We start from the raw sequence: 56,189 nt of genomic DNA on the forward strand, positions 1-56,189 counted from the left end.
GCCATCGAGCCCCCATGGATGGGTTTACGGCGTGTCCTGCACGCCCCACCCGCCCGGCCCATCACCCGCATCCATCAGTGCGCGCGCCGCAGAAGGGGCGGCGCCCGGTGGAGTGGAATACCTCAGTACCGCTTGATCCCCGGCACCGTGCAGCCTTCAATCTGCGCATGCGCCGACACCGCATTCTCCTTCTCGCCCCGCGCCAGGCGCGACTGCTCGATCGTCGCCCAGTGCCGGCGGCACAGCGGCCCGGTCTTCGAGCCCAGATCCACGGCCTTGCGCGCGAGAGTCTCCGCCTGTGCCCACTGCCCCTGCAGCAGCGCCAGTTCGGCACGCTCCTGCAGCACCGCCGGGTCACCGGCCACGATCTCCAGCGCATGGTCCAGACTGCTGGCGGCACCGGCGAGGTCGTTGGCCTGGCGCTGCGCCTGTGCGGCCAGCCTCAGGTCTTCCACCTGCGAATCACGCAGCGGCTGCACCGACAGTTCCTTGTCGTCCGGACCCGCTGCAGCATCCACGGCCGCCAGGCGCTGCGCCGGCGTGGTGGTATCGACCGGCTTGACTACCGGCGGCGCGCTGCTCACGCAGGCGGCCAAGGCCAGGCTCAGGCCGGTCAGGGCCAGGGGCTGCAGCAGGGTACGCATGTTCATCGGCATCATCGGCTCGGGGGAGAAGTGGTGGCGGCAGGTTCGGCGGGTGCTTCCGGCTTGCGGTCCAGGCCGAACCAGCTGCGCCAGCCACCGCCCTCGCCTTCAGCCTCGCCCTGCCCCTCGGGCGACGCGGCCGGCGCGCACGGCGCATAGGCAGGCGCATAGCCCACCACGAACGGGAAACGGCGCGCGCCGGGGCAGCCTTCATCGGTGCTGTTGAGACCGGTGGGAGCCACCGGCTGCCAATCCAGGCCCTTGTTGCTGACCCGCAATGGCGCACTCGGCAGGCGCTGGAAGATGCCCGACCAGACCCGCATCGCGCCAGTGGCGCCATACAGGCCGGCCTGCTGGTTCTGATCGTTGCCGATCCAGATCACCGCCAGGTGGTCGCCGGTGTAGCCGGCATACCAGCTGTCACGGCCATCGTTGGTGGTGCCGGTCTTGCCGGCTGGCTGCAGACGGCCGAGGCCATCAGCATTGAGACGCTGCGCGGTACCGCTGGCGACGACCTGCTGCAGGCCGACACTGATCAGGTTGGCGGCAATCGAATCGCCTTCCTGTGCCGGTGCCGGGGTCTTGTCGTAGCGCTTGAGCAGCTTGCCCTGCGGATCGAGCACGCCACGCACGGCGTGCAACGGCTGGATCTCACCACCGGACGCGAGGAACTGGTACAGCTGCGCCATCGCATACGGGCTCTGGTCGGTCGAGCCGAGGATCACCGCCGGATTGGCCTCGGCCTTGATGCCGGCCAGCACATGGATCAGCTGGGTCACGCGCTCGGGGCCGACCTGCATGCCCAAGCGCACCGTCGCTTGGTTGTACGAATGCGCCAGCGCATCGATCAGGCGCACCGTGCCGTGGCTGCGGTTGTCGGCGTTGCCGGGGCTCCAGTTGCGGCCGCGGCCGAGCTGCACCGTCACCGGCGAATCATCGACCCAGCTGGCCAGCGAATAGCGGTCAGGCTGCGCCAGGGCCAGCAGGTACACGAACGGCTTGAGCAGCGAACCGACCGGGCGCTGCGCCTCGATCGCACGATTGAAGCCGACCTCGGACACCTCACGGCTGCCGATCACCGCCAGCACGTCGCCGTTGTGCACGTCGGTCAGCACCATGCCGGCCTGCAGCTCAGGGCGACGCTGGCTTTCCAGCGACTTGATGGTGCGGGTCACCGCGCCTTCGGCATAGGCCTGCGCGGACGGCGACATGCCGGTCATCACGCTCAGGCCCGCGCCCTGCAGCGCAGATTCCGGATAGTCATGCGCAAGCTGCCGGCGGACCAGGTCGACGTAGGCGGGGAAGCGGTTGGCAGCCACCAGGCCCGGTGTCTTGGGCACGCCCAGCGGAGCCTTCAGCGCGCGCTGGTACTCGGCATCGTCGATCAGCGTGGCGTCGTGCAGCTTGCCCAGCACGAAGTTGCGGCGGTCCAGCGCGCGTTCCGGGTTGCGCCGCGGGTCGTAGAAGGACGGCCCCTTGACCAGGCCGATCAGCAGGGCGATCTGCTCGGTCTCCAGCGACTGCAGGTCACGCCCGAACCAGAATTCGGCGCCGGAGGACATGCCATGGATCGCCTGGCTGCCGCGCTGGCCCAGGTACACCTGGTTGAGATACGCCTCGAAAATCGTGCGCTTGTCGTAGCGCGCTTCCATGATCAGCGCGTACAGCACCTCATTGAACTTGCGGGTGAGCGTCTGTTCCTTGCCGATGCCAAGCAGGCCGCTGCGGGCCAGCTGCTGGGTGAGCGTCGAAGCGCCCTGGCGGCTCTGGCCACCGGAACGGATCGTCACCCACACCGCGCGCGCGATGCCTGACAGGTCGATGCCGTGATGGCGGTTGAAGTCCTTGTCTTCCACTGCCTGCAGGCCGGTCACCAGCAGGTCCGGCGCCTCGTCCATGCGGATCAGGCGGCGTTCTTCCTGCTTCTGGCCGTACAGCGTGGCGATGCGCGCCGGATCCAGCCGCGCGGCCTTCAGTGCCTTGCGGCTGTCGGCGTCGCGCAGCGAGGCTACGCCGCCATCGGCCAGCGACAGCTCCACCCGGCGCGGCGCCACCCGGCCATCGACGTCGTTGTAGCCACGACTGGAGATCACAAAGCGACCGCCGTTCACCGCATAGGTGGCCGGCTCCTTGCCCTGCCCGTCATCACGATAGGCGGAGGCGGCCAGTTCGGTCTTCAGCGTGGACGCATCCATTGCCTTGCCGGGGGTGAGCACCAGCGGGCGCGCATACACGCGCGTCGGAATCTGCCAGCGCAGCTCGCCGAAACGCTGGGTCACCTGCTGGTTCAGGTACAGCGTATAGGGAATGAGGAAACCCAATCCCAATGCGACCGCAGCCATGCTCCAGGTGATCAGCCGGCGCCGCCACAGCGGACCGCTGTCCTGCTGGTCGTCGTCGAAATCGTCGATGTCGTCGGAATCGTAGCGTCGGGGCACGGGAATGCGAGAATGTAGGGTCTGGCGAGTCTACCCCAGCCACTGCGGCTGGCGAATTCTCCCGGGTTCCCCTGCTTAAGCTGGAGTTGCAACCGGATGGCGATGTCCCTGGCCGAGATCCGATACCTGATCAACCGCCTGTCGGGCCTGGCCCGCCGGAGCCTGGCAAGCCTGCGCACCCGCGGGTGGCGGGCCACCTGGCAACGCATCCGCGTGCACACCCAGCGCGCCGTTCCCGCGCCGCGCACGCCCCTGTTCCTGCCGCCAGCACAGGCTTTCGCCCCCTTCACGGTGCCATTCAGCGAGTCGCCGGAGGTGAGCATCGTCATCCCGGTCTACAACCATGTCGGCCACACCCTGGCCTGCCTCCGCGCCCTGGCGGCACACCCGCCCGCAGCCGCGTGCGAGATCCTGGTGGTGGATGACGGCAGCAGCGACGCCACCGCACAGTGGATGCCGCAGGTGGCGGGGTTGCGCTATGAGGTGCGTGCGCACAACGGCGGCTTCATCGAAGCCTGCAACGAGGGTGTATCGCGCGCACGCGGCCGCTACGTGGTGCTGCTCAACAACGATACGGTGCCGCAGCCGGGCTGGCTCGACGCCCTGCTGGACACCTTCGGCAGCGTCCCCGACGCCGGCCTGGTCGGCAGCCAGCTGCTGTATCCCGATGGCCGCCTGCAGGAATCGGGCGGAGTGATCTTCGCCGATGGCAGTGGCTGGAGCTATGGCCGCTTCGAGGCCGCTGACGACCCGCGCTTTGCCAGCCTGCGCGACGTCGACTACTGCTCCGGTGCGGCGCTGATGCTGCCGCGTACCCTCTGGCAGCAGCTGGACGGCTTCGATACCCGCTACAAGCCGGCGTACTACGAGGACACCGACCTGGCCTTCCGCGTGCGTGCACAGGGCCTGCGCGTGCTGGTGCAGCCGGCCAGCCGGGTGATCCACGACGAAGGCACCAGCAACGGCACCGACACCGGCAGCGGGGTTAAGGCCTACCAGGTGCGCAACCAGGCCATCTTTGCCGCTCGCTGGGCCACCGAGCTGGCCCGCCATCCGGCGGTCGGCGCAGTGCCGTCGCCAGCGCTGCTGCTGCGCGGCCGGCGCCAGGTGCTGATCCTGGACGAGGAAGTACCGCAGCCCGATCGCGATTCCGGGTCGCTGCGCCAGGTCAATCTGATCCGCCTGCTGCTGCAGGGCGGTGCCCACGTGGTTTTCGTCCCGACCCGGCGCGAGCATGCCGGCGCGGCGACCGAGGCGCTGCAGCGGATGGGCGTGGAAATCTGGTACGCCCCCTTCCTGGACGGCGTGGCCGGCTGGCTGCGCAGCCATGGGTCGCGTTTCGACGTGGCGATGCTGGTGCGCCACCACGTCGCCCACGAGTGCCTGCCCCTGCTCAAGCGCTATGCGCCGCAGGCACGAACCGTGTTCGACACGGTCGACCTGCACTACCTGCGCGAACGCCGCGGTGCCGAAGTGGCCGGTGATGCGGCGCTGCTGCGCGCAGCAGAACGCACCCGCAGCAGTGAATTGGCAGTGATGGAGCAGTGCGACATCACCGTGCTGGTCAGTGCGGCCGAACGGGAGCAGCTGCAGGCCGATGCGCCGCGGGTACGGGTGGAACTGATTTCCAACCTGCACGAGGTTGCCGGCGCCGGCGCCGTCTACGAGCAACGACACGATCTGGTGTTTGTCGGTGGCTTCCGCCATCCGCCGAACCTGGACGGGATGGAGTGGTTCATCGGCGAGGTCTTCGCCCACATCCGCGCCCAGCTACCGGAGGTACGCCTGCACTGCATCGGCGCCGCGGCGCCGGAATCGTTGCTGGCACTGGCCGCACGCCACCCCGGCGTGCAGATGCACGGCTTCGTCGAAGACATCACGCCCTACATGGACGGCGCGCGCATTGCCATCGCACCGCTGCGGTTCGGTGCCGGCGTAAAAGGCAAGATCAACCTGAGCATGGCCCATGGCCAACCGGTAGTCGGTACCACCTGCGCCGTGGAAGGCATGCACCTGCATCCCGGCCAGGACGTACTGGTGGCCGATGACGCTACCGGTTTCGCCGATGCGGTGGTCCGCCTGTACCAGGACCCGCAGCTGTGGCAGCAGTTGTCCGATGCTGGCCTGGCCAACGTCGCCGAACATTTCTCACTCGAAGCCGCCCGTGCGACCGTGCAGCGGGTGTTCTTCGCCTAGTCCGCCCGTCCACCGGCGCGGCGCAGGCGATCTTCAAACGCCGGCAGTTCGGCCAGATCCGGCTGCAGCAACCGCGCCTGTTCGGCGGCATGCGCGGCGAAGGCCAGGTCACCGTTGCCGAGCCGTTCGCTGCCGATCGCCAGCCAGCGCTGGGCCAACCGCAGCCGCGCCGAGGGCAGGCCCGCTGCGGTCGGTGACAGGGTCTGCCAGGCCTGCAGGCAGGCACCCGCCGCCTGTACCCGGTTCTGCCGCAGATTGTCGTCGAAGCAGCGTCGGCTGGCGGGCAGCAAGCGTGCGGCGGCTGCCTTCACCCGCGCATCGCGGGGAGCCAGCGACTGGGCTTCGCGCAACGCGTCGAACGCGCTGTGCCCGGGTGGGCTGATCCACTGCCCCGCGCGCTCGGCACGTTCGATCTTCCGCAGGTGGTCGCGCAGCTGGCGTTCGCGCTGCGCCGTGCTGACCGCGGGCTGCTGCAGGGCCCGCAGCGCCTGCTGCGCGCGCTGCAGGCGCTGCGCCAGTTGTTGCCGGACTGCCTGCGAAGCCCCCAGCTCCGCCGCCAGGGCCGCATCACGTTGCGCCGCATCGAACTGGAAGTCGTCGGCGGACTTCTGGCTGCGTGCAACCACTGCCTGCAGGGTCTGCTCACGCCCGCGCTGCGCATTGGAATCATCGGCGGCCACCACCAGCACCGCCTGGAAGCCCTTGGCCGCAGCTTCCAGCTGCTGCCGTCGCAACGCACGCTGCGCCTGCCGCAGGCGCTGGTCGGCGGCGCGCGCGAGGGCCTCCTCGCTCGCCGGTAGATCGGCATGACCAGCATCGAACTGACGGGCACGACGCAGGAGCGCGGCCGCCTCGGCCAACTCCCCTCGATCCGCCAGCGTGCGTGCCTGCAGCAGCAGGTCGCTCAGCGCATCTTCGCGCCCTTCCAGCGCCGGCAGGTTGTCCGGCTGCAGGGCCAGGATGCGCTGGAACAAGGGCAACGCACTGCTGTCGCCGTCATCCAGGCGTCCGGCCGCGAACGCGTTACGCGCCTGCGCCAACAACGCACCAATACCGGCTCCGGCGCTGCGTCGCGCCTGCAACTGGCGGGCAACCGCATCGGCGTCGCCCTGCGGCACCTGCAGCTCACGGGCCAGTGCCAGAGCCTGCGCGCTGCCGTCCAGGTCATCCGCCTGCAGGCGATCGCGCGCCTGTTGCAGCGCTGCCGCGCCGGTATTGGCCAGGCCCTGGCGCGCCTGCGGGCGATCACCGTCCAGCGCCAGCGCCGCCTGGTAGCGCTCGCGCGCACCACTGCCATCGGCATCGCTCAGGCGCCCAGCCGCCAATGCACGATCCCCCTCAGCCAGCAGCTGTTCGATCTGCGGCTCATCCCAGAACCAGTCTGCCAGCGGCTTGCGCAGCAGGACCAGCAGCACGAACACGGCCAGCGCTGCGAGCAGCGCCCAGCGCCAGATCCGGCGCGCATGGCGCGCCTGCAGCCACCACCAACGCCCCTCGCGACGGACGCGGTCCAGCGCAGGGTGTTCAGCGCCATGCGGGCGATGCGGGGGCTCGCGTTCCATGCGTGCAGGGTAGCCGGGGCAGCGTGAAGCTCAGCCGAGGCGACGCGCCTCGCTCACGCCCGGCAGCGCATCGAGCTTGCCCAGCAGCGTCGACAACTGCCCGTAGTCACTGACCTTCAGGCGCAGCCGAAGGTGGGCACGGCCACTGTTGCGCACGTTGTCACTGTGGATGTCGAGCACGTAGGCGTCTTCCTGGGCGATCAGGTTGGTGATGTCCTTCAGCAGCCAGCGGCGATCGACCGCATCGACCACCACGTCCACCTCGTAGCCGCCCCCGGCCTGGCCCCACTCCACCGGCAGGATGCGCTGCGGGCTGCTGGCCGCCAGCCGGGCCAGCGCGGCGCAGTCTGCACGATGCACGGTGACACCCCGGCTACGGGTCAGGTAGCCGATGATCGGCTCGCCGGCCACCGGCTGGCAGCAGCGTGCCAGCTGCACCAGCAGGTTGCCCACGCCCTGCACGGTGAACTTGGACTTGCCCAGGTTCTCGCGGCGCGCGGTCGGCCGCGGCAGGGCCGGTGCGGGTGCGGGCTGGCTGGCGGCACGCTCCGCCTCCAGCAGCGCACGGCTGACCTGGTTCGGGCCGGTATCGCCCAGCGCCACCTGGATGTACAGGTCATCGACGCTGTCGGCATGGAACTTCTTCGCCGCCACGGCCAGGTCCGCGTGCTGCAGGCCCAGCCGCTTCAGCTCGCGCTCGAGCAGCTCGCGACCGGCCTGCACGTTGCGCGCGCGGTCCAGCTTGTGGAACCAGCTGCGCACTTTTTCGCGCGAGCGGTTGCTGGCCAGGAAGCCGTTGGCCGGCATCAGCCAGTCGCGGCGCGGATCGGCCTCCTTGCCGGTCAGGATCTCGACGCGGTCGCCGCTGCGCAGGCGGTAGGTCAGCGGCACGATGCGGCCGTTGACCTTTGCGCCGCGGCAGCGGTGCCCGACCATGGTATGCACCTGGTAGGCGAAATCGAGCGGGGTAGCGCCCTGCGGCAGGTCCAGCACCTCGTCCTTCGGGCTCAGCGCATAGACCCGGTCCTCGGTCAGCTCGGCATCAAGCGCCCCGGCCAGTTCATTGCCCTGCCCGTCCTGCGCCTGTTCCAGCAACTGGCGCATCCAGGTGATCTTGCGGTCGAAGGACTTCTCCGCGCCCTTGCCACCTTCCTTGTACTTCCAGTGCGCGGCCACGCCCAGCTCGGCCTGCGAGTGCATCTCGTGGGTACGGATCTGCACTTCGATGGTGCGCCCTTCCGGGCCGACCACGGCGGTGTGCAGCGAGCGATAGTCGTTGGCCTTCGGGCGTGCGATGTAATCATCGAACTCGCTGGGTACCGGTGCCCACAGCGCGTGCACCACGCCCAACGCGGCATAACAGGCGGCGACGTCGTCGACCATCACGCGCACCGCACGGATGTCATACAGCTGGTCGAAGGCCAGCCGCTTCTTCTGCATCTTCCGCCAGATGCTGTAGATGTGCTTCGGGCGGCCGCTGACTTCGGCCTTGATGCCCTGGGCGACCAGCTCGCGCGACAGCACCTTCTTGACGTTCTCGACGTAACGCTCGCGGGCGATGCGGGTTTCATCCACCTCGCGGGCGATGCGGCGGTAGGTTTCCGGTTCCAGGTGGCGGAACGCCAGGTCCTCCAGCTCCCACTTCAGCTGCCAGATGCCCAGCCGATTGGCCAGCGGCGCGTGGATGTCGCGGGTCAGCTGGGCCAGCGCGCGGCGCTGCTCCTCGTCCAGCTTGTCGGCCGCGCGCATCCGCGCCAGCTGCCGTGCCAGCAGGATCGGCACCACGCGCAGGTCGCGGATGATCGCCAGCAGCAGCCGGCGCAGGCCTTCGCTGTTGCGCCCCGCCTCACGGCCGGCGTGCAGCGCCCACACCGGGTCGGCCGCATCCTGGCCATCCAGCAGGCCGATCACCGCCGCCTTGTGGTTGCCCAGCGGCAGCTGGTCCAGGCTGGCGCGCAGGCCCGGCAGGTCGAACAGCAATGCGGCCACCACTGCGCCTTCATCGGCCGAGAGCATCGCCAGCGCATCGAGAGTATCGCCCAGCACCGACCAGGTGGCACGCATCTGGTGCTCGCAATCCGGCGCTTCCCAATGCTCACGCAGGGCCTGGCGCAGCGGAGCAGGCAACACCGCTGCCGAGGGACGGTTCAACAAGGCATCCAGGCCAGGGACGGAAGCGCGGTTCACAGCATCGAGCAGGCAAGACAGAGGCCCCTACACTAGCGCCGGCGCCGTTCAGGGACAATCACTGCACCCACCATCACCCGGCATGAAGACATGCCGCTACACTCGCCCACACACCCAGGAGAGACCCGCCATGCCTTCGATTGCCCCGCGCGTCCGTCCACGGCTGCTGGCCTGTGCCGCCGTGCTGCTGTCCCTGTCCGCGCCTGCGCTGGCCCAGCGCGTGGTGGAGGGCGACCTGCAGCAGCAGATGTCGCCCTCCGAGTTCAAGGCCGCCGGCCTGGACAAGCTCAGTGCCGGTGAACTGGCCACGCTCAACCGCTGGCTGCAGGGCAAGGTCGAGGCGGCCACCACCCAGGCCGTCGCCGCAGCGCGCGAAGAAGGCCGCCAGGAAGTGATCAAGAAGAACCGCGGCTTCCTGGACTTCGGCAGCAGCGAACCGATCGAAAGCAACCTGCAGGGCGAATTCCGTGGATTCGGCCAGGGCCGCCGCTACGTGCTGCAGAACGGCCAGGAGTGGGAGCAGATAGACGCCACGCACTATTCCGGTGGCCGCAAGGACGCCCCGGGCGTCAGCATGCGCCCAGGGGTGATGGGCGCCTGGTATATGAAGGTGGACGGGGTGAACGTGCAGCCGAAGGTTCGCCGCACCAAGTAACGCCCGGGCATTCCGGCCATGCCGGCTCCCTGCCCGGCCGGCCACGGTCGCCCGACGGGGCGACCGTGGCGCGCTCAGGCCTGGCGCAATGCAGCCACGCGCTGCGCCAGCTTCTTCGCCGAGATACCGGTGCGTGCACCCAGCTCCTGCGCGAACAGCGATACCCGCAGTTCTTCCAGATCCCAGCGCAGCGCCTGCCATTGCGGGCGATCACGCAGGCCCTGCTGCTCGCCCGCCTCCAGCGCTTCCAGGAACGGATGCAGTTCCAGCATGCGCGCCTGGTCACGCGGCGGATCACGCTTGGCACGTTCGGTGCGCAGGATCATCGCCTTCAGATAGCGCGGGTACTGCGCCAGCGCGTCGGCCGGCGTGTCGCGCAGGAAGCCGGGGTGGATCAGCCCGGCCAGCTGCGCTTCCATGTCGTCCAGGTTGCCGCGCGCCCAGCCCATCAACGGCGCTTCCAGCATCGGCTTCAGCTCCGCCACCAGCGCCAGAATGGTCTCGGCCAGCTTCAGCCGCGACATCGCCTCGCCAAACAGGGCCTTGGCGGCGTGTTCGCGACGCTGCTCGAACGCCGTCGCATCGCGGATTTCCTCCAGGCCCTCGGCCAGCACCGCGTTCATCGCCGCATCGACCAGGTCACCACGCAGCCGCTCCTGCGATTCGATCGCGGCATACAACAGGCCGGTCTTGGCACCGACCGGCAACTGCTTGCGTGCCTGCTTCACCTTCTCGGCCAGGGCGATCTCCAGCAGGCGGCGCACGCCCAGCGGATGGGCGTCCTGCGCCTGCTGGCGATCGGCGAAGATGCGCAGCGCCACGCTGTCGCCCTCGTCCAGCAGCGCTGGATAGGCCGGCACGCCGGCTTCACCGGGTACCTGCAGCGGAATCGGCGTGGCCGGGAACGTGCGCAGGCCGTCAGCCGCCATCTCGCGCCCGGCACGCGCGGCGAAGGCATCGCCAGCACGGCCACCGAATTTCGCGCGCAGCGCTTCCAGATCACGCGAGGTGGCAAGCACCTTGCCCTGTTCGTCGCGCAGCCGCAGGTTCATGTGCAGGTGCGGCTCGATCGAACCCGGCTCGAAATCCAGTGCGGTCACCGTCGCGCCGGTCGCACGTGACAGGAAACGCGCCAGCTCGCCAGTGATGGCATCAGCGCTGGGCTGCGGGAAGGCCTCGTAGAACGCGCGACCGAAGTCCGGCGCCGGCACGTAGTTGCGGCGCATCGCCTTTGGCAGGCTGCGGATCAGTGCCGAGGCCTTGTCGGCGACAAAGCCCGGCGCCAGCCAGCCCAGCTGCACCGGATCCAATGCGTTGAGCAGGTGCAGCGGCACGTCCAGGGTCACGCCATCGTCGTCGGCCCCCGGTTCGAAGCGGTAGTGCAGCGGCAAGCGCGCCTGGCCCAGCGCCAGGTACTTCGGATAGCGCTCCTGTTCGCTGCCCTCACCGGGCAACAGGTCTGCCAACGACCAGTGCAGCGCCTTGCGCTGCTCCGGCGCCAGCCCTTTCCACCAGCTATCCAGTCCCGCCGCCGAGTGGATCTGCGGCGGCACCCGGTCCAGGTACCAGCGTGCCTGCCAGTCTTCGTCGGCAACGATGCCGGCGCGGCGCAGCTTGGCTTCTTCCTCGCGCGCGACCTCCAGCACCTTCTGGTTGTCGGCGACGAAACTGGCACGGGTATTGATCTCGCCGGTCACCAGCGCCTGGCGCACGAAGATGTCATGCGCCTCGCCCGGCGCGATGCGGCCGTAATGGACCGGTTTCTTCGGTGCCAGCACCAGGCCGAACAGGCTGATCTGCTCGGACGCCAGCACCTGGCCCTGCGCGCGCGACCAGTGCGGGTCGAAGTGCTTGCGCAGCAGCAGGTGCGGCAGTTCGGCGATCACCCAGTCCGGCTCGATCGCGGCCAGGGTCATGCCCCATACCTTCTGCGTATCCAGCAGGTTGGCCACCAGCAGCCACGGCGGTGGCCGCTTGGCCAGCGCCGAACCGGGGAACGGCAGGAAGCGGCGCTGGCGTGGTGCCTGGAAATCGCCCTTCTCGGTGCGGTGACCGATCTGCGTCGGCAGGCCCGCCACCAGCGCCCGGTGCAGGGTCTGGTAGGCAGCGGCACGCACGCGTTCGCTGAAGCCGCCGCCGGCGGGCGCCTGTTCCTTCTGCGCGCGCACGGCCACCGGTGCCGGTGCGGCCTCGGCCTTGCCTTCGCGGGCCAGGCGCGCGGCACGATGCAACTGGCCGCGGGTGGCCTTTACTGAGGCCGCGTCATCACGTGCCGGTGCCGGCGCACTGCTGCCGGCCAGCAGCGGTGCCATCGATGCCTCGCTGGCCTCTTCCTTCCAGCCCAGTTCCTCGCACAGCAGCCGCAGCTGGCGATGCAGCTCGCGCCACTCGCGCATGCGCAGGAAGCCGAGGAAATGACGTCCGCACCAGTCGCGCAGCTTGGACTGGGTCAGGTCTTCGTGGGCCTGCCGGTAGGCATCCCACAGGCGCAGCACGCCGACGAACTCGGAGCGGCCATCGGCGAACTGCGCATGCGCGTTGTCGGCGGCACCGCGCGCTTCCGGCGGGCGTTCGCGCGGGTCCTGGATGCCCAGGAACGAGGCAATCACCAGCATCGGCCGCAGGCAGCCTGCAGCCTGTGCGGCCACCAGCATGCGCGCCAGCTTCACGTCCACCGGCAGGCGCGCCATCTGCTTGCCGATGGTGGTCATGCGCCGCTCGGCATCGATCGCGCCCAGCTCGGTCAGCTGCTGCCAGCCATCGGCAACGGCACGCTCGTCCGGCGCCTCCAGGAACGGGAACTCCTCGATGCGGCCCAGGCCCAGCTGCAGCATGCGCAGGATCACGCCGGCCAGGCTGGAACGGCGGATTTCCGGATCGGTGAACTCCGGCCGCGCCTGGAAATCCGCCTCGGCGTACAGGCGGTAGCAGATGCCTTCGGCGATACGGCCGCAGCGACCCTTGCGCTGGTTGGCGCTGGCCTGCGAGATCGGCTCGATGTGCAGGCGATCCAGCTTGTTGCGCGGGCTGTAGCGCTTGACGCGGGCGAAGCCCGGATCGACCACGTAGCGGATGCGTGGCACCGTCAGCGAGGTCTCGGCCACGTTGGTGGCCAGCACGATGCGCCGGTTCGGCCCGGGGTTGAACACCCGGTCCTGGTCCTGGTTGGACAGGCGCGCGTACAGCGGCAGCACCTCGGTATTGCGGTACTTGCGCCGTTCCAGCGACTGGTGCGCATCGCGGATCTCGCGCTCGCCCGGCAGGAAGATCAGCACGTCGCCGCGTGCGTCCAGGCGGGTGATCTCGTCGACAGCCGACACGATGGCATCGTTGACGGTGCGTTCGCCCTGGTCTTCGCCCTCGCCTTCCAGCGCGCGGTAGCGCACTTCCACCGGGTAGGTGCGGCCTTCGACGCTGATCACCGGTGCGTTGTCGAAATGCTGGGCGAAGCGTTCGGTGTCGATGGTGGCCGAAGTGACGATCAGCTTCAGGTCCGGGCGCTTGCGCAGCAGCTGCTTCAGGTAGCCCAGCAGAAAGTCGATGTTGAGGCTGCGTTCGTGTGCCTCGTCGACGATGATCGTGTCGTAGTTCGACAACCAGCGGTCGCTGGCGATCTCCGCCAGCAGGATGCCGTCGGTCATGAACTTGATGCGGCTGTCGTCGCTGACCTTGTCATTGAAGCGTACCTGGTAGCCCACCAGCTGGCCCAGTTCGCTCTGCAGTTCCTGCGCCACGCGGCTGGCCACCGCACGTGCGGCGATCCGTCGCGGCTGGGTGCAGCCGATCATGCCGGCCTGGCCACGGCCTGCGGCCAGGCACAGTTTCGGCAGCTGGGTGGTCTTGCCCGAACCGGTTTCACCGGCGATCACCACCACCTGGTGGTCGCGGATCAGTTTGATGATCGCGTCGGCTTCACGCGCAATCGGCAGCTGCGGGTCCAGAGTAATGGACGGCTGCTGTTGCGCCCGCACCTGCCGGCGCTGCACCGACGCCTGCAAGGCCTGCTCGAAAGTAGCGGCCAGTGCCGCATCCTGCGGCTTGGCCTGGCAACGCGAGAGCATTCCCAGCAAACGGCCCCGGTCGCGGCTCATGGCGCCGTCGATGGCGGCGCGCTGTTGGCGCAGGCGGGGCGATGGATTTTTATCGATAGAGTTCATCAATCGGTTCGTTCAAAACTTTGAAAGCGACCAGTCATCACGACCGGTTTATTGTGAAGGCCAACGATTCCATAAGGAGGAACCTCATGGCGAAGACCAAAAGCACGACCAAGGCCAAGACCGGCAAGCAGAAGCTTGCAGCGGCGGCACCGTCGGCGCCGAACATCGATATCGGGATCACCCAGGGCGACCGCAAGAAGATCGCCGACGGTCTGTCGCGCTTCCAGGCCGATGCGTTCACGCTCTACCTGAAGACGCACAACTTCCACTGGAACGTGACCGGGTCGATGTTCAACTCGCTGCACACCATGTTCGAGACGCAGTACACCGAGCAGTGGGCGGCACTGGACGACGTGGCCGAGCGCATCCGCGCGCTGGGCTTCAATGCCCCGGGCTCCTACCGGGAATTCGCTGCGCTGACCTCGATCGTCGAGGAACCGGGCCTGACCGACAGTGCGGACTGGCGTGAAATGGTACGCCAGTTGGTGGTCGCCAACGAAGCGGTATGCCGTACGGCGCGTGAAGTGCTGGATGTGGCGGCCAAGGGTGACGATGCCCCGACCGAGGATCTGATGACCCAGCGGCTGCAGACGCACGAGAAGTACGCCTGGATGCTGCGCTCGCTGTTGCAGTAAGGGTTGGGGGTGTTCGGCAGGGCTTGCAGCCCTGCACCCGCCGAAGCCTTCAAGCCAGAGCCAGAGCAAAAGCCAGTTTCCTGAAGGTTGGCGGGGTGGGTCCGGTTGAGGGGGACGCCGTAAACCCGTCCATGGGGGCTTGGTCGCGGCATCCATGCCGCTCACACCCCCTCAACCGGACCCACCCCGCCTTCGACAGATTTCCGCGATCTGCCAGGGCATTGCTTGTCGATATCTGACAGATTTCATCCACGCATGGCGTAGATCTACCCGCCACCGGGCCAAGTCTGGGGGAGAGCCCCCTGAGTCAGGGGGCGGACGCGAAGCGGCGGGGGTCTGGGAGCTGGTAAGTGGGGCCCGCGTTTCGCGCAGCGAAGCGTGGGAGCGGCAGCGCGCATGCGATGGCGCGTTCCCAGGGCGCAGCCCTGCCGCCGCCTCCGGGAGGTAAACTAGCGCGATGGCTTCCCGTCCCGCGCACGACCTGCTTCAACGCGTCTTTGGTTACGACGATTTCCGTGGTCCGCAGCAGGACATCGTGGAGCATGTGGCTGCCGGTCACGACGCCCTGGTGCTGATGCCCACCGGCGGCGGCAAATCGCTGTGCTATCAGGTCCCGGCCCTGCTACGTGACGGTTGCGGCATCGTCATCTCGCCGCTGATCGCACTGATGCAGGACCAGGTCGAAGCCCTGCGCCAGCTCGGCGTGCGCGCCGAGTACCTGAATTCAACCCTGGATGCCGAGACCGCCGGCCGCGTCGAGCGCGAGCTGCTCGCCGGCGAACTGGACATGCTGTATGTCGCCCCTGAGCGGCTGCTGACCGGGCGTTTCCTGTCGCTGCTGTCGCGCAGCCAGATCGCCCTGTTCGCCATCGACGAAGCACACTGCGTGTCGCAGTGGGGCCATGACTTCCGCCCCGAATATCGCCAGTTGACCGTGCTGCACGAGCGTTGGCCGCAGATCCCGCGGATCGCGCTGACCGCCACCGCCGATCCGCCGACCCAGCGCGAGATCGCCGAGCGCCTCGATCTGCAGGAAGCGCGCCATTTTGTCAGTTCCTTCGACCGTCCCAACATCCGCTACACCGTGGTGCAGAAGGACAACGCCCGCAAGCAGCTGACCGACTTCCTGCGCGGCCACCGTGGCGAGGCCGGCATCGTCTACTGCATGTCGCGGCGCAAGGTCGAGGAGACCGCTGAATTCCTCTGCGGCCAGGGCTTCAACGCTCTGCCTTACCACGCCGGCCTGCCGCCGGAAGTGCGCGCCGGCAACCAGCGCCGCTTCCTGCGCGAGGACGGCATCGTGATGTGTGCCACCATCGCCTTCGGCATGGGCATCGACAAGCCGGACGTGCGCTTCGTCGCGCATACCGACCTGCCCAAGTCGATGGAGGGCTACTACCAGGAAACCGGACGCGCAGGCCGCGATGGCGAAGCCGCCGAGGCCTGGCTGTGCTACGGCCTGGGTGATGTGGTACTGCTCAAGCAGATGATCGAGCAGTCCGAGGCGGGCGAAGAGCGCAAGCAGCTGGAGCGGGCCAAGCTCGACCATCTGCTGGGCTACTGCGAATCGATGCAGTGCCGCCGCCAGGTGCTGCTGGCCGGCTTCGGCGAGACCTACCCCCAGCCTTGCGGCAACTGCGACAACTGCCTGACGCCACCGGCCTCGTGGGACGCGACCATACCGGCACAGAAGGCGCTGAGCTGCGTCTATCGAAGCGGCCAGCGCTTCGGTGTCGGCCACCTGATCGACATCCTGCGCGGCAGCGAGAACGAGAAGGTGAGGCAGCAGGGCCACGACAAGCTGAGCACTTATGCCATCGGCCGCGACCTCGATGCACGCACCTGGCGCAGCGTGTTCCGCCAGCTGGTCGCGGCCAGCCTGCTGGAAGTGGACAGCGAGGGTCACGGTGGCCTGCGCCTGACCGATGCCAGCCGCGACGTGTTGACCGGCCGCCGCCAGATCAGCATGCGCCGCGACCCGGCCAGCAGCACCAGCGGACGCGAGCGCAGCGCGCAGCGCACCGGCCTGTCGGTGCTGCCGCAGGACCTGGCCCTGTTCAACGCGCTGCGCGGCCTGCGCGCCGAACTGGCCCGGGAACAGAACGTACCGGCGTTCGTGATCTTCCACGACAGCACCCTGCGCAACATCGCCGAGCAGCGCCCGACCAGCCTGGATGAACTGGCCCGGGTCGGCGGCATCGGCGGCACCAAACTGAGCCGCTACGGCCCGCGCCTGGTCGAGATCGTGCGTGAAGAGGGCTGACGGTATCGCGTTGCCGCGCTGCGGCGCGGCCGCCGGGCATGGCCCCAACGGCGCGCGGGCGCCCCTGTAGAGCCGAGCCCACGCTCGGCTGCCTCTGCGCGAACAGCAGCCGAGCGTGGGCTCGGCTCTACGCTGGTGCAGGTCCAATCTTGAACCGGCCATTCAGCCGGAAGTGCATCCGCGTCCGCTTGCGGCTAGATTAGCGTCATGTCCCTGGCCTCGACCCTGCTCCGCGTCGTGCTCATGCTCAGCCTGTTGCTCAACGGGCTGAACGCGGCCCTGGCCCGTGGTCACGAAGAAATGGGGCGGATGGCTCGCGCCGCAGCCGCGGCTGTTGATGGCGGCACTGCCGACTGCCACCACCACGCGGGCATGCAGGCCGACCCGGCCCCGCAGGCCAAGGCCCCGGCCCACGACGCCCACTGCCAGATCAAGGACTGCGTGCGCAGCTGCGCCCAGCACCCGCTGCTGGTGGTGCAGCCGTTGCCGTTCATGGCCGGACCGGCGCTGTCGCTGGCCCCGCAGCCGATGCCGGCCACCGGCCGGCCGGCGCCGCCGCTGCCGCCGATCTCACGCCCTCCCATCGGCTGATTCCACACGCACCGTGCGCCCTGCGCACCGCGGCCGGCCGCCTGCCGGCGTCTTTACGTGTCTGGAGTCACCACCATGAATACCCGTATCCCCCGCGGTCCGGGCCCTGTGCCCATGCCGTCGCGCCGCCTGTTCGTGCAGGGCCTGGCCGCCGGTGGCGTGGTTGCCGGCATCGCCGCTGTCGGCGTGCCGCAGCGCGCGCTCGCCGCCGCCACTGCCGCCCCACGCCTGGCCGGCGCCCCCGCCGTGCTCAGCGACACCCGCATCGAACTGGCCATCGGCGAATCGCTGGCCAACTTCACTGGCCGCACCCGTCCTGCGATCACCGTCAATGGATCGCTGCCGGCACCGATCCTGCGCTGGCGCGAAGGCCAGACCGTGGACCTGTTCGTGCGCAACACCCTGGAACGCCACCCGACCTCGATCCATTGGCACGGCATCCTGCTGCCTGCGAACATGGACGGTGTGCCGGGACTGAGCTTCAATGGCATCGGCCCCGGTGAGACCTACCACTACCACTTCGAACTGAAGCAGTCGGGTACCTACTGGTACCACAGCCACTCGATGTTCCAGGAGCAGGCCGGCCTGTACGGAGCGCTGATCATCGACCCGGCCGAGCCGGCGCCCTACCACCACGACCGCGAGCACGTGATCCTGCTGTCCGACTGGACCGACATGGACCCCGGCGCGCTGTTCCGGCGCATGAAGAAGCTCGCCGAGCATGACAACTACTACAAGCGCACCCTGCCCGACTTCCTGCGTGACGTGAAGCGCGACGGTTGGTCGGCCGCGTTGTCCGACCGTGGCATGTGGGGGCGGATGCGGATGACGCCCACCGACATCTCCGACATCAATGCGCACACCTACACCTACCTGATGAATGGCACCGCGCCGGCCGGCAACTGGACCGGGCTGTTCCGCAGCGGCGAGAAAGTGCTGCTGCGCTTCATCAACGGCGCCTCGATGACCTACTTCGACGTGCGCATTCCCGGCCTGAAAATGACCGTGGTCGCCGCCGACGGCCAGTACATCCATCCGGTCAGCATCGACGAGTTCCGCATCGCGCCGGCCGAAACCTACGACGTGCTGGTGGAACCGACCGGGCAGGACGCGTTCAGCATCTTCTGCCAGGACATGGGCCGTACCGGCTTTGCCGCCGGAACGCTGGCGGTCCGCCATGGCCTGCAGGCACCGGTTCCCGCGCGCGACCCACGCCCGTCGCTGACGATGAGCGACATGGGGCACGACATGGGTAGTGGTGGCCATGGTGGCCATGACATGGCCGCGATGAAGGGCATGGAAGGCGGCTGCGGCGCCAGCATGGGCCACGGTGCGCACGGCGGTAGCGATGCCGCCAGCAAGGCACCGAAGCACCCGGCCAGTGAGCGCAACAACCCGCTGGTGGACATGCAGAGCTCGGCCACCGAACCGAAGCTGGACGATCCCGGCATCGGCCTGCGCGACAACGGTCGCCAGGTACTCACCTACGGCGCGATGCGCAGCCTGTTCGAGGACCCCGATGGCCGCGAGCCGAGCCGCGAGATCGAGCTGCACCTGACCGGCCACATGGAGAAGTTCTCCTGGTCATTCGACGGCATTCCGTTCGCCAGCGCCGAGCCGCTGCGACTGAACTACGGCGAGCGCATGCGCATCGTATTGGTCAACGACACCATGATGCAGCACCCGATCCACCTGCACGGCGTGTGGAGTGATCTGGAGAACGCGCAGGGCGAATTCCAGCTGCGCAAGCACACCATCGACATGCCACCCGGCACCCGCCGCAGTTACCGCGTGCGTGCCGATGCGCTCGGTCGCTGGGCCTACCACTGCCATCTGCTGTACCACATGGAAGCGGGCATGATGCGCGAAGTGAGGATCGAAGAATGAGCCGCTCACTGCTTTCCCCCAGCCTGCTGGCCCTGGGCCTGGCCACCGCATTGCCGGTGTTCGCGCAGTCGCATGCCGGGCATGACATGGGCACGATGGACCCGCCGCCGAAGACCGCGAAGACCCCGGCCGAACCGGTCGATCATTCGAAGATGGATCATTCGAAGATGAACATGGGTGCGGCGGGTCAGGCCGGCATGGACCACTCCACGATGGACCACTCGAAGATGGACCATGGCGCGATGCAGCCAGCGGCGATGGACCATTCCACGATGGATCACGCCGCCATGGGTCACGGCACGCCCGCACCCATCGAACCGCGCGAGCCGATCCCGGTTCCCACCGATGCCGACCGCGCTGCCGCCTTCCCTCCGATCGCGCATGGTGCGATGGAGCATGCACCACAGATCAACAGCCTGCTGCTGATCGATCGCCTCGAACACTGGGACGGCAAGAACAGCACCGGCCAGGCCTGGGAGGCCACCGGCTGGATCGGTGGCAACATCAACCGCCTGTGGTTGCGCACCGATGGCGAACGCAGCCGCGGCAGCACGGAATCGTCGTCACTGGAAGCACTGTATGGTCGCAGCGTATCGCCGTGGTGGGACGTGCTGATCGGCGTGCGCCAGGACTTCCGGCCGGCCGACTCGCGCACCTGGGCGGCCATCGGCATCCAGGGCCTGGCGCCGTACAAGTTCGAAAGCTCGGCGACGCTGTACATGGGTTCCGGTGGCCAGGTGCTGGCCAAGGCCGAGGTCGAGTACGACGTGCTGCTGACCAACCGCCTGATCCTGCAGCCGCTACTGGAAGCCACCGTCGCAGCCAAGGATGAGCCGGAGTACGGCATCGGTCGCGGACTGAACAAGGTGGAAGCCGGGCTGCGCCTGCGTTATGAGTTCAGTCGTCGTTTCGCGCCGTACATCGGCATCAGCCACGAGCGCACGTTTGGCGACACCGCCGATCATGCTGGCGACCACGCACGCGACACGCGCTGGGTGGCGGGCGTGCGCATGTGGTTCTGAGCAGCGGTTCGTGAGCATTGGCCAGCCCCGGCAGCCGCCGGGGCCGGCTACACTGCGCCACGTTCCAATGCAGGCTCCGCCATGTCGCTGCAGATCCGCCGCGCCACCCTTGCCGATGTCGACGCCCTGTCGGCCATCGCGATTGCCACCTACAACGAAACCTGGGGCGACTCGTACCCGGCGCAGGAGCTGCAGGATTTCCTGCAGGCGCACTACAGCAGCGAACCGCAGCGCGCCGAACTGTCCGACCCGCGCAGCGCGATCTGGCTGCTGGTGGACGGCGACAACGTGGTCGGCTACCTGGCTGCTGGTGCCAACACCCTGCCGCATGCCGAGGCCCGCGAAGGCGACATCGAACTGAAGCGGTTCTACATCCTGGCCGCACACCAGAACGGCGGCCATGGTGCACGCCTGATGGACGCGTTCATGGCCTGGCTGGACCAGCCGCACCGCCGCACCCTGTGGGTGGGCGTCTGGGAGGAGAACTTCGGCGCGCAGCGCTTCTACGCGCGCTATGGCTGCAGCAAGGTCGGCGAGTACGACTTCATCGTCGGGGATACGCGCGACCGCGAGTTCATCCTGCGGCGGACGTGATCACGCGCTCCATGTAGAGTCGAGCTTGCTCGACTATAGGCGGCAACATCCAGTCGAGCATGGCTCGACGCTACAAACTAGAAATCGAACAATTCAGACAGGAAGCTGTCCTTTTTCTTTTTCTTGTATCCGTGGCCCCGGTTGTCCTCGTAGCGCTGGCCCAAGTGGCGGGTATCACGATGCATCACCGGCGGCGGCGTGGTCGCCGGCTGCGCCTGCACAGGTGCCGGCGGCGGCAGCGCAGCGCCGGCGCGTTCGATGATCTTGTCTAGCTCGCCACGGTCCAGCCACACGCCACGGCAGCCGGGGCAGTAATCGATCTCGATGCCATGGCGCTCGGCCATCTGCAGGGTCTGGGTCTTGCACACGGGGCACAGCATGGGCATGGCTCCTGAAGGTCTGGCAACGACTCTACCTGCCCACCGATGACTGTGCGGCAACACATGACCGATGGCACACAGACTTCCGGCGCGTGCCAGCGTCCCCGGCCGCCTTCCACACTCCACGCTGGTTCCGCAGGGAGTGCGTGCATGACCGTCCTGTCCCGCCTGCCCAACGCCGCGCGCCTGCTGCTGGTGCTGCTCGGCGTCGGCGTTGGCCTGAATCTGCGCGATGTCGCTGCGGCCGCAGGCGCGCCGATTCCCGCCTTGCCTATGCCCTACGGCGGCAGCCTGCTGGACAACGCACTGGCCGTCCTGCTGGCGCTGCTCCTGGCCACACTGCTGCGCCCGCGTGGGGTGGGCCTGATGGCCAGCCTGGGGCTGCACGGGAACGGCTGGCGCGGTCCGTTTTGGGTGCTGCTGGCCAGCCTGCCCTGCTGGCTGGGCCTGGCGGTGCTGGGCACGCCCAACACCGCACTGACCGCACTCGATGCGACGATGCTCGCCGTGCTGTTCCCACTGGCCGAGGAAGTGCTGTTCCGTGGCCTCGGCTTCGTGCTGCTGGTGAAGCTCATGCGTGGCCCATGGTCCCTGCTTGCGCTGCCGCAGGCGCTGCTGTTCGGTTGGGTGCACTGGCTGGGCTTCGGCGGCTTCGACGGCGGCGGCACTGCCCTGTTCGTCGGCGCGGTCATCGCACTGGGCGGCTTCATCTTCGCTTGGCTTGACCATCTGGACGGCGACACCCTGTGGTGCGGCCTGGTGCTGCATGTATCGATGAACATGGCGTGGAACGTGTTCAACCTCGACGACGCCGTCGCGCTGGGCTGGCAGGCCACCAGCCTGCGTATCGGCGCCGCGCTGCTGGCGGTGGCGGTGCTGGCCTGGCAGGTACGCCAGCGACGCCCGCGCCTGCTGTAACGCTCACTTAGCCTGCCGTGCACGCCGGGATCACCCCCGGCTTGCGCATACTTGCGCGCCTTTTCATTGCTGCTTTCCGGAGCTGTAGCGCCATGTTGCTGTCCAAGCGCCACGTTGAACCCCGCGTCCTGCTGATCGAGGACGCAGAGGAAACTCGCGAGCTGAGCCGTCTTGCGCTGGAAAGCCAGGCCTGCCACGTGGTGGGCGTGAGCTCTGCCGAAGCAGCATTGGGCCTGCTGGCCGCAGGTGAGCGTTTCGACCTGCTGTTCACCGACGTCAACCTGGGCCCGATCAGCGGCATTGAAGCTGCCAACCGGGTCCGCGGCCTGTATCCCCAGCTGCCGATCCTGGTGACGTCGGGCATGGACCAGCACCAGGTGCTGCCGCAGCTGCGCGACGGCATTCATTTCCTGCCCAAGCCCTACAACATGAGCGAGCTGCTCGACGCCATCCGCCTGTGCTTCCGGCACGCCGATGTGGGCGTATTGATCGGGCCGGATGCGCAGGCAGCGTGAGGCGTTGATCCACACATGGCGTGGATCTACCGGGTTCTTGCAGTAGATCGACGCCATGCGTGGATGGCGCCCACCTTCAACCGCTGCTGTACGGTCCGGTACCCGGGAACACCTTCAGCAGCGCGCGGGTGATCATGTCCGGATACACGGTGAAGTGGTCCTCGTCGTCGATCACCATGTTCTCCACCTTCAACGAATGCCCGCTGGCGCGCAGCTGCTCGGCGAACTCGGCGTTGTGGCGCAGCATGTCGTTGCGGGTGAAATAGCGCGGTTCCGGCTTCACCGTTTCGAAGCTGCCGATCGACAGCACCACCGTGGTCGGCTGCGTGGGCGCCTTGGCCTCGGCCTGCATGCGCGGCACCCGATGGTTGTCGAACCACAGCGACGGGCTTGACAGGATGTAGCTGTGGAACATGTTCGGGCGCGTGGTCAGCACGTAGGCGCCAAACAGTCCGCCATAGGAATGACCGGCATAGGCACGCCGCGACGGATCGGTGCGGTAGCGTGCATCGATCAGCGGCAGTACGCGCTCGGCGAGGAAATCGCGGTAATGTGCCGCGCCGCCGTAGCTGACGTCGTCGCTGTAGTCACGCGGATCGGTGCGCACCGGATCGCTGGGCGTGTAATCGCGCGAGCGGCTCTGCTTGGACGTCAGGCCTTCCTGCGGCGGCAGCCCGACCAGGATGAAATCCTCGATGTTGACGCCCTTCTGCCCCACCATGTTGCGCACGCTGCGCACCAGCGGGAAGCTGTACAGCGCGTCGGTCACATACAGCACCGGGTAGCGTTTCTCCGGATGCGCAGCGTAGTCAGCCGGCAGCGCTACCCAGATCGGGTAATCGCGGCCCACCGGTTCGTGCACGCGCAGCGCTTCGGTATCCGGCAGCACCACGCCCGGCGCAGCGGTGGCCGCTCTTTCCTTCGCTTCATTCTGTGTTGCCGGTGGCGCCACCGACATCGCAAAGCCACTCACGGCCAGGCAGGCCGCCACACTCCATCCACGCACACGCTGCATCCACACGCTCCCGTTGCGGGCGGCGCACCGCATGGCACCGCTGCCGCATCCTTGCATGGCGTGCAGCCCGGTGCCAGTGCGGTCAGGGCGAGGCCGGCGGTGGTGCCGGGAACAGCCTGCGCAGCGCCTGCATTGCGGCCGGGTGATAGAGGGTCGCGTGCGTTTCCTCCGGCAGCGGCAGGTACTTCACCAGCGGCGACGGTGAGGCATGCTGCAGCAGTGCGGCCAGTCGTGCGGCAGAGGCGGCCAGCTCCGGCTGCCCGCTGCTGGCCAGGAACACGTGCGGCTGCGCACGCGTCACCGCAGGCAACTGCTTGACCACTCCGGCCAGCATCGCGCCGCGGTTCCACCACAGGCTGGGATCCAGCGCGATGTAGCTGTTGAACAGCGTCGGTTCCTGCAGCAGCGTTTCGACCACGAACAGGCCGGCCAGCGACTCGCCGATCAACGCGCGCTCGTCGGTGGTCGGGTAGCGATGGCGTACCTGCGGCATCAGTTCATCGCGCAGGAAGCTGCGATAGGCCGCCGATCCACCAATGCGTGGCGCGATCTTCTGGTCCTGCGGATCGCTGCTCGGGCCGGTCATGTCACGACGGCGCTCGGTGTTCTCGATGCCGACCAGCAGGAACGGGCGCATGCTGCCGTTGCCGCTCAGCACCTGCACCAGCCCTGCCACGTGCAGGAAATCCTCACCGATGCCGCCGTCGGGCATGTAGATCACCGGCAGCGGCGCCTTCGGGTCCAGGCCCCAGGGCTGCGGGCGGTAGACATTGATGCGGCGGGTTTCGCCCAGCGCCTTCGACTCGATGGTGAAGGTTTCGCCGATCACCAACGGTGCCGGCGCAGTGACCGGGCCCGGCGACGTCGCCTGCGCGGCGGGAACAGCGGCAATACCTGGACCTGCGGTGGCCAGCACGATCAAGACGGACAAGACAGCGACGCGCATGCGAACTTCCATATTCGTGAGGACGGCCAGCATAACTGTGCCGGCGCCCTCAACGGCGATCCAGTTCGATCACCGCCTGGCAGGCACGGAGCTGGTCGTCGGCATCGCGTCCGACTCGAACAAGCGCTGCCGCAACCTCTGCTCGTAACTGGGCGCCCGCATCACGTTTGCCGGTGCGGGCGGCGGCTTCGGACAGGCGGCCGGTGTGGCACGCGGCGAGGTCGTCGCGCAGGCGGAGAGTGCCAGCGCGCAGAGCAGCCACCACATCGGCATCCACCTCGGCCGCGCGCTCACGATCGTGTTCATGTTGTTCCCCCAGTGAGGCCATCGCCTCGCTCCGTTCTTCCTGAGCCCGGCGCAACCGCCGTTCGGACTGCACCACTCCGGCCTGTTGTTCCACATCGACACGCGCCATCGCCAGATCGCTGCGATCACCACGCCAACGCCAGCCGGCCACGAACATCAGCAACGACCACAGCACCAGCGAAGCCATCACCACCACTCCGCGCGGCATGGGTCACTGCTCCGCCAGGCAACGCGCATGGCGCTGCTGCTGGCGCTCCCACACTCCCCAGCACACGCTGTTGGGGCGACCATCGACACGGGTCGAACAGTCGTAGCCCCCTGCCCGCTTCCACAGCAGCAAGGCATCACAGGCCTGGCGGTATTCACCCTGCAGTAGATGCCGGCGCATCGATGACGCGCGCCAGTTGCCGATGCCGTACTGGTAGAGGAAATCGACATAGACGTCGTACTCGCCCTGGCTGAGCGCCACGCCGGGCAGCGACGCGCGGAACTGTCCTTCTTCCCGGGCCAGATGAGCCTGTACGGCATGCAGCGCGCGTACCGGCGTGGTGCGATCACCCATCCTCACCGGCGTGCCGTCCTCGCGGACGGTCGAGCCGAAGCCATAGGTTGGACGGTCATTGCGCGTAGGCACCACCGCGGCGTCGGTGTATCCCTCGCGGTCGACGATGGCGATCAGGCCCGCAGCACTGAGCGCAAGCGCGGCGACCAGGCTGCGTATCGGCAATGTGCTGCCGGGCCGGCTCATTCGCGCTCCCGGCGGCGCCATTCGCGCAGCCAGCGCCAGCCAAGATAGGCAATCTGCGCCGCCAGGTAGATGATGGTGAGGACCACGACCAGGCGGTCCAGGGTGATGCCGGCGGCAAGCGCACCGGCAACGGTGACCGGCGGCGCCGACTTGACGACCGCCGCGCCGGCCGTACTGATGATTTCTTCTTTCATGAGGGTTCCTGGAGGAGATGCGGGCCGCGTCGCATCGACGTGGCCCGAAGAGATGCCCGCCTCGCTGCCGGCTCGGCACGAGGGTTGTTCCGGTCGGGAGGCGGGCGAAAGATCGAATCCGCCGCTCATGCGGCCTGGGCGATGCCCTCCATCCAGCCACGCACGCGCTGGAAACCGAGTTCGACCAGGTTGAGGTAATGCCGGTTGGACACCGGTCGCTGCCCGCAGTTGGCCAGCAGCAGATTCGCCGTCTCGAATCGTTCGACCTTGCGCCGGCCACGCCCGCAGTAATAGCCGCGCAGTGCACAGGCCATTGCCACGTTGTCGCGCGCGACCGCGGTGATGATGTCCTCGATCTGCTGCGCCAGCTGATCGGTTTCCAGAGGTTTGTATCCCTGGGCCCGACCGGGCATGTCACCGCGATGCTCGATCAGCACCGCCAGCAGGTTGCGGGACTGGAAGCCGAGGTATTCGCAGTCGCGATGCAGGGCATATTCGCCGCCCCAGTGTTCCAGCCGACTGCGGACGTACTCACCGAACGTATCAAGCTGCATGGGGGGCTTCTCCTTTGAGGGGCGACGGGGCCGGACCGAACACGTCCGGACGCAGGGATTCGCGGCGCACAGCGCCCGCAGTGGCCAGTTCGATGCGCCGGCACAGTCGCGCACCGGGCAGCTTGTGGCCGCGGGCGATCATGTAGAGGGTCCGCAGCGCGCAGCCGGTCTGGTGGGCCAGGCGCCGCATGACGGGGCAGCTGGGGGTGCCGTAGCCCCCCTGGGAGATCGCGTAGTCGATGAGGTTCATGGCGCACACATTACCGTGCGGGTAATGTCGAGTCAATACCGTTTTGGTCATTTGCTGGATTGGTAATGCAGCGCACCATCTACGCATGGACGCCAGTACCGCTCGCACCCTCAACATGCGCCTCCGCGTGGCCGCCGCCGGCGGCCCGGCCGAATGGGCCCGCCTGTTCGGTGGCACCCGCTGGGCACAGCCCCAGGTGAGCCAGTGGATTTCCGAGAGCAACCCGAAGAGCATCGGGCATCGTCTTGCGCGCGATCTTGAATCAGTGATGCAGCTTCCACATGGATCGCTGGATCGAGTCGATCAAGACGGTGAGATGTCGCTTCAGTCTCAATCTACGGGACTGGATTTCGAGAAAATGAGCGCTGCGGTCAAGGTGCTTTCGCACTACCTGGAGCTGGTCGGCGATCCACCGGAATGGATCTACGATCCCGTGCTGCTGGAGACCGCATTCATGGTCGTGGACGAGTTCGGTCAGCCCTCTGCACCGGACAACGTGCTCGACCTGACGAAGCTTCTGGCAAGACGGATCAGGGAGGCAAAGGATGACTCACACGCGACTCGAGGAGCTCGCACAGCGGTTGGCCGCTAGGACCCAGGAACTGCGCGGAGAGCGCAGCCCGGCGCCGGCGTTGCGGGTGGTAGCGGGAGACGCGCACGTGGTTCGCGGGGAGAGGCGCATGGACGCGATCATGCGCGAGTGGCATTGCCGCATGATCCGCAACGTGCGCCGGCGTTGGGGCGAGCCTATGCAGCATGTGATCGACCAGGCATGTTGCGGTGTGATCAACATCGAGCAGCTCCCCGACGACGCACTGATCCAGTTGCACAAGGACATGGAGCGCGCCGAGGAGTGCATCCGTGAGGGTATTTCCTTCCACGACGCCGGGCTGTTGCGCGCGCATTACGGCTGACAGCGTCCTTGCCCGGCCGGAAACGGCCGGTTTTGATGACATTAATTACCTGCAATTACCAATATTCTTACCTTAAAGGTAATTTTTAAGGTGAGCGACGTGGGGCAACAGCGACGGAAGCGGGTGCGCGGAGCGCCGCCTCCCCGCACCCGCTGCCAGCGGGCTCCAGGGAGTCGATAGCACGTGCAACACCGCATCGTTGCGACGGCGCCCCCCCCATTGCAGAAGTGCTTTCGAGGAAGCAACAAAAAAGGCGCCCTTTGGGCGCCTTGATCATCAATGCAATGGTGGGCCGTGAAGGATTCGAACCTTCGACCAAAAGATTAAAAGTCTTCTGCTCTACCGACTGAGCTAACGGCCCGGTGCATTGCCCCGGCCTTTCGGCGGGGTCCGCATTCTACCCTACTTTGCCGAGTCGCGCGAAGTACAGGGGTGTTGCGTGTGCCGGCCAGCGGCCGGCACTACCCGGTCGGGTCAGCCCGCTTAAACCTTCCAGGCCTTCCATGCATCCCATCCGTGATCCCTATCCGGAGCCACGGATGCGCTTTCCCAGCTATCTGATCGCCATCCTGCTGCTACCCTGCACAGCGTTGGCCTCCCAATCACCGGTCGTCACTGACGATATCGCCCGCTTCTGGGCCACCTATGATGCGGTGCGCGCCGAGCCTGATGCCGAACGCCGGGTGGCGCTGGTCCAGCAACGCTACATCGATCCGGGCAGCCCCGGCCTGCATGCGCTGATGCAGGTGCGCAACTACACCGCCCGCGAATACGCCGAGGCCATGCAGGCCTGGCCGCGCTTCTGGACCTCAGTACGACCGCTCACCGCCAACGCGCAGCAGGCCAGTGCCACGCTGGAGCGCGATCTTGTCGCCTTCCGTGCGCTCTACCCTGCCCTGCGCCCGGCCACCATCACCTATGCGGTGGGCGTGCTGCGCACCGGTGGCACCACGCTGGATGACAAGGTACTGATCGGCGCGGAGATGGCGCTGGGCGATGAGCGCGTGGATGTGAGCGAGCTGCCGGCGAAGATGCGCGACCGCCTGCGGATCTTCTACGACAGCCGGCCGGGTGCGAACAACGCGCAGAACAACCTGCACGAATACGTGCACACCCAGCAGCGCGAGACCACCGGCAGCCTGGCCCAGTACGCGGTACGCGAAGGCGTGGCCGAATACGTGGCAGAGCGCATCAGCGGGCGCCGCCCGGCGTTGCCGCTGTACACCTATGGGCCAGCGCACGAAGCGGAAATCCGCGCGCGCTTCCGCACGGAGATGCACGGGGACAACCTGGACAATTGGCTGTACAACAGCGCGCGCAATCCGTTCGGGGTGAGTGACCTGGGCTACTACGCCGGCTACCGCATTGCGCAGGAGTACATGCGCCGGCAGACCGACGAGAGGACTGCAGTCGCGCGGATGATCGAGTTGGACTATGCCGATCCGGCTGCGGTGCGGGCCTTCATCGAGGCATCGGGATGGTTGCAGCCCCGGTAGATCAGGGAGTGCGGACAAGCGCTTGGCACCCACCGAGGGAGTGATTGCCCCACCGGTGAAGCCGGCCAGCGGCCGGCTCTACCGGAAGCGGTCAGGCGTACAGCGTCGGGTCGGCGACGCCGGCCTCGGCAAAGCCCTGCGCGCGCAGGCGGCAGGCATCGCAATGACCGCAGGCGGCGCCGTTGGCGTCGGCGTTGTAGCAGGACACGGTCAGGCCGAAGTCCACGCCCAGGCGCACGCCTTCGCTGACGATCTGGCCCTTGCTGAGGAACTGCAGCGGGGCATGCACCTTGATGCCCGCGCCCTCCACGCCCGACTTGGTGGCCAGGTTGGCCAGCGCCTGGAACGCGGCCACGAACTCGGGGCGGCAGTCCGGGTAGCCGGAGTAGTCGACGGCGTTGACGCCGCAGAAGATGTCGTTGGCGCCGAGCACTTCGGCCCAGCCCAGGGCCAGCGACAGCATGATGGTATTGCGCGCCGGCACGTAGGTGACCGGAATGCCGGCACCACCGGCCTCCGGTACGTCGATGTCATCGGTCAGCGCCGAGCCACCGATGCTGCGCAGGTCCACGTCCACGGTCTTGTGCGCGACCACGCCCTGGGCCTTGGCCACGCGGGCGGCGGCATCCAGTTCGGAGGTGTGGCGCTGGCCGTAGCGCACGCTCAGGGCGTGCACGGCGAAGCCCTGTTCCTGGGCCATGGCGATGACGGCGGCTGAATCCATGCCGCCGGAGAGAAGCACGACTGCCTTCTTCATGGAGAATCTTCCGGTTGGGAGAGGAAAGCCAGCACGCTGTCCCGCGCCGGAGCTACATCAGGGAACGCTGCACCGGCTCATCGGCCGGGCTCGTCGTTCCACAGGATTTTATGCAACTGCATCTGGAAGCGCACCGGCAGCCGGTCTTCGACGATCCAGTCGGCCAATTGCCGCGCGGTGATCTCGCCCTTGCTCGGCGAGAAGAACACGGTGCAACGCTTCACCAGGCCGTGCTCGGCGACCATGGCCTTGGCCCAGTCGTAGTCCTCGCGGCTGCAGATGACGAACTTGATCTGGTCGCGCGCGGTCAGCAGCGGCAGGTTTTCCCAGCGGTTGCGCGCCACTTCGGCCGAACCCGGCGTCTTGATGTCGACCACGCGCGACACGCGCGGGTCCACTGCGCTGACATCCAGCGCGCCGGAGGTTTCCAGCGAGACATCCATGCCCGCGTCGCACAGCTTCTGCAGCAGCACCAGGCAGCGTTTCTGCGCCAGCGGCTCGCCGCCGGTCACGCAGACGTGGCGGACGCCCTGGGCCAGCACCTCGGCCACGATGTCGTCGATGTCCCACCAGGTGCCGCCGTGGAAGGCATAGGCGGTGTCGCAGTACTGGCAGCGCAGCGGGCAGCCGGTCAGGCGCACGAACACGGTTGGCCAGCCAGCGGTATCGGCTTCGCCCTGCAGCGAGGTGAAGATCTCGGTGATCTTCAGGCGCGGCAGCGGCGACTGCACGATGTCGCTGGGGGTGGCGACGGCGTTGGACGGGGTAACGGCGGTCATGGCGGAACGTTCTTCATGGGACGGGCAGCCGATTCACGGCGCCGGAAACGAAAGCAGCCGAGCATGGGCTCGGCTCTACAGGAGGCTGCCGGGCATCAGCCCAGCGCCACGGTGCGTATTGTACGCCCGGTCAGCGGATCTGCTTGCCCAGGCGGATGGACTGCAGACGGTCCTGCGCGGTGCGCGCGGCATCCGAGCCGGGGTACTGCGCCACGACGGTCTCCAGCGTCTGCTGGGCCTGGTCGACCTTTCCCTCGCCGTACTGCGACAGGCCGATCTTGAGCAGGCCGCCCGCGGCCTTGTCGTGGGTCGGATAGCGCGAGAGCAGCTCTCGGAACTGGGTCTCGGCCATCGGGAAATTGCGGGTGGCGTAGTAGCTCTCGCCCAGCCAGTACAGCGCGTTCGGCGCGTAGACGCCGTTCGGGTACAACTCCAGGAAGCTCAGGAACAGCTGCGCCGAATCGTCGTACCTGCCGGCCTTCAACGCATCGAAGGCAACGTTGTAGGAGGTGCGCTCGTCGCCGGTGGCGGCAAGGCTGCCAGCATCACCATGGACGGAAGGCGGCCGCTCGGAAGTGGCCGCCGCTGCCGGTTTTGCCGGGGCCGGTGCGGCCTTCGGCGCGCTCGCCGGAACGGGCGGCAGGGCCGGGGCGGCGTTGCCCCCTTCCAACCGGTTCAGGCGGCTGTCCAGATCCAGGTACTGGTCCTGGGCGGACTGCTTGAGCTGGGCGTTGTCATGCTGCAACTGCTCGATCGAGGCCTGCAGGCTGGTGACCTGCTGCCGCAGCTGATTGATCTGGTTCAACAGGTCCTGGTTGGCACTGTTGTTGTACATCTGCTGCTCGAGCGCGCCGACACGGTCAGCCAGGCTCTGTCGCTGTGCGTGCGCCGGTGCGGCAGCCACGAGGGCTGCCGCAACGACCAGCATCAGTTTGATGCCAATGCGCATGGATTACTGCGCGGTGTAGACGATTTCGACGCGACGGTTCTGCGACCAGCACGACTCGTTCGACTCGGTGCAGACCGGACGCTCTTCACCGTAGGACACGACGGTCAGCTGCGAAGCCGAACCACCGTTGGCCTGCAGGGCCGAGCTGACGCCGTTGCCACGACGCTCGCCCAGGGCCTGGTTGTACGCGCGCGAACCGCGCTCGTCGGTGTGGCCCTGCAGGGTGATGCGCGAGGACGGACGGTCACGCAGGTACTTGGCGTGGCACGCCATGATGGCCTGGAATTCCGGCTTCACGTCTTCCTTGTCCAGGTCGAAGTAGACCACGCGCTGGCGCAGGCAAGCGTCGGTGTCCAGGTCGCCCGGGCCGTACAGGCCGGAGGTCGACGGACCGGTCGGGGTGGTGGTCGAGGTGCCGGTGTCGACCGGGGCTGCCGGCTCTTCCTTCACCTTCTTCGAGCAACCGGCCAGGACGGCCACAGACAGCAGGGAAACAAGCAGAACGCGGGTGGACTTGTTCATGGCGATACCTTTGTGGCTCCTAAGCCGATGAGGGGTTCAAGACAACGAAAATATTAACACTCTTTTAGCGCTGGGTACGGTATGGGGACCATGCCGGTTCGCGCACATCACCGTCAGCCAGGACCAGGCGCTGGCGAACCCGCGCATCGGCCGAAACGGCATACAACACACCACGGCCACCTTCGCGGGCGGCGTACAGCACCATGCTTGCGTTGGGCGCAAAGCTCGGCGATTCATCCAGCGAACCCGGGGACAGCGTGCTCCAGCGCGGCGAGCCCAGCGAGCTGTCCATCATCGCGATCTTGTAGCTGTTGCCCGAGCCCTGGGCGACGGCGATCTTCTTGCCATCGTAGGACACCGACGGCTTGGCATTGTAGTTGCCCTGGAAGGTGACGCGCTCGGCGCTGCCGCCGCCGGCACCGACCTTGTAGACCTGCGGACGGCCGCCGCGATCGGAGGTGAAGTACACCGCGCTGCCGTCCGGTGCCCAGGTCGGCTCGGTATCGATGGCGAAGTGGTTGGTCAGCTGGGTCAGCTGCTTGCTGCCCAGGTCCATCACGTAGATTTCCGGGTTACCGGAGCGAGACAGGGTCAGGGCCAGCTTGCGGCCGTCCGGCGAGAACGCCGGGGCGCTGTTGATGCCGCGGAAGCTGGTGACCAGCTCGCGCGCACCGGTACCGATGTTCTGGATGTAGATGGCCGAATTGCCACGCTCGAAGCTGACGTAGGCCAGCTTGCTGCCATCCGGACTCCACGACGGCGACAGCAGCGGCTCGGCCGAGCGCACGATGGTCTGCGGGTTGAAGCCATCGGAATCGGCCACCATCAGCGCGTAGCGCATGGCGTCGCCCTTGCCACTGGCGGTCACGTAGGCGATGCGGGTCCAGAAGGCGCCGCGCACACCGGTGATCTTTTCGTAGATGGCGTCGGCCATCTGGTGGGCAACGTCGCGCATGGCATTGCCACGGGCGGTCATCGCCAGGCCCAGCAGGCGCTCGCCCTTGGGCACGTCGAACAGTTCGTACTCGACGCGGTAGGCACCGGCACCGGCATCAAGCACGCGGCCGACCACGATGTAGTTCTGCTTCAGCGCGCGCCAGGTCGCGAACTGGATATCCCCTCCCCGCACGGGCTTCTCGACGATCTGCGCTTCCGGCAGCGTGCGGAACTGGCCCGAACGCTCCAGATCGGCACGGACCACGCCGGCGACGTCGGTCTGCGGAGCGGCCGACGAACCCTGATAGGGCATCGGCACGATGGTGATCGGCAGCGCGGAGGCATTGCCGCCGATGATGTCGATATCCAGCCCCTTCTGCTGCGCGACGGCAGCAAAGGGCAGCAACAGGGCCGCAAACACGGCAAGCCAGCGAGGCATCTTTTTCATGGAGCGCTCAATAAGGGGAAACCGGAACGAGGGATAACAAAGCGGGAGTGAACCGCTTCGCAATCATGAACCAAGGGTACGTGAATTCCGGGTCAGTTCCAGCCCGTCTTCTCACGCACCGTTAACGTCGTGGCTAACATCGCACCGTCTGCCCTGGTCACGCCGCCCCGGAGGACGGCGTTCGACAGCAGCCCACAGCCTGCCCGGTCGAAACCGAGCACACCAGAGGCAAGCGCGACAACCGTGGGCAGGAGTGGCCCGAGCCCCCCCCTGCCCTGCCCGCCTCAGCGATCCTGGGCAGTAAAAGTGAAGTTGAGCGTGCGTGCGAACACCGACTCGAAGCCACGGTACGGCAGGGGCTGCGCGTTGAGCACGGCGGCCTCGATCGAACGCTTGCCGGCCTCGTCGTACGGGCAGTTCGGGCTGACCTTGGCCTGCATCACCGTGCCACCCGGAATCTGGGTGATGGTGATCTGGCAGCGCTGGCCCAGCGGCACCGTGTCCGGCCGCACCCACTGCGACAGCACCTTGGCCTGGATCGCCGCGGCGTACTTGGCCGAAAGATCATCGCTGTTGCCACCACCACCGGCAGCTGGCTGGGACGCACCGCTGGAACCGGCTGCGGCACTGCCGGCGGCATGGCGCGCAGCAGCCACCTGGCGCAGCTTCTGCTCGGCCAGCTTGGCTTCCTTCTCGGCCTGCTCACGACGGGCACGGATCTCGGCGATCTTCTTCTGCTTCTCGGCCTCGGCCTTGTCCGCGGCCTGACGCGCCTGATCGGCCAGCTTCTTCTTCGCGTCTTCTTCCTGCTGCTTGGCCAGGCGCAGCTTCTGCTCGGCCTCTTCCTGGCGCTTGCGTTCGGTCAGGTCGATCTGCTCCTGGCGGCGCTTGGCTTCCTGCTCCTGTTTCGCCTTCTCCTGCGAGATGGCCAGCGCGCTCACTGCTTCCTGGTCCTTGGTATCCGGCTGCGCGACGCGCTCCTGTGCCTGTTGCTGCTGCGGCGTGGGGGCGTCCTGTGGGCGCGGCTCGGGAATCGGCTGTGGCGGCGGAATGGTGTCTTCCGGCACCGGAACCGGCTCGGCCACCGGCGGCGGCAGGTCCTCCAGCTTTTCGGACTGGCGCAGGGCCTGGCGGGCGGCGGACGCCTCGGACGCGGACAGGGCCAGGCTGGCCTCCACCGACGGATCACCGGCGGCGGCGTCGGTGTTGCGCTCGGGCGACCAGAACCAGGCCACGATGAAGACCAGCGCGACCAGCAGGTGCACCAGCAACGCCAGCGCCAAGGGCAGGCCCCAGCCGGGTTCGCGCTGCTGTGGAGGTGGCAGGGCGTCAGCGTGCATCGGTGGCCAGGCCTACCTTGTCTACCTTGGCGCGCTTGATCACATCCATCGCGGCGATGACCTTTTCATAGGCCACGGCGCGGTCGGCGGCGACGATCACGCGCACGCCCTTGTCCTGGGCGGCGATGCCTGCCAGGCGGCCTTCCAGTTCCTCGGCCGACACGGCGGTCGGTTCCTTGGCATCGGGCAGCTTCAGGCTGAGCTGGCCGTCCTGGCGCACCGAGACGATCACCGGGTCCTGCTTGCTTTCCAGCGCCTTGGCGTTGGATTGCGGCAGGTCGACGTCGAAGCTCAGGGTGAGCAGCGGCGCGGTGACCATGAAGATGATCAGCAGCACCAGCATGACGTCGATGTAGGGAACGACGTTGATTTCCGATTTCAGCTTGCGGCGCTTGCGGCGACCGATGGCAGCGGACATGGCTTGGACTCCCGGGTCAGGCGCTTACTCGTCGCCAGCGCTCTGGCGCTGCAGGATGGAGCTGAACTCTTCGGCAAAGGTCTCGAACCGCACCGACATGCGCTCCACGCGGGTGGTGAAGCGGTTGTAGGCCCACACCGCCGGGATCGCCACGAACAGGCCGATGGCGGTGGCGAACAGGGCTTCGGAGATGCCTGGCGCGACGGCGGCGATACCGGCCTGCGCACCGCTGCTGATCATGTCGTGCATGGTCACCATGATGCCGAACACGGTACCGACCAGGCCCACGTACGGGGCAGTCGAACCGATGTTGGCCAGCAGTTCCAGGTTGCGCTCAAGCTGGTCCACTTCGCGGGTGTAGGTGGTGCGCATGGCGCGCTGCGCGCCTTCCAGCTGCGCACGGCCATCCAGGCGGCGCTTGTCGCGCAGGCGGGTGTACTCACGGAAACCGGCTTCGAAGATGGCTTCCAGGCCGGTCACGCTGCGGCTGCGGTCGGTGGCGGCGCTGTACAGCTTGCCCAGGTCGGCGCCGGACCAGAAGCGGTTCTCGAACTCGTCGGCTTCGCGGGTGGCCTGCTTGAACACGCGGGCCTTGCGGAAAATGATCACCCAGCTGACGAACGAGCCGACCAGCAGCAGCAGCACGATGATCTTCACCGGCAGGCTGGCCTTGGCCATCAGCTCGAGGTAGTTGATGCCGCCGCCGGTGGTGGCCTGGGCAAGGGTCTGTGTCGCGGCGTTGCTGACGTCGGCCGGCAGTGCCTCGGTGACCGTGGCCTGCAGGGCCAGGAGCGTTGCGATCATCCGTTGTTCCTCAGTGTTCGGATTCGGGGTGGAGGTGGGGTTGCAGCATGGCAAGGACGGCCTCGTCCATGCCACGCGGGCGGAAACTGGCCGCTTCCAGTGCGGCGATGCGGACCTGGGCCGACAGCAGCAGCTCGCCGTCGCGCAGGATCTGCTGGTCGAAGACCATGCTGGCCTTCTTCAGCTGGACCAAGCGGGCGCTCACCTGCAGGGTGTCATCCAGCCGTGCCGGCCTGATGAAATCCATCTGCATCGAACGCACTGCGAAGACCATCCCGTGCTCGGCGCGCATGCGCTCCTGGCCGTAGCCGAGCGCACGCATCCATTCGGTCCGTGCCCGTTCCATGAAGGCGACGTAGCGGGCGTGGTAGACCACGCCGCCTGCGTCGGTATCTTCCCAGTAAATGCGTGTCGGCCAACTGAATAGTGGCTCAACCGACATCGGGAACCTCCGCGAACAGGTCCTGCGGCGGGTTCTTCGGCTTCAGGCCCATGTGCCGGTAGGCCTTGTGGGTGGCCATGCGGCCGCGCGCGGTGCGCACCAGGAAGCCCTGCTGGATCAGGTACGGCTCGACCACGTCTTCCAGCGTGCCGCGCTCTTCGGACAGCGCCGCGGCCAGCGATTCGATGCCGACCGGGCCGCCGTCGAAGTAGTCGACCAGGGTCTTGAGCAGGCGCCGGTCGAGCTCGTCGAAGCCCTCCGGATCAACCTTGAGCATTTTCATCGCGGCCTGTGCCACGGCCTCGTCGATGTGGCCGCCCGCCTTCACCTGCGCATAATCGCGCACGCGGCGCAGCAGGCGGTTGGCGATACGCGGGGTGCCGCGCGCGCGGCGCGCGATCTCGCCGGCGCCATCGGCGGTGCAGTCGATGCCGAGGATGGTGGCCGAGCGGCGCACGATCCGGGTCAGCTCTTCGACGCTGTAGAACTCCAGGCGCTGGACGATGCCGAAGCGGTCGCGCAGCGGCGCGGTCAGCAGGCCGGCGCGGGTGGTGGCACCGATCAGGGTGAACGGCGGCAGGTCGATCTTGATCGAACGGGCCGCGGGGCCCTCACCGATCATGATGTCGATCTGGAAGTCTTCCATCGCCGGGTACAGCACTTCCTCGACCACCGGCGACAGGCGGTGGATCTCGTCCACGAACAGCACGTCGTGCGGCTGCAGGTTGGTCAGCAGTGCGGCGAGGTCGCCGGCCTTCTCGATCACCGGGCCGGAGGTCACCCGCAGGGCCACGCCCAGTTCGTTGGCGATGACGTGGCTGAGCGTGGTCTTGCCCAGGCCGGGCGGCCCGAAGATCAGCACGTGGTCGAGCGCGTCGCCACGCCCCTTGGCCGCTTCGATGTAGATCTCCATCTGCTCGCGCACCGGGGCCTGGCCGAGATAGTCGGCCAGGCGCTTGGGGCGGATGCTGGCGTCGGCGGCGTCATCCTCGCGGGTGGCGCCGGCGCCGATGATGCGGTCGTCGGTCATGCCGTGATTATGCGGTAAATAGTTGCATTCCGGGGCCGGAAGCACGGTAGTGCCGGCCGCTGGCCGGCAACCCCATGAACACCGGTGGTGCGGCGGATGCCCGCCAGCGGCCGGCACTACCAGACCTCAGATCTCGACCTGGGCCCCGAGTTCGACCAGGCGGTTGCCGGGAATACGGAAGAAGCCCGTGGCCGGCGCGGCATTCCGGTGCATCAGCGCGAACAGCTTGTCGCGCCAGATCGGCATGCCGCGGTTGGCCGTGGCCACGATGGTTTCGCGGCTGGCGAAGAAGGTGGTGTCCATCGGGTCGAAGTAGATGCCACCGTGGTCACACGAGCGCATCAGCGCCAGTGGCACGTCCGGGGTCTCCATGAAGCCGAAGCGCACGTAGACGCGGTAGAACTCGTCGCCCACCGATTCGATCTTCAGCCGCTGCCCCTCCATCGCATACGGGATCGGCAGGGTCTCCACGTGCAGGAACACGTTGCGCTCGTGCAGCACCTTGTTGTGCTTGAGGTTGTGCATCAGCGCATGCGGGGCCACGGTCGGGTCGGCGGTGAGGAACACTGCAGTGCCCGGCACGCGCACCGGCGGTGCCAGCATCAGCCCAGGCAGGAAGGTATCGAGGCGGATGCCGTCCTTGCGGATCTCATCGCGCAGCAGCTCGCGGCCACGGCGCCAGGTCCGCATCATGGTGAACAGGAAGATGCCCAGTACCACCGGGAACCAGGCGCCCTGAAGCAGCTTGGCACCATTGGCGATGACGAAGCCGAGGTCGATGATGAAGAACACCACGCACAGCGGCAGGATCCACTTGCGCGCCTTCGGCCACAGCGACCGGGCCACCAGGGCCAGCAGCAGGGTGTCGATCAGCATGGTGGCCGACACCGAGATGCCGTAGGCCACTGCCAGGTTGGACGAGCTGCGGAAGGCCAGCACCAGGCCGATCACCATTACCGCGATGCCCCAGTTGATGCCTGGGATGTAGATCTGGCCGATGGTGTCGTGCGAGGTGTGCTTGATGCGCATGCGCGGGATGTAACCCAGCTGCATCGCCTGGCGCGAGACCGAGAACGCACCGGTGATGACCGACTGCGAGGCAATCACCGCCGCCATGGTGGCCAGGATGATCATCGGGTACAGCGCCCACGGCGGCACCGCCTCGAAGAACGGGTTTTTCAGCGCCTCGGGGTGGTTGAGCACCAGTGCGCCCTGCCCCAGGTAGTTCAGCACCAGGCACGGCAGCACGAAGAAATACCAGGCGTGGCGGATCGGTTTGGCGCCGAAGTGGCCCATGTCGGCGTAAAGCGCCTCGCCACCGGTCACCGCCAGCACCACTGCGCCGAGGATGAAGATCCCATGCCAGCTGTGCTCCATGAAGAAGCGGATCGCCCACCAGGGGTTGAACGCCTTGAGCACTTCCGGCGCATCGACGATGTTGTAGATGCCGATCGCCGCCAGCGAGATGAACCAGACCGAGGTGATGGGGCCGAAGGCCTTGCCGATCTTCTCGGTACCGAAGCGCTGCGCCGCAAACACCATCAACAGCACCACCACCGTGATCGGCACGATGAAGGCATGCAGGCCCGGCGCGGCCACCTCCAGGCCCTCCACCGCACCCAGCACCGATATCGCCGGGGTGATCACGCCGTCGCCGAAGAACAGCGAGGCACCGAAAATGCCGAGGATGCCGACCACGTAGGCCGAGCGCGAGCCGTTGCGCAGCGTGCGCTGGGTCAACGCCATCAGCGCCATGATGCCGCCCTCGCCGTCGTTGTCGGCGCGCATGATGATGGTCACGTACTTCAGCGTGACCACGATGTTCAGCGCCCAGAACGCCAGCGACAGCACGCCCAGCACGGTGTCGTGGTCGCTGTTGAGCCCGTAGTGTGGCGAGAACGCCTCCTTCAGCGTGTACAGCGGGCTGGTACCGATATCGCCGAACACCACGCCGATCGCACCGATGATCAGCGCCATGCCTCCTGCTGGAGGGGCGTGACCGTGGCTGCCGGGGGCAGCTGCGTGCGGGGTTTGACTGCTTGACATGGGACTCCTGGCGACGCTCAGGCGGTTCGTTGAAGGAAAGGGACGCGGCTCAGCGCAGCGCCGACTGCAGCGCCTTGCGGATCACGGTGGCCACTTCGTCGCCTTCATTGAAGGCGTCGCGGGCCATGCGTGCCGCTTCGGCCGGCTTGTAGCCCAGCTGCTGCAGGGCCACGGTGGCATCGGACAGCGGGTCGGCCGGGGCCGGGCCGCTGCCGGTGGGCAGCGCGCCGCCGGCACCGAACTGGGCGGCACGGTCACGCAGTTCCAGCACCATGCGCTCGGCAGTCTTCTTGCCGATGCCGGGAATGCGGGTCAGCGCGGTGATGTCACCGGCCTGGACCATGCGCGCGAACTCCTCGACGGAAACGCCGGACAGCACCGCCAGCGCGATCTTCGCGCCAATGCCACTGACCTTCTGCACGTCGCGGAACAGGCGCCGCTCCCCCTCGCGCAGGAAGCCGTACAGCGAAACGCTGTCTTCCTTCTGCGCGTAGTGGGTGTACAGCGTGACCTCGCGGCCGAGCTCGGGCAGGTCGTAGAAGGTGCTCATCGGCGCCTCCAGTTCGTAGCCCACCCCGTTCACGTCCACCACCAGCCACGGCGGCGCCTTGTAGGCGACGATGCCGCGCAGTCGACCGATCATTGCGTGCAGCTCCTCATTTGCGGCCCCACGCCTGGCGGGCACTGAGCCCCAGGCGGTTGGCCGTTGCCCGTACGTGGGCATGGGTGATCGCCACCGCCAACGCGTCGGCCGCGTCGGCCTGCAGCTTGGTTTTCAGGTTGAGCATGAGCCCGACCATGTGTTGAACCTGTTGCTTTTCGGCGCCACCACGGCCAACCACGGCGAGCTTGATCTCGCTGGCGGCGTATTCGTGCACCGGCAGGTCGCGCAGCACCACGGCCGAGATCGCCGCGCCCCGGGCCTGGCCCAGCTTCAGCGCCGAATCGGGATTACGGGCCATGAACACCTTTTCAATGGCCACTTCCTGCGGCTGGTACTCGCGGCACAGGTCGGCCAGGCCCAGAACCAGCAGCTTCATGCGCTGCGGGAAGTCGTCGGCGCCCAGCAGCACCAGTGGCTGGTGGTGCACGTAGGTGACGCGGCCGGCGGCATCGACATCGATGATGCCGACCCCGGTCCGCTGCGAACCGGGGTCGATGCCGAGGATGCGGGTCATGCTGCACTCCTGGCGGGGCGGAACGGGATGCGCTGGCAGGCGTAGGGGCTCATGACTGTCCGCGGTGACCGTTCAACGGCCCGCGCCCAGGCCGTCGAAGACGGCTCAGGCGTAGGCGTCGGCGCCGAGTTCGGCGTTGGAATACACGTCCTGCACGTCGTCCAGGTCTTCGAGCATGTCCAGCAGCTTCTTGACCTGCAGGGCGACGTCGCCTTCAACCTTGATGTCGTTGTCCGCGCGGAAGGTGATCTCGGCGTGGTCGGCGACATGGCCGGCGGCGGCCATCGCATCCTTCACCGCGTTGAACGCGTCAGGGCTGGTGACCACATCGATCGAGCCGTCATCGGGGTAGACCACGATGTCATCGGCACCGGCCTCAATGGCCGCTTCGGTGATGGCTTCCTCGTCGGCCCCTGCGGCGAAGCTGAGCACGCCCAGGCGCTTGAACATGAAGGCCACCGAGCCCTCGGTGCCCATGTTGCCACCGCACTTGCTGAACGCATGGCGGACGTCGGCCACAGTGCGCACGCGATTGTCGGTCAGGCAGTCGACGATCACGGCCACGCCACCCGGGGCGTAGCCCTCGTAGCGGACTTCCTCGTAGTCGACGCCTTCCAGCTCACCGGTCGCCTTCTTGATGGCACGCTCGATCACGTCCTTGGACATGTTCACGGCCAGGCCCTTGTCCACGGCCACGCGCAGGCGCGGATTGTTGTTGGGGTCGCCTCCACCGCCGCGCGCGGCAACGCCGATCTCGCGGATGATCTTGGTGAAAATCTTGCCGCGCTTCGCGTCGGACGCGTTCTTGCGGGCTTCGATGGAGGGGCCTCTACCCATGGGTGCTACCGTCTGGCTGCTTCAGGATCAAGGCGCGGATTCTACCTGATCGGGCGCTGCAACCGTGTCTAGGCCCGTATTGTTGTAGAGCCGAGCCCATGCTCGGCTCCATGGGCCCGACGGAATGCAGCCGAGCATTGGCCCGGCTCTACAGGGCGGCCCTGGCTCCCTGCCCCTAGGCCGCCGCCGCGTCGCGGCTGTGGTCGAACTTGCCATGACGCAGGAAATGCGCGGTCTGCCGCGCGGCGTCGGGCGACACCACCAGGCCGCTGTGGCTGGTGCGGACCACGCAATGGTCGGCCAGGCCCGGCAGCCGGGTCTCGGCCAGTGCCACGGTGCCATCGGAGGCGTCATCGATGGCACCCAGCAGGCTGCCCAGCCCATGCGGCACCGAGCCGGCGATCAGGCCAACCTCGGCCCTGCCCTGCCAGTCCGGCAGGCCATCGAGCAGCAGCTCGCTGCTGCGTCCCAGCGCCAGGCCCCAGCCGTGCTCGGACAACGAGCGTGCGGTGCCACTGCCGCGCAGCGGTGAACCCAGGCAGACCACCCGCTGCACCGGCAGCTGCGGATTGCGCCGCAGCGCTTCCAGCGCCAGCAACCCGCCCAGGCTGTGGCCGACCAGCGACAACGGCCCGGCGTCGGCCAACCGTTCCAGCAGCTGGGGCACCGCCACGTCGGGACCACCGAACACCGAGGAGTAACCGAACGCATGTACCTGGAAACCACGCGCGCGCAGGCGCCAGGCCAGCGGCCCGACCCAGGCGCGGGCATTCCAGATGCCATGCAGCAGCAATACGGGGGGAGTCATGCAAACAGCCTGGCGGTCAGCGGGGCAGGAACGTGAGGTGATTGAACACGCGCGCGCAGCAAGCGGCGGTGAACGTCAGGCCGCGCGCGGTGCGCGGCGCAGGATGAATTCAAGATCGTTGGTATCGCCAACCGGGAACAGGTACTCGCCGGCCTTCTCGAAACCATAGCGGGCGTAGAAGCGTTGCGCGCCGAAGTTCTCCGACCACACGCCCAGCCACAGCGTGCGCGGGCCTTCGCGCTCCAGCCAGGCCAGCGCGGTTTCCAGCAGGCGGCTGCCCCAGCCGCAGCTCTGCTGCGTCTTGATCAGGTACAGGCGCTTGAGTTCGCCGTCACCGGGTTTCACATCCGGATGCGGCAGGCCACAGGGGCCGGCGGCGGCATGGCCGACCGCTTCCCCATCCAGTTCCAGCAGCCACACCGCGTAATCGGGGTGGGCCAGGATCACGCGCTGGCGCTCGACCGTGTAGGCCTCCTCCAGGAAGGCCTGCAGGTCCTGCGGCGGGTACAGATGGCCGAAGGTTTCGGTGAATGTGCGGGCGGCCAGCGCCGACAGGGTCGGCGCATCGTCCACAGTGGCGCGGCGGATCGAATACATGCAGGAAGTTGACGCCAGGGCGAAGCGGGGGTCAAGCCTTTTCAGGCGACTCCTCTTCTTCCTCGTCCTCTTCCTCGTACTCCTCTTCGTCCTCGTCCTCTTCTTCCTCGCCTTCCTCGTCCTCTTCGTACTCTTCCTCTTCGTCGTCCTCGTAATCCTCGACGCCGAAGTCTTCACCGTCCCAACGGCCTTCGCCGTCGGCGACGAAGGTCAGGGCCATCGCCGCCGGGCTGGTACCAACGCGGACCAGCCAACCACCGAACACGCGTGCACGCTCGGTGACCAGGTTGGCCTCGGAGCCTTCATTGCCCAGCTTTTCCCACTCCAGCGAAAACGCAAACTCGGTCATTGCCTGGATCTCCTGATCAGTTGGTCTTGGGGCGAACCTGGATGTGCACTTCGGCCAGCTGCGCGTCGACGATCGGCGACGGCGCGTCGGTCATCAGATCCTGTGCACCGGTGGTCTTCGGGAACGGGATGACGTCGCGGATCGACTCGGTGCCGGCCATCAGCGCGGCGATGCGGTCGATGCCGAAGGCGATGCCACCGTGCGGCGGCGCGCCGTAGTTCAGCGCGTCGAGCAGGAAGCCGAACTTGGCACGGGCTTCTTCGGCACCGATGCCGAGCAGCTCGAACACTGCGCTCTGCATGTCCGGACGGTGGATACGGATCGAACCGCCGCCGATTTCATTGCCGTTGAGCACCATGTCGTAACCGCGCGAGACGGCGGTACGGGCGTTGGCGCGCAGATCGGCGATGTCATCCACGGCCGGTGCGGTGAAGGGGTGATGCAGCGCGACGTAGCGCTGTTCTTCCTCGTCCCATTCGAACATCGGGAAGTCGGTGACCCACAGCGGCGCCCAGCCATCGGCGACCAGGCCGAAGTCCTTGCCGGCCTTCAGGCGCAGCGCGCCCATGAAGTCGGAGACCTTGTTGTAACCACCGGCACCGAAGAACACGATGTCGCCGTTGCCGGCGCCAACATGGGCGACCAGCGCAGCGAAGGAGGCCTCGCTGAAGAACTTCTGGATCGGCGAGCTGACCTCGCCGTTGTCGGCGATCTTGATGTAGGCCAGGCCCTTGGCGCCGTACTTGGCAGCGTGCGCGGCGTACTCGTCGATCTGCTTGCGGCTCAGCGCTGCACCGCCCGGGATGCGCAGCGCGGCGACGCGGCCTTCGGCATCGTTGGCTGGGCCGGTGAACACTGCAAACTCGCTGTCCTTGACCAGTTCAGCCACGTCGACCAGCTCCAGCGCGATGCGCAGGTCCGGCTTGTCCGAACCGTAGCGACGCATCGCCTCGGCCCAGGTCATGCGCGGGAAGCTGGCATCCAGCTGGACGTCGACCACTTCCTTGAAGATGGCGCGGATCATGTCTTCGACGAAGTCCTGTACGTCGCGCTCGCGCACGAAGGCGAATTCCATGTCCAGCTGGGTGAATTCCAGCTGGCGGTCGGCACGCAGCGCTTCGTCGCGGAAGCAGCGCGCGATCTGGTAGTAACGGTCGAAGCCGGCCACCATCAGGATCTGCTTGAACAGCTGCGGGCTCTGCGGCAGGGCGTAGAACTCGCCCGGGTGCATGCGCGCCGGCACCAGGAAGTCGCGCGCGCCTTCCGGGGTGGCCTTGGTCAGGATCGGGGTCTCGATGTCCTGGAAGCCCTTCTCGTCCAGGTGGCGGCGCAGGGCCTGCACCAGCTTGATGCGGGTGCGCTGCATGCGCTGCATTTCCGGACGGCGCAGGTCCAGGTAGCGGTACTTCAGGCGGGTTTCCTCGCCCGGGTTCTCGTGGGCGTGGAACGGCAGGGGCGCAGCCTTGTTCAGCACAGTGATGGCAGTGGCGATCACTTCCACCTTGCCGGTGCGCATCTTGTCGTTCACCGCGTGGCGGGCGCGCACGACGCCCTCCACCTGCAGCACGTCCTCGTAGCCCAGCGAAGCCGCCACGGCGAACACTTCGGCGTTGTCGACCTCCACGGTCACCTGCACGATGCCTTCATGATCGCGGAGATCGATGAAGCAGACGCCGCCCTGGTTACGGGCCACGTCGGTCCAACCGGCGAGGGTGACAGTCTGGCCAATCAGGGTCTCGTCGACCAGGCCGCAGAAGTGGGTACGCATTGGGGGAAGCTCCGCTGGAGAACGCCGGCACCGGATGGGGGCCGGAAAGCCTCGTATTCTGCGGCCGAGGCCCCGGCCGGGGCAAATCCGGCCAGTCACACCGGCTTGATCATCCCCCTCCCTATAGTCAGGCACCTGCCACCGTATGGGATGCCGCCATGAATCCGCTGTCCCTGGCCCGCCTGGCCGTGACCCTGAGCCTGGGCACCATCGCCACGCTCGCCCTGCCCTCCGCCCCGGCCGCCGCGCAAAGCGGGGTGATCCGTTGCGAGAGCCAGAACAACCGAGAACGCGTGTGCAACACAGGCTGGCGCAATGCGCAGCTGGTCCGCCAGCTGTCCGGCAGCGCCTGCGACGAGGGCCGCACCTGGGGCAGCCGCAATGGCAGCATCTGGGTCACCAATGGCTGCCGCGCCGAATTCGTCGAGGCCCGTGGTGGCTGGGGCGGCGGCAACGGCGGTGGCTGGGGCGGCAACAACGGCCGGCCCGGCGAAACCATCCGCTGTGAGAGCCAGAACAATCGCGAACGCAGCTGCCCGGTCGGCTGGCGCAATGCCCGCCTGGTCCGCCAGCTGTCCGGCAGCCCCTGCGACGAAGGCCGTACCTGGGGGGTGCGCAACGGCGCGGTGTGGGTCAGCAACGGCTGCCGCGCCGAATTCGCCGAAGCTCGCGGATGGGGTGGCGGCGGGGGCGGTGGCTGGGGCGGCGGCAACAGCAACTACTCCATCACCTGCAGCAGCAACAACAACCGCACGCAGAACTGTGACTGGGATGAGCGCCAGGGCCGGCCGGTGCTGCAGCAGCAGCTGTCCGGCAGCGCCTGCCAGGAGGGCCGCAGCTGGGGCTACGCACGGGGCCAGGTGTGGGTGAGCAACGGTTGCCGGGCGCGCTTCGGTACGCGTTGAGTTACGGGGTCGGATCCCTGGCCAGCGGCCGGGGCTCTGACCCGACCAGGTATCCCGCTTCCACGCATGGCGCGGATCTACTGGGGGTCTTTCCGGGGGCGGAGCGCTTTACAGGAGGCATCCGACCCCGCGATCACGGTGCGGGCGCTTTGTCGTCACCCCACGGCGGCGGCGGCAGATCGACCGGCTTGCTCAGGTCGAACTTCACGCGGAAGCGGCGGCCGTCCGGGCGGCCCAGCTCGTAGACGAAGGTCTGGTCGGGGTCGATCTCCATCGCCCAGGTGTTGTGCGTGGAGGCCAGCATGTCGGCACGACGGAACATCGCCACCGAATCGGAGTCGGCCGGGAACTGCTGGCGCTCGGCGGTGCCCGGTGGCGTGCTGTCGCCGCCATAGAGGGTGATCGCATCCGCGCTGCCATCCTGATGGCGATGATCGTGCTTCAGGCGCAGGCCGTTTTCGGTGCGGGTCAGCACCCAGGTGCGCGAGTGGTCATCCCCCACATGGAAGGGAATCCGCAATTCATGGGCAGGATCGGCACAGCCGCGCACATGCATGACCAGGCGCTGCCCGGCGAACGGGTCCTTGCCGGTCGGCGCCGGCGTGTCCTCCACCACCCGGCCTTCAAAGGCCTGGCCGCAATGCGCGGCGATGGCGGCCATGAAGGCATCGGCCGGTGCGGTCGCCAGATCATGGGCGACCGTATCGGAACGCTGCGAGCAGGCAGCGAGGCTGAGCAGGAGGGCGGAAGCGGCAACAACGGCAGGCAGTCTCATGCCCCAACCCTAACGACCCGGGCCGGTGCGCGCAAACCGCGCTGACCGGCCACGTCACTTCAGGGGTGCAGCCAGACCTCGCAACCGCCCACGTCCTGCTTCTGGCCACCGGCGGCATGGCGCCGGGTGATCTCGGCCAGCCATTGCACGCGCTCGGGGCTGCTGCCCACCTGGTTGGGGCAGTTGACCAGCGCGGCCAGCGGCAGTCCCCCCAGTGCTGCGTCATCTGCAGCCAACGATGCGAGCACGTCGTCCGATGCCCAGTCCGGAATCATCACGGCACGGCGGCCGGAGAAATACGGCAGCTCGGAGGACCAGTCCTGACCGAACGCGACCACCACGCCCTGCGCCGGGGTGCCGGTCCGGATGGCCTCGGCGATCTGCAAAACCGGTGTCGGCTCGCGCGCTTCCTTGATGTCCTTCAGCGACTTCACCAGGCCAAATCCCACCGACAGCACGCACAGGAAGATCGCCAGTGCAACGCCACGGCGCGGCTTGCCCGCCGCTTCGGCCGCCAGCACCGTCGACCACAGCACCAGGCCGATGATCGACGTGGCGAACACGATATTGGCCGCCTGGTAGTAGGGATGGGCGATGTGCAGGTTGGTGAAGACCAGGAACGGCGCCAGGTAGGCCAGCAGCAGGATCCCCACCGCCGTGCGCGTGCGCTTCTGCCACAGCCCGGCGATGACGAAGACCAGGAAGATCCAGTTGGAGCCGATCGCACCGGAGAAGCGCTTCTTGAACACCGTGCCCCACCAGGTAGCCGGATCCAGGCGCTGCTGCAGGGTGCCGTAATTCCAGGTGGACAGTGCATCGGAGGTGATCTGCCGGCCCAGCGCCGAATGCGCCTTCAGCGCATCGGCATGCTGCAGCCACAGGCTGAGCGTGGCCAGCGCGGCAAGCGCGGACAGACCACCCCAGAACAGCAGCTGCCAATGCTGCTGCAGCCACCGCGGGCGCCAGCCGTGCTCGTGCAGGGCCAGCCACAGGAAGGCCAGCGCAACGAACGCGGCAAAGCCGAAGAACGAGGTGACCTTGATGGCCGCCGACAGCACCGCCGCGACGATGGCGACCAGGCCCACCCACACGCGCGGCTGGCTGCGCAGGCGTGCCATCGCCCAGACAAAGAGCAGGCCGAAGAACACCGCGCTGGACTCCATCATCACCGAGCGCCCCCAGAACTGCGCGTACGGTGAGACGGCGAATGCGCCGGCCACGCACAGCGCCAGCGTGCGGTCAGGGCGCCAGGCCAGCAGCGTGCGATAGACCAGCCAGATGCAGCCGGCATGGAAGACGGTGGAGACCAGCCGCCCGCTGTTGTCGGCACTCATGCCGGTGACGCTGGACAGCAACGCCGCCAGCCACTGGTAGAACGGGAACTCGAAGGGGATCGACCAGGGCGCCCCCAGCACCGGGGTCACGTAGTCCAGCCAGGGCCCGCCACGTAGCAACCAGTCGATCGACAGGGCAGTCTGCGTCTGCCGGAAACCGGAGGCATCGACCGGGGGCATCGACCAGCTGCAGCCCAGCAGGACCAGCAGCGCGATTGCCGAAAACCACAACAGGATCTTGCCCGGCAACAGGCTGCGGTCTGGGTTGCTTTCCTGGGTCACGCCTGTTGCTCCTGGCTGTGGCCGCCCACGGCAGGGCGCGCTTCACGGGCGCGCAGTGTCTGGGTTGACGCGCGGGAGTGCAAGCCGCTGCACGCGGCTGCGGCTCAGCCCAGCGGTGGCAGCGGCGCCTTCGGCGGCTCGGCGTGGCTGACTTCGGTGGCCGCGACCGGTGCGGCCTCGCCCTCGCCCGCCGGTTCCTGCTCCACCGGATCGACGTCGAACGGCGTGCGGAACACCAGCGACGGCAGCAGCGTGGTCAGTGCGGCGTACAGCAGCAGCGCGCCGAACAGCACTGCGGGTATCTGGAAGCGCTCGCGCATGATCGCCGCCAGCACCAGGGTGAAGATCAGGGTCGGGGCCAGCGCCAGCGAGACCCGCAGGCTGCTGCGGAAGCTCTCGCCGAACATCACCCGGCGCTGCAGCCAGACCACGCCGATGCGCAGCGGCAGCACCACCAGGGTGATCACGATGCCCAGCCCCAGCGCCTCGAAGCTCAACGCTTCGCTGGGCACCTTGGTGCCCGCGTTGAAGAAATAGAACGGCACGAAGAACGAGGCGAACAGACGCAGCGCGTGCAGGTTCTCGTGAGAGGCCAGCAGCGGCATGCGCTGGTGCAGCAGGCGCGCGACCAGGCCGGCAATGAACGCGCCGACCAGGTAATACACGCCCAGCAGGTAGGTGATGTAGGCCGCCACCATGCCGACCATCACCAGCAGCGAGAACTCCGAACCCGGCGCGTGCGGCGCCACCCAGCGGCCCAGCGCGATGAACAGCAGCGGCAGGCCGACCATCATCGCCAGCAGCGCCAGGCTGGACAGCGCCATGTGGCCCGGATCGCCGGCCTGCAGCACGATGAACAAGGCAGCCAGCGCCAGCAGCTCACCGGCGATGGCCTTGCTGGTCACCCAGAACCGTTCGTCCTCACTCAGGCCCAGCCGCGACAGCGAGTCCATGATGAAACCGGTGGAGGGCGTCAGCAGCGCCAACGCCAGCAGCCCGGCGGCCTGCCACGGCAATCCTGCGTAACGCCAGGCCAACCAGCCGACGCCGAACAGCGTGCCGGTACGGATGACCAGATGTGCCAGCAGCGGCCACATTCCCCGGCGCAGCGCCTGCAGATCCACTTCCAGGCCGGCGAACAGGAACAGCGAGGAAATGCCCAGGGTGGCCAGCAGTCCGATCACCGCATCATGTGCCTGATCCCCCAGCCAGAGCATGCCGATGATGCCGAACAGCAGGCAGGTCAACGGGGCAGGCAGGCTGAAACGCTGCAACGCGCGTGGGATCACCAGCAGCGCGAAGATCAGCAACAGGTAGATCAGTTCATGGCTCATGGGGTCTTCCGTGGGGTTGGAACGCGCGCAGGATGCGCGCGCTGAACCGATCCGGCAAGCCATTTTCGAATGACCCCGGTTACCTCATCCGATCATCGCGTCGGCCAGCGCCCCCACCCGTGCAAGCACCGCTGCGCGCTGATCGTCATCGACCGACGCGCCCTGCAGATAGGCGGTGACCACCCACGCTGCGCCGCCCGCATGCGGCCACAGCACGGCAATGTCGTTGCGCGTGTCATCACCGTTGCTGCCGGTCTTGTCCCCCACCCGCCAGCGCTTGCCCAGCCCGGCGCGCAGGCAGGCATCGCCGGTCTGGTTGTCGATGAGCCAATCAGTGAACTGCTGGCGCGATGCCGGCTGCAGGCCATTGCCCACCGCGAAGCGGGCCAAGCTGGTGGCCATCGCGGCCGGGCTAGTGGTATCGCGCGGGTCTCCCTTCGCGAACAGATTCACGTCCGGCTCGTTGCGGTCATTGCGGGTAACGCTGTCGCCCTGCCCGCGCAGGAATGTCGTCAGCGCCGACGGCCCGCCCACCACCTCCAGCAGCAGGTTGGCCGCCGTGTTGTCGCTGGTGGTCAGCGTGCCCCGGCACAGGTCGCGCACCGTCAGGTCCTTGCCCACATGGCGGCGCGCCACCGGGGCGTAGGACAGCAGATCCTTTTCGGCGATGGGCACACGTGTGTCGAGCGAAACGCGGCCTGCATCGGCAAGGCTCAGCACATGGGCAACCAGCATCGACTTGAACGTGCTGCACATCGGGAAGCGCTCGTCCTGACGATGTCCGCCGATGCGACGGCCGTTACCGGTGTTCAGCACGGTGACGCCCAGACGGCCACCGCTGGCTTTCTCCAGCGCGGCGAAATCGGCGGCGCCGGCAATGGCGGCGTTCGCGGCGGATATGCCGGACGATGGGGAAACAGCTCGCGCCAACGCCGGGGCAAGCAGCGAGGAAGCAACGGCAGCACCACTGAACTGCAGGAATCGGCGACGGGCGAGCATAGGGTTCTCCTGGTGACCGCTCGATTATTGGCGCTTCCCCTGCAGCCGACCAGCGCGAAGAATCAAGGCAAGCCATAAGTTGAACTCATGTCTGTCGTAATCAACTTGTTGAGATTTACGAAATTCCTTATTGAACGGTAGGATCAGCCATCACCCTGGCTCACGGCTTTCCGATGCTGCACCCGACCCTGCCGCTCAACGCGCTGCGTGCTTTTGAAGCCGCCGCCCGCCATCAGAACTTCACCCGTGCCGCGCTCGAGTTGTGCGTCAGCCAGGCCGCGCTGAGCCACCAGATCCGGGGTCTGGAAGACCGGCTCGGCATCCGCCTGTTCCATCGCCTGCCGCGCGGCGTGGCGCTGACCGATGAAGGCGCAGCACTGTATCCGGTGCTCAACGAATCGTTCGAACGCATCTCGGCCAGCATCGCGCGCTACACCGGCGGGCCGGCCCGCGAAGTGCTGACGCTGGGGGTGGTCGGCACCTTCGCCACCGGTTGGCTGCTGCCACGGCTGGCCGCATTCGAGGCCGCGCATCCGGACATCGAGCTGCGCCTGCAGACCCACAACAACCGCATCGACCTGGCCGGCGAGGGGCTGGATCTGGCCATCCGCTTCGGTGATGGCGACTGGCAGGGCCAGGCCTGCACGGCGATCCTCAATGCGCCCTTCGCGCCGCTGTGCGCCCCGGCATTGGCGCGGCGGCTGAAGCAGCCGCGCGACCTGGCCACGCTGCCGTTGCTGCGTTCCTATCGCAGCGACGAATGGCCGCGCTGGCTGCAGGCGGCCGGCGTCAGCGGCGTGGAAGCCCGTGGGCCGGTGTTCGATTCCTCGCTGACGGTGGCGATGGCCGCCGCCGGCGGTGCCGGCGTGGCCTTGCTGCCGCTGCGCATGTTCGAGCAGGAACTGGCCGAAGGCCGCCTGCTGCAGCCGTTCGGCACCACGCTGGAGCTGGGCCGATACTGGCTGACGCGGCTACGTTCGCGCGCCGAGCGCGAGCCGGCCAAGCGCTTCCGCGAGTGGCTGCAGGCGCAGGCATGAAAAAAGGGGACGGAGGGGATTAAGTCATTTGTGCACATACGACTTAATCCCCTCCGTCCCCTTTTTTTGCGGAGTTACGACTCCAGCAGCTCCATCCACGCCGCTTCAGCCTTTTCCAGCTGCGCGGCGGCGGTTTCGCGGTCACGGCCGATCACCGCCATGCGGCTGGCATCGGCATAGTTGGCCGGGTCGGCGAGTTGGCGGTCCAGCTCGGCCAGCACACCTTCCAGCTCGGCCACCTTGGCCTCGGCGGCGGCCAGCTTGTGCGGGTTCACGGGCTTTTTCTGCACCACCTGTGCCACCGGGGCGGTCTTGACCACCACCGGCTCTTCCACCTGCTCCATGCGGGCCTTCGTGCCCTGCGCCTGCGGACGGGTGCGCAGCCACGCGGCGTATGCATCCAGGTCACCGTCGAACGGCTCGACCACGCCATCGGCCACGCGCCAGTAGGTATCGCAGACCAGGCCGATCAGGTGGCGGTCATGCGAGACCATCACGATCGCGCCTTCGAAGGTGGCCAGCGCTTCGGCCAGTGCTTCGCGCATTTCCAGGTCAAGGTGGTTGGTCGGTTCGTCCAGCAGCAGCACGTTCGGCTGCTGCCAGGCGATCAGCGCCAGCGCCAGGCGCGCGCGCTCGCCACCGGAGAAACCATCGACCGGCTCGAACGCACGGTCGCCGGGGAAATTCCACTTGCCAAGGAAATCGCGGAACGACTGGTTCGGCGCATCCGGGGCAATCTCGCGGAAGTGCTCCATCGGCGACTGGCCTTCGTGCAGCGACTCCACCGTGTGCTGGGCGAAGTAGCCGATCTTCAGGTCCGGGTGCGCCATGCGCTCACCGACGATCGGCGCCAGTTCACCCACCAGGGTCTTCACCAGGGTGGTCTTGCCGGCGCCGTTCGGGCCGAGCAGGCCAATGCGCTGGCCCGCTTCCAGGCCGAAGCCGACGTTGTGCAGGATCACCGCGTCCTGGCCATAGCCGGCTTCGACGTGATTCAGGCGGATCAGCGAGAACGGCAGCTTGGCCGGCGGCGCGAACTCGATGCGGAACTCGCGTTCGGCGCGCACCGCTTCGGTGCCGGCCAGCTTGGCCAGGCGCTTCATGCGGCTCTGCGCCTGCGCGGCCTTGCTGGCCTGCGCCTTGAAGCGGTCGATGAAACTCTGCAGGTGGGCACGCTCGGCCTGCTCCTTCTCGTGCGCGATCTGCTGCTGGCGCAGCTGTTCGGCGCGCTGGCGCTCGAAATCGGTGTAGCCGCCCGGGTAGAGCTTGGCGCCGCCGCCGTGCAGGTGCAGGGTGTGGGTGGCCACGTTGTCGAGGAACTCGCGGTCATGCGAGATCAGCAGCAGGGTGCCCGGGTACTTCAGCAGCCACTGTTCCAGCCAGTACACCGCGTCCAGATCGAGGTGGTTGGTCGGTTCGTCGAGCAGCAGCAGGTCGCTGGGCATCATCAGCGCGCGGGCCAGGTTCAGGCGCACGCGCCAGCCACCGGAGAACGAGGACACCGCGCGGTGGTGGGTCTCGGCCGGGAAACCAAGGCCGTGCAACAGCTTGCCGGCGCGCGCTTCGGCGTCGTAGGCGCCCATCTCGGCCATCTTCGTGTGTGCGTTGGCCACCGCCTCCCAGTCTTCGCGGGCGGTCGCCTCGGCCTCTTCGGCCAGCACCGCGGCCACCTCGGTATCGCCGCCCAGCACGAAGCTCAGCGCCGGGTCCGGCAGCGACGGGGTTTCCTGGGCCACGCTGGCGATACGGACCTTGCCGGGCAGGTCGACGTCACCCTTGTCGGCCTCCAGTTCGCCCTTCACCGCCGCGAACAGGCTGGATTTGCCAGCACCGTTGCGGCCGACCACACCTACCCGGTAACCGGCGTGCAGGGTCAGGTCGACATTGGACAACAGCAGCCGCTCGCCGCGGCGCAAGGCGAAATTACGAAGGGAGATCATCGGGGAAGGGGTCCATATAACCGGATGGAATGTGCTGGTGAGCACTGTTCCTGCGACGCAATTCTAGCGTTAACGAATACTTGACGCGTCCCGGGATGCGCAGTGGCCGACGTTCCTCTCTCCCACGTCCTCGCCGCGCGCGTCCCGGGTCTCCTCCCCGCCGATGCCTGTCCGGGCTAAATGGTTGCTGCTGCAACGTTTTTTCCGATGACCGGCATTTGACAGGCACTGAATATCCCGTTAATTGCTGTATTGCGCACCGCAACAACCGCCGTCCGCCTCACCCCCGTGATGTCGATTCCGGTGCCGCCCCCGCCAACCGGAGCCCATCCCGATGACCCGCAAGACCAGCCTGATCGCCGCCGCCGTCGCTGTCGCACTCGGTGGCTCTCCGTTCGTCGCCGCCGCCCAGCAGGCCGGCACCGCCGCCAACACCCTGGACACCGTGATCGTCACCGGCACCCGCGTGGCCGACCGCACCGTCGCCGAATCGCAGTCGCCGATCGACATCATCACCCCCGAAGCGCTGCAGTCCACCGGCACCAGCGAACTGGCCACCGCCCTTTCACGCGCCCTGCCCTCACTGAACTTCCCGCGCCCGGCACTGACCGACGGCACCAGCGGCGTGCGCCCGGCGCAACTGCGCGGCCTGTCGCCGGACCAGGTGCTGGTGCTGGTCAACGGCAAGCGCCGCCACACCTCAGCGATGATCAACGTCAACGGCAGCATCGGTCGTGGCTCGTCTGCGGTGGACATCAACGCGATCCCGATCGCCGCGATCGAGCGCGTGGAGGTGCTGCGCGACGGCGCGTCGGCGCAGTACGGCTCGGACGCCATTGCCGGCGTCATCAACATCGTGCTCAAGGGCAGCGGCAGTGGCGGCAGCCTGGCCGTGGACTACGGCCAGTACTCCGCCGGCGACGGCAACAAGTACCAGCTTTCCGGCGATACCGGCGTCGAGTTCGGCAACGGCCGAGGCCGCGTGCACGTGGCCGGCCAGATCAGCCAGCAGGATGAAAGCAACCGCGCCGGCCCGTACCGCGGCACCACGCCGAACACCGGCAACTTCCCCAGCATCGGCCAGAAGACCTTCATCGTCGGCGACCCGCGCGTGGATGCCACTGCTGCGTCGGCCAACGCCAGCTTCGACTTCAGCGACCACGTGACCGGCTACGCCAGCGCGCTGCTCAGCAATCGCGACATCACCTCGTTTGCGTTCTACCGTTCGCGCAACCACAGCGGGCAGAGCGCGCTGCTGGCGCAGACCTATCCGGACGGCTACGTGCCGGAGATCAACCAGTATTCCAAGGACCGCTCGCTGGTGGCCGGGGTCAAGGGCAACACCGACAGCGGCTGGACCTGGGACCTGAGCCTGAACCACGGCGAGAACACCCTCGATTTCCACACCCGCAACAGCATCAACTACAGCCTCGGTGCGACCAGCCCGCGCTCGTTCTACGACGGCACGCTGAAGTACCAGCAGGACATCTTCAACGCCGACCTGACCAAGTCGCTGGACTGGGGCCTTGCCTACCCGGTCACGCTGTCCTTCGGCGGTGAGTACCGCAAGGAGAAGTGGGACCAGAACCCGGGCGAACTGAACTCGTACACCGGCAGCGGCGCGCAGGGCTTCGCCGGCTTCACCCCGACCAATGAAGTGCATGCCGACCGCCACAACTACGCGGTCTATGCGGGCCTGGAAGCGGACCTGACCGAGAAGTTCTCGGCCGGCATCACCGGCCGCTACGAGGACTACTCGGACTTCGGCGACCGCTTCTCCGGCAAGCTGTCGGCGCGCTATGCGTTCACCGACAAGGTCGCGCTGCGTGCCACCGCCTCCAGCGGCTTCCGTGCGCCGTCGCTGGCGCAGCAGGGCTACCAGGCGGTGACCAGCCAGTTCCTCAATGGCGTGTTCGTCGAGCGTGGCACCTTCCCGACCACCAGCCCGGCCGCGCAGGCGCTGGGCGCCTCGCCGTTGAAGGCCGAAACCTCCACCTCCTACAGCCTGGGCCTGGTGCTGCAGCCGGTCGACCGCCTGTACATCACCGTCGATGCGTACCAGATCGACATTGATGACCGCATCGCGCTGTCGTCCAGCATCACCACCAACGCCGCCACCAGCGCGCTGCTGGGCACCCTCGGCCTGCCGCAGGTGACCGCGTTCTCGTACTTCACCAACGGCCTGGATACGCGCACCCGCGGCCTCGACTTCGTGTCCAGCTACACGGTGCCGTTCAGCGCCAGCAGCCTGGAGCTGACCGCCGCCTACAGCTACAACGACACCGAAGTGCGCCGCGTCGGCGGCACTCCGGCGGTGTTCGGCACCCTGGGCCTGACCCAGTCGCTGATCGGCCGTGATGAGATCGGTCGCATCGAGGACAGCTACCCGCGCGACAAGGCGATCCTGAGTGGCACCTGGCGTTCGGATCACTGGGAACTGGGCCTGGCCGCAACCCGCTACGGCAAGTTCACCGTGCGCAACTCGGCCACCGCGCTGCGCGACCAGAC

52 protein-coding genes and 1 tRNA gene (1 of these 53 only partly in view) are annotated in these 56,189 nt (G+C 67.4%); 16 read left to right on the top strand and 37 right to left on the bottom strand.

Features of this window, described 5'->3' with window-relative positions:
- Positions 1–122: 122 nt before the first annotated feature.
- Positions 123–659, bottom strand: a complete 537-nt coding sequence (locus PEM_RS13035; protein ID WP_088497516.1) for a hypothetical protein — start codon at positions 657–659, stop codon at positions 123–125.
- On the bottom strand, positions 656–3,082 hold the full coding sequence (gene mrcB, locus PEM_RS13040; protein ID WP_069139358.1) for a penicillin-binding protein 1B: 2,427 nt from the start codon (positions 3,080–3,082) through the stop codon (positions 656–658). Before mrcB ends, PEM_RS13035 begins: the two co-directional genes overlap by 4 nt.
- A gap of 96 nt (positions 3,083–3,178) precedes the next feature.
- Between mrcB and PEM_RS13045 the strand changes: the two genes are divergently transcribed.
- Complete coding sequence (locus PEM_RS13045) at positions 3,179–5,278, top strand: glycosyltransferase (protein ID WP_111128854.1); 2,100 nt, start codon at positions 3,179–3,181, stop codon at positions 5,276–5,278.
- Here the strand turns inward: PEM_RS13045 and PEM_RS13050 are convergent.
- Both PEM_RS13050 and PEM_RS13055 read right to left on the bottom strand, forming a co-directional pair.
- Positions 5,275–6,840, bottom strand: coding sequence for a hypothetical protein (locus PEM_RS13050; protein WP_111128852.1), 1,566 nt, complete (start codon positions 6,838–6,840; stop codon positions 5,275–5,277). The genes PEM_RS13045 and PEM_RS13050 overlap by 4 nt on opposite strands.
- A 30-nt stretch (positions 6,841–6,870) precedes the next feature.
- Positions 6,871–9,027, bottom strand: a complete 2,157-nt coding sequence (locus PEM_RS13055) for a bifunctional (p)ppGpp synthetase/guanosine-3',5'-bis(diphosphate) 3'-pyrophosphohydrolase (RefSeq protein ID WP_032954415.1) — start codon at positions 9,025–9,027, stop codon at positions 6,871–6,873.
- Positions 9,028–9,157: 130 nt separating this feature from the next.
- Here PEM_RS13055 and PEM_RS13060 point away from each other — a divergent pair, with 130 nt between their 5' ends.
- Entirely contained in the window at positions 9,158–9,682 is a 525-nt protein-coding gene (locus PEM_RS13060) for a hypothetical protein (RefSeq protein ID WP_053500608.1), read from the top strand.
- 74 nt (positions 9,683–9,756) lie between these two features.
- Here the strand turns inward: PEM_RS13060 and hrpA are convergent, their stop codons facing one another.
- Positions 9,757–13,839 carry an ATP-dependent RNA helicase HrpA gene (gene hrpA / locus PEM_RS13065; RefSeq protein WP_065185415.1) on the bottom strand — a complete coding sequence of 1,361 codons (4,083 nt, stop codon included), beginning with the start codon at positions 13,837–13,839 and terminating at the stop codon, positions 9,757–9,759.
- An 86-nt stretch (positions 13,840–13,925) separates the two neighbouring features.
- On the opposite strand from hrpA, the gene PEM_RS13070 reads away from it, so the two are divergent.
- The 6 genes from PEM_RS13070 (at position 13,926) to PEM_RS13095 (ending at position 20,831) form a co-directional block, all read left to right on the top strand.
- Positions 13,926–14,474: a Dps family protein gene (locus tag PEM_RS13070; protein ID WP_005418469.1), complete on the top strand. Its 549-nt coding sequence runs from the start codon at positions 13,926–13,928 to the stop codon at positions 14,472–14,474.
- Positions 14,475–14,931: 457 nt separating this feature from the next.
- Entirely contained in the window at positions 14,932–16,737 is a 1,806-nt protein-coding gene (gene recQ, locus PEM_RS13075) for a DNA helicase RecQ (RefSeq protein ID WP_005418471.1), read from the top strand.
- A gap of 207 nt (positions 16,738–16,944) precedes the next feature.
- Positions 16,945–17,328, top strand: coding sequence for a CopL family metal-binding regulatory protein (locus PEM_RS13080; protein WP_111128226.1), 384 nt, complete (start codon positions 16,945–16,947; stop codon positions 17,326–17,328).
- Between the two features lie 75 nt (positions 17,329–17,403).
- Complete coding sequence (locus PEM_RS13085; RefSeq protein ID WP_119706111.1) at positions 17,404–19,215, top strand: copper resistance system multicopper oxidase; 1,812 nt, start codon at positions 17,404–17,406, stop codon at positions 19,213–19,215.
- Positions 19,212–20,237 carry a copper resistance protein B gene (locus PEM_RS13090; RefSeq protein WP_065185411.1) on the top strand — a complete coding sequence of 342 codons (1,026 nt, stop codon included), beginning with the start codon at positions 19,212–19,214 and terminating at the stop codon, positions 20,235–20,237. The genes PEM_RS13085 and PEM_RS13090 overlap by 4 nt, the downstream gene beginning before the upstream one ends.
- Before the next feature lie 81 nt (positions 20,238–20,318).
- A complete protein-coding gene (locus tag PEM_RS13095) occupies positions 20,319–20,831 on the top strand; it encodes a GNAT family N-acetyltransferase (RefSeq protein ID WP_005418491.1) in 513 nt (170 codons plus the stop codon).
- A 77-nt stretch (positions 20,832–20,908) separates the two neighbouring features.
- Here PEM_RS13095 and PEM_RS13100 read toward each other — a convergent pair whose 3' ends face one another.
- A complete protein-coding gene (locus tag PEM_RS13100; protein ID WP_053499357.1) occupies positions 20,909–21,211 on the bottom strand; it encodes a zf-TFIIB domain-containing protein in 303 nt (100 codons plus the stop codon).
- Between the two features lie 150 nt (positions 21,212–21,361).
- Here PEM_RS13100 and PEM_RS13105 point away from each other — a divergent pair, with 150 nt between their 5' ends.
- Together PEM_RS13105 and PEM_RS13110 are read left to right on the top strand one after the other, a co-directional pair.
- Positions 21,362–22,129 carry a CPBP family intramembrane glutamic endopeptidase gene (locus PEM_RS13105; protein WP_111128223.1) on the top strand — a complete coding sequence of 256 codons (768 nt, stop codon included), beginning with the start codon at positions 21,362–21,364 and terminating at the stop codon, positions 22,127–22,129.
- 92 nt (positions 22,130–22,221) lie between these two features.
- Entirely contained in the window at positions 22,222–22,644 is a 423-nt protein-coding gene (locus PEM_RS13110; protein WP_005418495.1) for a response regulator, read from the top strand.
- A 76-nt stretch (positions 22,645–22,720) separates the two neighbouring features.
- On the opposite strand, the gene PEM_RS13115 is transcribed toward PEM_RS13110, so the two are convergent.
- The 7 genes from PEM_RS13115 to PEM_RS13145 form a co-directional block, all read right to left on the bottom strand.
- Complete coding sequence (locus PEM_RS13115; RefSeq protein ID WP_111128229.1) at positions 22,721–23,659, bottom strand: alpha/beta hydrolase-fold protein; 939 nt, start codon at positions 23,657–23,659, stop codon at positions 22,721–22,723.
- Between the two features lie 82 nt (positions 23,660–23,741).
- The gene (locus tag PEM_RS13120) at positions 23,742–24,605 is read right to left on the bottom strand and encodes an alpha/beta hydrolase-fold protein (RefSeq protein ID WP_111128221.1); all 864 of its coding nucleotides are present in this window, start codon (positions 24,603–24,605) and stop codon (positions 23,742–23,744) included.
- A 49-nt stretch (positions 24,606–24,654) separates the two neighbouring features.
- Complete coding sequence (locus PEM_RS13125; RefSeq protein WP_240431548.1) at positions 24,655–25,098, bottom strand: lysozyme; 444 nt, start codon at positions 25,096–25,098, stop codon at positions 24,655–24,657.
- Between the two features lie 24 nt (positions 25,099–25,122).
- A complete protein-coding gene (locus PEM_RS13130; RefSeq protein ID WP_111128218.1) occupies positions 25,123–25,659 on the bottom strand; it encodes a glycoside hydrolase family protein in 537 nt (178 codons plus the stop codon).
- Complete coding sequence (locus tag PEM_RS13135) at positions 25,656–25,853, bottom strand: hypothetical protein (protein WP_069139347.1); 198 nt, start codon at positions 25,851–25,853, stop codon at positions 25,656–25,658. The genes PEM_RS13130 and PEM_RS13135 overlap by 4 nt, the downstream gene beginning before the upstream one ends.
- A 125-nt stretch (positions 25,854–25,978) precedes the next feature.
- Positions 25,979–26,407 carry a hypothetical protein gene (locus PEM_RS13140; protein WP_057494732.1) on the bottom strand — a complete coding sequence of 143 codons (429 nt, stop codon included), beginning with the start codon at positions 26,405–26,407 and terminating at the stop codon, positions 25,979–25,981.
- Complete coding sequence (locus PEM_RS13145) at positions 26,397–26,657, bottom strand: YdaS family helix-turn-helix protein (protein ID WP_069139346.1); 261 nt, start codon at positions 26,655–26,657, stop codon at positions 26,397–26,399. Before PEM_RS13145 ends, PEM_RS13140 begins: the two co-directional genes overlap by 11 nt.
- A gap of 85 nt (positions 26,658–26,742) precedes the next feature.
- On the opposite strand from PEM_RS13145, the gene PEM_RS13150 reads away from it, so the two are divergent.
- Together PEM_RS13150 and PEM_RS13155 are read left to right on the top strand one after the other, a co-directional pair.
- Complete coding sequence (locus PEM_RS13150; protein ID WP_069139345.1) at positions 26,743–27,249, top strand: hypothetical protein; 507 nt, start codon at positions 26,743–26,745, stop codon at positions 27,247–27,249.
- A gap of 88 nt (positions 27,250–27,337) precedes the next feature.
- Positions 27,338–27,571 carry a hypothetical protein gene (locus PEM_RS13155; protein WP_069139401.1) on the top strand — a complete coding sequence of 78 codons (234 nt, stop codon included), beginning with the start codon at positions 27,338–27,340 and terminating at the stop codon, positions 27,569–27,571.
- Between the two features lie 285 nt (positions 27,572–27,856).
- Here the strand turns inward: PEM_RS13155 and PEM_RS13160 are convergent.
- Positions 27,857–27,932, bottom strand: a tRNA-Lys gene (locus PEM_RS13160).
- Positions 27,933–28,110: 178 nt separating this feature from the next.
- Between PEM_RS13160 and PEM_RS13165 the strand changes: the two genes are divergently transcribed.
- Complete coding sequence (locus tag PEM_RS13165; protein WP_111128217.1) at positions 28,111–29,067, top strand: DUF2268 domain-containing putative Zn-dependent protease; 957 nt, start codon at positions 28,111–28,113, stop codon at positions 29,065–29,067.
- A 91-nt stretch (positions 29,068–29,158) separates the two neighbouring features.
- On the opposite strand, the gene queC is transcribed toward PEM_RS13165, so the two are convergent.
- The 18 genes from queC to aspS form a co-directional block, all read right to left on the bottom strand.
- Complete coding sequence (gene queC / locus PEM_RS13170; RefSeq protein ID WP_014038216.1) at positions 29,159–29,824, bottom strand: 7-cyano-7-deazaguanine synthase QueC; 666 nt, start codon at positions 29,822–29,824, stop codon at positions 29,159–29,161.
- A 77-nt stretch (positions 29,825–29,901) separates the two neighbouring features.
- Complete coding sequence (queE, locus tag PEM_RS13175) at positions 29,902–30,603, bottom strand: 7-carboxy-7-deazaguanine synthase QueE (RefSeq protein ID WP_069139343.1); 702 nt, start codon at positions 30,601–30,603, stop codon at positions 29,902–29,904.
- A gap of 130 nt (positions 30,604–30,733) precedes the next feature.
- Positions 30,734–31,552: a tol-pal system protein YbgF gene (ybgF, locus tag PEM_RS13180; RefSeq protein WP_019660125.1), complete on the bottom strand. Its 819-nt coding sequence runs from the start codon at positions 31,550–31,552 to the stop codon at positions 30,734–30,736.
- Between the two features lie 3 nt (positions 31,553–31,555).
- Positions 31,556–32,074, bottom strand: coding sequence for a peptidoglycan-associated lipoprotein Pal (pal, locus tag PEM_RS13185; RefSeq protein WP_005418510.1), 519 nt, complete (start codon positions 32,072–32,074; stop codon positions 31,556–31,558).
- A 64-nt stretch (positions 32,075–32,138) separates the two neighbouring features.
- Positions 32,139–33,458 carry a Tol-Pal system beta propeller repeat protein TolB gene (gene tolB / locus PEM_RS13190; protein ID WP_005418511.1) on the bottom strand — a complete coding sequence of 440 codons (1,320 nt, stop codon included), beginning with the start codon at positions 33,456–33,458 and terminating at the stop codon, positions 32,139–32,141.
- A 284-nt stretch (positions 33,459–33,742) separates the two neighbouring features.
- A complete protein-coding gene (tolA, locus tag PEM_RS13195; protein ID WP_111128215.1) occupies positions 33,743–34,798 on the bottom strand; it encodes a cell envelope integrity protein TolA in 1,056 nt (351 codons plus the stop codon).
- Entirely contained in the window at positions 34,788–35,216 is a 429-nt protein-coding gene (gene tolR, locus PEM_RS13200) for a protein TolR (RefSeq protein ID WP_005410751.1), read from the bottom strand. The genes tolA and tolR overlap by 11 nt, the downstream gene beginning before the upstream one ends.
- A gap of 24 nt (positions 35,217–35,240) precedes the next feature.
- Positions 35,241–36,020, bottom strand: a complete 780-nt coding sequence (gene tolQ / locus PEM_RS13205; protein WP_005410752.1) for a protein TolQ — start codon at positions 36,018–36,020, stop codon at positions 35,241–35,243.
- 10 nt (positions 36,021–36,030) lie between these two features.
- Complete coding sequence (gene ybgC, locus PEM_RS13210) at positions 36,031–36,462, bottom strand: tol-pal system-associated acyl-CoA thioesterase (RefSeq protein ID WP_005418514.1); 432 nt, start codon at positions 36,460–36,462, stop codon at positions 36,031–36,033.
- Positions 36,452–37,492 (bottom strand): Holliday junction branch migration DNA helicase RuvB, encoded by a 1,041-nt coding sequence (ruvB, locus tag PEM_RS13215; RefSeq protein ID WP_005418515.1) that lies wholly within the window; start codon positions 37,490–37,492, stop codon positions 36,452–36,454. The genes ybgC and ruvB overlap by 11 nt, the downstream gene beginning before the upstream one ends.
- A 126-nt stretch (positions 37,493–37,618) precedes the next feature.
- Complete coding sequence (locus tag PEM_RS13220) at positions 37,619–39,538, bottom strand: potassium transporter Kup (protein WP_032954420.1); 1,920 nt, start codon at positions 39,536–39,538, stop codon at positions 37,619–37,621.
- Between the two features lie 49 nt (positions 39,539–39,587).
- A complete protein-coding gene (gene ruvA, locus PEM_RS13225) occupies positions 39,588–40,181 on the bottom strand; it encodes a Holliday junction branch migration protein RuvA (protein ID WP_005418517.1) in 594 nt (197 codons plus the stop codon).
- A 13-nt stretch (positions 40,182–40,194) separates the two neighbouring features.
- Complete coding sequence (ruvC, locus tag PEM_RS13230) at positions 40,195–40,716, bottom strand: crossover junction endodeoxyribonuclease RuvC (protein ID WP_005418518.1); 522 nt, start codon at positions 40,714–40,716, stop codon at positions 40,195–40,197.
- 105 nt (positions 40,717–40,821) lie between these two features.
- Positions 40,822–41,553, bottom strand: coding sequence for a YebC/PmpR family DNA-binding transcriptional regulator (locus PEM_RS13235; protein WP_005418519.1), 732 nt, complete (start codon positions 41,551–41,553; stop codon positions 40,822–40,824).
- A gap of 175 nt (positions 41,554–41,728) precedes the next feature.
- Positions 41,729–42,361, bottom strand: a complete 633-nt coding sequence (locus PEM_RS13240; protein ID WP_032954421.1) for an alpha/beta fold hydrolase — start codon at positions 42,359–42,361, stop codon at positions 41,729–41,731.
- Between the two features lie 75 nt (positions 42,362–42,436).
- Positions 42,437–42,958, bottom strand: coding sequence for a GNAT family N-acetyltransferase (locus tag PEM_RS13245; RefSeq protein ID WP_049415346.1), 522 nt, complete (start codon positions 42,956–42,958; stop codon positions 42,437–42,439).
- Positions 42,959–42,989: 31 nt separating this feature from the next.
- Positions 42,990–43,307 carry a DNA primase gene (locus PEM_RS13250; protein WP_065178902.1) on the bottom strand — a complete coding sequence of 106 codons (318 nt, stop codon included), beginning with the start codon at positions 43,305–43,307 and terminating at the stop codon, positions 42,990–42,992.
- A 16-nt stretch (positions 43,308–43,323) separates the two neighbouring features.
- Positions 43,324–45,075: an aspartate--tRNA ligase gene (gene aspS / locus PEM_RS13255; protein WP_049415340.1), complete on the bottom strand. Its 1,752-nt coding sequence runs from the start codon at positions 45,073–45,075 to the stop codon at positions 43,324–43,326.
- Positions 45,076–45,233: 158 nt separating this feature from the next.
- Here aspS and PEM_RS13260 point away from each other — a divergent pair, with 158 nt between their 5' ends.
- Positions 45,234–45,980, top strand: a complete 747-nt coding sequence (locus PEM_RS13260) for a DUF3011 domain-containing protein (protein ID WP_069139338.1) — start codon at positions 45,234–45,236, stop codon at positions 45,978–45,980.
- A 133-nt stretch (positions 45,981–46,113) separates the two neighbouring features.
- Here the strand turns inward: PEM_RS13260 and PEM_RS13265 are convergent, their stop codons facing one another.
- The 4 genes from PEM_RS13265 to blaL2 all read right to left on the bottom strand — a co-directional run bounded on the left by PEM_RS13265 (position 46,114) and on the right by blaL2 (position 50,704).
- On the bottom strand, positions 46,114–46,755 hold the full coding sequence (locus PEM_RS13265) for a hypothetical protein (RefSeq protein ID WP_053501011.1): 642 nt from the start codon (positions 46,753–46,755) through the stop codon (positions 46,114–46,116).
- 59 nt (positions 46,756–46,814) lie between these two features.
- A complete protein-coding gene (locus tag PEM_RS13270; protein WP_111127272.1) occupies positions 46,815–48,371 on the bottom strand; it encodes a glycosyltransferase family 39 protein in 1,557 nt (518 codons plus the stop codon).
- Positions 48,372–48,475: 104 nt separating this feature from the next.
- Positions 48,476–49,705, bottom strand: a complete 1,230-nt coding sequence (locus tag PEM_RS13275) for a cation:proton antiporter (protein WP_065178906.1) — start codon at positions 49,703–49,705, stop codon at positions 48,476–48,478.
- 84 nt (positions 49,706–49,789) lie between these two features.
- On the bottom strand, positions 49,790–50,704 hold the full coding sequence (gene blaL2 / locus PEM_RS13280; protein ID WP_111127270.1) for a L2 family extended-spectrum class A beta-lactamase: 915 nt from the start codon (positions 50,702–50,704) through the stop codon (positions 49,790–49,792).
- Positions 50,705–50,877: 173 nt separating this feature from the next.
- Between blaL2 and ampR the strand changes: the two genes are divergently transcribed.
- Positions 50,878–51,741: a LysR family transcriptional regulator AmpR gene (gene ampR / locus PEM_RS13285; RefSeq protein ID WP_111127268.1), complete on the top strand. Its 864-nt coding sequence runs from the start codon at positions 50,878–50,880 to the stop codon at positions 51,739–51,741.
- 74 nt (positions 51,742–51,815) lie between these two features.
- Here ampR and PEM_RS13290 read toward each other — a convergent pair whose 3' ends face one another.
- A complete protein-coding gene (locus PEM_RS13290; RefSeq protein ID WP_005418533.1) occupies positions 51,816–53,681 on the bottom strand; it encodes an ABC-F family ATP-binding cassette domain-containing protein in 1,866 nt (621 codons plus the stop codon).
- Positions 53,682–54,015: 334 nt separating this feature from the next.
- Here PEM_RS13290 and PEM_RS13295 point away from each other — a divergent pair, with 334 nt between their 5' ends.
- Positions 54,016–56,189, top strand: the 5' portion of a protein-coding gene (locus PEM_RS13295; RefSeq protein WP_005418534.1) for a TonB-dependent receptor. The gene runs 214 nt beyond the window's last position; only the first 2,174 of its 2,388 coding nucleotides appear in the window; it begins with the start codon at positions 54,016–54,018; its stop codon lies off the right edge, out of view.

The organism is Stenotrophomonas sp. Pemsol, from assembly GCF_003586545.1.
GTDB lineage: Bacteria > Pseudomonadota > Gammaproteobacteria > Xanthomonadales > Xanthomonadaceae > Stenotrophomonas > Stenotrophomonas sepilia.

Bases quoted from the DNA above. Each gene is read 5' to 3' on its own strand.
- PEM_RS13035 (WP_088497516.1), bottom strand. From the start codon at position 659: ATGATGCCGATGAACATGCGTACCCTGCTGCAGCCCCTGGCCCTGACC.
- PEM_RS13290 (WP_005418533.1), bottom strand. From the start codon at position 53,681: ATGATCTCCCTTCGTAATTTCGCCTTGCGCCGCGGCGAGCGGCTGCTG.
- ruvA (WP_005418517.1), bottom strand. From the start codon at position 40,181: ATGATCGGTCGACTGCGCGGCATCGTCGCCTACAAGGCGCCGCCGTGG.
- PEM_RS13150 (WP_069139345.1), top strand. From the start codon at position 26,743: ATGGACGCCAGTACCGCTCGCACCCTCAACATGCGCCTCCGCGTGGCC.
- queC (WP_014038216.1), bottom strand. From the start codon at position 29,824: ATGAAGAAGGCAGTCGTGCTTCTCTCCGGCGGCATGGATTCAGCCGCC.
- PEM_RS13245 (WP_049415346.1), bottom strand. From the start codon at position 42,958: ATGTATTCGATCCGCCGCGCCACTGTGGACGATGCGCCGACCCTGTCG.
- tolA (WP_111128215.1), bottom strand. From the start codon at position 34,798: ATGCACGCTGACGCCCTGCCACCTCCACAGCAGCGCGAACCCGGCTGG.
- ampR (WP_111127268.1), top strand. From the start codon at position 50,878: ATGCTGCACCCGACCCTGCCGCTCAACGCGCTGCGTGCTTTTGAAGCC.
- queE (WP_069139343.1), bottom strand. From the start codon at position 30,603: ATGACCGCCGTTACCCCGTCCAACGCCGTCGCCACCCCCAGCGACATC.
- PEM_RS13080 (WP_111128226.1), top strand. From the start codon at position 16,945: ATGTCCCTGGCCTCGACCCTGCTCCGCGTCGTGCTCATGCTCAGCCTG.
- PEM_RS13125 (WP_240431548.1), bottom strand. From the start codon at position 25,098: ATGGCTTCGCTGGTGCTGTGGTCGTTGCTGATGTTCGTGGCCGGCTGG.
- ybgC (WP_005418514.1), bottom strand. From the start codon at position 36,462: ATGTCGGTTGAGCCACTATTCAGTTGGCCGACACGCATTTACTGGGAA.
- PEM_RS13265 (WP_053501011.1), bottom strand. From the start codon at position 46,755: ATGAGACTGCCTGCCGTTGTTGCCGCTTCCGCCCTCCTGCTCAGCCTC.
- ruvC (WP_005418518.1), bottom strand. From the start codon at position 40,716: ATGACCCGCATCCTCGGCATCGACCCCGGTTCGCAGCGGACCGGGGTC.
- PEM_RS13275 (WP_065178906.1), bottom strand. From the start codon at position 49,705: ATGAGCCATGAACTGATCTACCTGTTGCTGATCTTCGCGCTGCTGGTG.
- ruvB (WP_005418515.1), bottom strand. From the start codon at position 37,492: ATGACCGACGACCGCATCATCGGCGCCGGCGCCACCCGCGAGGATGAC.
- PEM_RS13100 (WP_053499357.1), bottom strand. From the start codon at position 21,211: ATGCTGTGCCCCGTGTGCAAGACCCAGACCCTGCAGATGGCCGAGCGC.
- PEM_RS13050 (WP_111128852.1), bottom strand. From the start codon at position 6,840: ATGGAACGCGAGCCCCCGCATCGCCCGCATGGCGCTGAACACCCTGCG.
- PEM_RS13060 (WP_053500608.1), top strand. From the start codon at position 9,158: ATGCCTTCGATTGCCCCGCGCGTCCGTCCACGGCTGCTGGCCTGTGCC.
- ybgF (WP_019660125.1), bottom strand. From the start codon at position 31,552: ATGCGCATTGGCATCAAACTGATGCTGGTCGTTGCGGCAGCCCTCGTG.
- PEM_RS13235 (WP_005418519.1), bottom strand. From the start codon at position 41,553: ATGGGTAGAGGCCCCTCCATCGAAGCCCGCAAGAACGCGTCCGACGCG.
- recQ (WP_005418471.1), top strand. From the start codon at position 14,932: ATGGCTTCCCGTCCCGCGCACGACCTGCTTCAACGCGTCTTTGGTTAC.
- PEM_RS13250 (WP_065178902.1), bottom strand. From the start codon at position 43,307: ATGACCGAGTTTGCGTTTTCGCTGGAGTGGGAAAAGCTGGGCAATGAA.
- blaL2 (WP_111127270.1), bottom strand. From the start codon at position 50,704: ATGCTCGCCCGTCGCCGATTCCTGCAGTTCAGTGGTGCTGCCGTTGCT.
- PEM_RS13135 (WP_069139347.1), bottom strand. From the start codon at position 25,853: ATGAAAGAAGAAATCATCAGTACGGCCGGCGCGGCGGTCGTCAAGTCG.
- PEM_RS13110 (WP_005418495.1), top strand. From the start codon at position 22,222: ATGTTGCTGTCCAAGCGCCACGTTGAACCCCGCGTCCTGCTGATCGAG.
- pal (WP_005418510.1), bottom strand. From the start codon at position 32,074: ATGAACAAGTCCACCCGCGTTCTGCTTGTTTCCCTGCTGTCTGTGGCC.
- PEM_RS13070 (WP_005418469.1), top strand. From the start codon at position 13,926: ATGGCGAAGACCAAAAGCACGACCAAGGCCAAGACCGGCAAGCAGAAG.
- PEM_RS13140 (WP_057494732.1), bottom strand. From the start codon at position 26,407: ATGCAGCTTGATACGTTCGGTGAGTACGTCCGCAGTCGGCTGGAACAC.
- PEM_RS13220 (WP_032954420.1), bottom strand. From the start codon at position 39,538: ATGTCAAGCAGTCAAACCCCGCACGCAGCTGCCCCCGGCAGCCACGGT.
- tolR (WP_005410751.1), bottom strand. From the start codon at position 35,216: ATGTCCGCTGCCATCGGTCGCCGCAAGCGCCGCAAGCTGAAATCGGAA.
- tolB (WP_005418511.1), bottom strand. From the start codon at position 33,458: ATGAAAAAGATGCCTCGCTGGCTTGCCGTGTTTGCGGCCCTGTTGCTG.
- PEM_RS13105 (WP_111128223.1), top strand. From the start codon at position 21,362: ATGACCGTCCTGTCCCGCCTGCCCAACGCCGCGCGCCTGCTGCTGGTG.
- PEM_RS13095 (WP_005418491.1), top strand. From the start codon at position 20,319: ATGTCGCTGCAGATCCGCCGCGCCACCCTTGCCGATGTCGACGCCCTG.
- PEM_RS13260 (WP_069139338.1), top strand. From the start codon at position 45,234: ATGAATCCGCTGTCCCTGGCCCGCCTGGCCGTGACCCTGAGCCTGGGC.
- PEM_RS13165 (WP_111128217.1), top strand. From the start codon at position 28,111: ATGCGCTTTCCCAGCTATCTGATCGCCATCCTGCTGCTACCCTGCACA.
- PEM_RS13120 (WP_111128221.1), bottom strand. From the start codon at position 24,605: ATGCGCGTCGCTGTCTTGTCCGTCTTGATCGTGCTGGCCACCGCAGGT.
- PEM_RS13085 (WP_119706111.1), top strand. From the start codon at position 17,404: ATGAATACCCGTATCCCCCGCGGTCCGGGCCCTGTGCCCATGCCGTCG.
- tolQ (WP_005410752.1), bottom strand. From the start codon at position 36,020: ATGATCGCAACGCTCCTGGCCCTGCAGGCCACGGTCACCGAGGCACTG.
- PEM_RS13130 (WP_111128218.1), bottom strand. From the start codon at position 25,659: ATGAGCCGGCCCGGCAGCACATTGCCGATACGCAGCCTGGTCGCCGCG.
- PEM_RS13145 (WP_069139346.1), bottom strand. From the start codon at position 26,657: ATGAACCTCATCGACTACGCGATCTCCCAGGGGGGCTACGGCACCCCC.
- hrpA (WP_065185415.1), bottom strand. From the start codon at position 13,839: ATGAACTCTATCGATAAAAATCCATCGCCCCGCCTGCGCCAACAGCGC.
- PEM_RS13155 (WP_069139401.1), top strand. From the start codon at position 27,338: ATGGACGCGATCATGCGCGAGTGGCATTGCCGCATGATCCGCAACGTG.
- PEM_RS13240 (WP_032954421.1), bottom strand. From the start codon at position 42,361: ATGACTCCCCCCGTATTGCTGCTGCATGGCATCTGGAATGCCCGCGCC.
- aspS (WP_049415340.1), bottom strand. From the start codon at position 45,075: ATGCGTACCCACTTCTGCGGCCTGGTCGACGAGACCCTGATTGGCCAG.
- PEM_RS13045 (WP_111128854.1), top strand. From the start codon at position 3,179: ATGGCGATGTCCCTGGCCGAGATCCGATACCTGATCAACCGCCTGTCG.
- PEM_RS13115 (WP_111128229.1), bottom strand. From the start codon at position 23,659: ATGCAGCGTGTGCGTGGATGGAGTGTGGCGGCCTGCCTGGCCGTGAGT.
- PEM_RS13090 (WP_065185411.1), top strand. From the start codon at position 19,212: ATGAGCCGCTCACTGCTTTCCCCCAGCCTGCTGGCCCTGGGCCTGGCC.